This window comes from Pseudomonas sp. EA_15y_Pfl1_P101 (assembly GCF_963970835.1).
Classification (GTDB): domain Bacteria; phylum Pseudomonadota; class Gammaproteobacteria; order Pseudomonadales; family Pseudomonadaceae; genus Aquipseudomonas; species Aquipseudomonas tritici.
In genome coordinates, this window is record NZ_CAXAPA010000008.1 from 286,782 (window position 1) to 328,288 (window position 41,507).

A 41,507-nucleotide genomic window follows, 5' to 3' on the forward strand; every position below is an offset into this window, starting at 1 on the left:
TTTGTAGCCTGTGCTTGGGGGAGCGAAAGGAGGCTTCACTGTCCGAATAGGTGTAACGCTGAAAGTGCAGCACATCGCCCACCCAATGGACGTTGTTGTAGAGGTAATGCCAGTTCTTGTCACTGGGCGTACTGAGATAAAAGCCGCCGCTGGCATCGCGCGCGATGGTGACCATCATTACGTTGTCGGAGCCCCAGGTACCGACATAGCGGTCCATGCCCGGATGTTTGGGAATGGTTGGAGCGGCCACAAAATCGCTGGCCTTATAGGGTGCAATTCGGGCCTGTTCAGCCTTGAGATCGGGGTAGCGTTCACATACGGAGTCGACCTTGTCGACTTTTTCAAAATCGTATCTGATCGTCATTCCGCCGGTCCGGCTGGTGAACTGCATGAACTCAGGAGAGAAGGTCAGCACCTTCAGTTCGAGGGTTTTGGACGGCAATATCATGTTGATCACCTGCCCATCCTCGACCACGGAATAGCCCATTACATCAGGCGGCTTCTGGCTGGACGTCACGCAATCGAACGCGTGCAGCACCAGTTGGCCGTCTGCCCTGAAGTCAGCCACGGTCGTTTGACCTTCGTTCAGCGCTTGCATGGCCCAGAGGCCTACGATCTGGCTTTTGTCGTCAGCGAGGGAGACTTCGGGCTTCGGGTTTCCCTGGAGGGCAGTGCAGCCGGTGAGTAGAACGGTGCTCAATGCCCATGAGAGACGTTTTTTATACACGGTGTTCGTCCATGAGTATGTGGGGTGCGTGCTCTTGCGGGTATTAACAAAAAGCCCCTGGCGCAGGGCTCAGGGGCTTTCGGGAACACTCTACAACTTTGGCTATATCCTAGAACGGAATATCGTCATCAAAGCTGTCGAAATCCGGAGCCGGTTGCGGAGCAGCCTGCTGTGGAGGCGGCGCCTGGCGCGACTGTTGCGGTGCCGACTGCTGCGGACGCGGAGCCTGCTGGCGTGGGGCCGGGGCGGACTGCTGGTAGTTATTGCCCCCGCCTTGTTGGTCGCCCTGCTGTGGACGGCCGCCCAGCAGTTGCATGGTGCCTTGCATGTCGACCACGATTTCAGTGGTGTAACGCTTGATGCCGTCTTTTTCCCACTCACGGGTTTGCAGCTTGCCTTCGATGTAGACCTGCGAACCTTTGCGCAGGTACTCACCGGCGATTTCAGCCACTTTGCCAAACATCGACACACGGTGCCACTCGGTTTTCTCGACCTTCTGGCCGGTCTGCTTGTCGGTCCACTGCTCGCTGGTCGCCAGACTCAGGTTGGTCACGGCGTTACCGTTAGGCAAGTAGCGAACTTCGGGATCCTGGCCGCATGTACCGACCAATATGACTTTGTTAACCCCACGGGCCATAACGTTCTCCTAGGCTGGGCGCGCTGTCGGCACTGGGTTGACCAGTTGCTCAAGCGTCGCGCGATCCAATAATTCGGTGTCCAATTTGATGTAAATGGCCGCTTCTTCAGCGACCACGACTGCATCTGTTACTCCAACAACGGCCTTAAGGCGCTCTACCAGGCCAGCGTCACGAATGGCTTCGGGCGACAACGGCAGGCGCAGGCTTGTGACGTATGGAGGTTCGCGCATGGTAACAGCAAAGGCCAGCCAAAGTGCAGCCAGCCCGGCGCATCCAAGGAACACAACCGACAAACCGCCATGCTGGAACATCCAGCCACCCATGATGCCGCCCAGTGCAGAACCCAGGAACTGGCTGGTGGAATACACCCCCATGGCCGTCCCTTTGCCACCGGCCGGTGAAACCTTACTGATCAGCGAAGGCAATGAAGCCTCCAGCAGGTTGAACGCGGTGAAAAATACCACCGTGCCGATTACCAGCGCCCGCAGGCTGTCGCCGAACTGCCAGAAGAATAGCTCAGTGAGCATCAACGTCGCGACGGCACCCAAGAGAACTCGTTTCATTTTGCGTTTCTTCTCGCCATAGATGATGAACGGGATCATGGCGAAGAACGAAATCAACAGCGCGGTGAGGTAGACCCACCAGTGCTGTTCCTTGGGTAGCCCGGCTTTTTCCACCAGCGCCAGGGGCAAGGCGACGAAGCTGCACATGAGCATGGCGTGTAATACGAAGATACCTAAATCCAGGCGCAGCAGGTCGGGATGCTTGAGCGTCGGCAATAACGCCTTGCGCGCGACGCCCGACTCGCGGTGCTGCAACGTACCGGTGGAGCGCGGCACCATAAAGGCAACGATCACGATACCGAACAGCGCCATGCCGCCGGTGACCAGAAACAGCCCGTGCAAGCCGAACGCGCGTGTCAGCAGGGGGCCGACGACCATGGCCACGGCAAACGACAGTCCGATGGTCATGCCGATCATGGCCATGGCCTTGGTGCGGTGTTGTTCACGGGTCAGGTCTGATAGCAGCGCCATGACCGCGGCGGAAATCGCACCGGCCCCTTGCAGGATGCGTCCGGCAATCACGCCCCATATCGAATCCGATTGCGCCGCGAGCACACTGCCGAGAGCGAACACGATCAGACCCAGATAGATCACCGGACGGCGGCCGATGCGGTCAGAAATGATCCCGAATGGAATCTGAAAAATCGCCTGGGTCAGGCCATAGGCGCCAATGGCCAGGCCGATCAATGCCGGGGTCGCGCCTGGGAGGTCCATCCCATAGGTCGCCAGCACCGGCAACACCATAAACATGCCCAGCATACGGAAGGCGAACACCAGGGCAAGACCGCTTGCCGCTCGGGTCTCGCCGCTACTCATGCGTTCGCTGTGGGGATCGTGCATGGAAAAACCTCGTGTGAACCGGCGGCGATTCTACCAGTCCCATCGATTGAGAGGGTATATGCGGCGCTTTGCCGCGCAGCTTTCATCTAAGGCTGCAAGCGGCCTTTTGGCAGTGTATATTCATCCAGTCTTTAGCCGTATACTCCGGCATTATTTACGCCCGCCGTGCGAGGCCATCTTGGACAAGATCCTGATTCGTGGGGCTAGAACCCACAACCTGAAGAACATCGACCTGACCCTGCCACGGGACAAACTGATTGTCATCACCGGCTTGTCCGGATCCGGCAAATCGTCGCTGGCGTTTGACACGCTGTATGCCGAGGGCCAGCGTCGCTATGTGGAATCGCTGTCGGCCTATGCCCGCCAGTTCCTGTCGATGATGGAAAAGCCCGACGTCGACACCATTGAAGGCCTGTCGCCGGCCATTTCCATCGAGCAAAAATCGACTTCCCATAACCCGCGCTCCACCGTGGGCACCATTACCGAAATCTACGACTACCTGCGTCTGCTGTACGCACGCGTGGGTATTCCGCGTTGCCCGGACCACGATATTCCCCTGGAAGCCCAGACCGTGAGCCAAATGGTCGACTTGGTGCTCGCCCAGCCGGAAGGCGCCAAGCTGATGCTGCTGGCACCGGTGATTCGTGAGCGCAAGGGCGAACACCTTTCCGTCTTCGAAGAACTGCGTGCGCAAGGCTTTGTAAGGGCGCGAATCAACGGCAAGCTCTACGAGCTGGACGAAGCGCCGAAGCTCGACAAGCAGAAGAAGCACTCGATTGATGTGGTAGTCGACCGCTTCAAGGTACGGGCAGACCTGCAGCAGCGCCTTGCGGAATCCTTCGAAACCGCGTTGAAGCTGGCCGACGGCATTGCCCTCGTGGCCCCGATGGATGACGAGCCGGGCGAAGAGATCATCTTCTCCGCGCGCTTTGCTTGCCCGATCTGCGGGCACGCCATCAGTGAGCTGGAACCCAAGCTGTTCTCCTTCAACAACCCGGCCGGCGCGTGCCCGACCTGTGATGGCCTGGGGGTGAAGCAGTTCTTCGACATCAAGCGTCTGGTCAACGGTGACTTGACCCTGGCGGAAGGCGCGATACGTGGCTGGGACAGGCGTAACGTTTACTACTTCCAAATGTTGGGGTCGTTGGCGTCGCATTATAAATTCAGCCTGGAAGTGCCATTCAACCAACTGCCGGCGGACCAACAGAAGGTCATCCTCCACGGCAGTGGTTCGCAGAATGTCGACTTCAAGTACTTGAATGACCGTGGCGATATCGTCAAGCGCTCGCACCCGTTCGAAGGCATCGTGCCGAACCTTGAGCGTCGCTACCGCGAGACTGAATCGGCCAGCGTGCGCGAAGAGTTGGCAAAATTCCTCAGCACCCAGCCTTGCCCGGATTGCCGTGGCACTCGCCTGCGTCGAGAGGCGCGGCATGTGTGGGTGGGCGAGAAGACATTGCCTGCGGTGACCAACCTGCCCATCGGTGATGCCTGCGAGTACTTTGGTGTGCTCAAGTTGACCGGTCGCCGTGGGGAAATCGCCGACAAGATTCTCAAGGAAATTCGCGAGCGGTTGCAGTTCCTGGTCAACGTTGGCCTGGATTACCTGTCGCTGGATCGAAGTGCCGACACCTTGTCTGGTGGTGAAGCCCAGCGAATTCGCTTGGCCAGCCAGATTGGTGCCGGGCTCGTGGGGGTGCTGTACATCCTCGATGAACCGTCGATTGGCTTGCACCAACGCGACAACGATCGCCTGCTGGGCACGCTGAAACACCTTCGGGACATCGGCAACACGGTGATCGTGGTCGAGCACGATGAAGATGCGATTCGCCTGGCGGATTACGTGGTTGATATTGGCCCGGGCGCGGGTGTGCATGGCGGCCATATTGTCGCCGAAGGTACGCCTGCAGAAGTCATGGCCCATCCGGACTCGCTGACCGGCAAGTACTTGTCTGGCCGTGTGAAAATTGCCGTGCCGGCCAAACGTACACCGCGCAACAAGAAGCAGGCGCTGCACCTCAAGGGCGCGCGCGGCAACAACTTGCGCAATGTCGACCTGGAAATTCCGCTGGGCCTGCTGACCTGCGTGACCGGTGTTTCCGGCTCGGGCAAATCAACGCTGATCAACAACACGCTGTTCCCCTTGAGTGCCACCGCCTTGAACGGCGCGACGACTCTGGAAGCGGCTGCTCACGACAGCATCAAGGGTTTGGAGCTGCTGGACAAAGTCGTCGATATCGACCAGAGCCCTATTGGCCGCACGCCGCGTTCCAACCCGGCGACCTACACCGGGTTGTTTACACCCATTCGTGAGTTGTTTGCTGGCGTTCCGGAGTCCCGCTCGCGGGGTTATGGGCCGGGCCGGTTCTCGTTCAACGTCAAGGGCGGTCGCTGTGAAGCGTGCCAAGGCGATGGCTTGATCAAGGTGGAGATGCACTTCCTGCCGGACATTTACGTGCCGTGCGATGTGTGCAAGAGCAAGCGCTATAACCGCGAGACCCTGGAGATCAAATACAAGGGCAAAAGCATCCACGAAACCCTGGAGATGACCATCGAGGAAGCGCGGGTGTTCTTTGACGCGGTTCCGGCGTTGGCGCGCAAGCTGCAGACACTGATGGATGTAGGCCTGTCGTATATCAAGCTGGGTCAATCGGCGACCACGTTGTCCGGTGGTGAGGCGCAACGGGTGAAGCTGTCCCGCGAGTTGTCCAAGCGCGACACCGGCAAGACCCTGTACATCCTCGATGAGCCGACCACCGGCCTGCATTTTGCGGATATACAGCAACTGCTGGACGTGTTGCACCGCCTGCGCGACCACGGCAACACCGTTGTAGTGATCGAGCACAACCTGGATGTGATCAAGACCGCCGACTGGTTGGTTGACTTGGGGCCTGAAGGTGGCTCGAAAGGTGGCCAGATCATCGCGGTAGGCACACCGGAGCAAGTTTCCGAAATGACGCCATCACACACGGGCTTCTACTTGAAGCCGTTACTGGAGCGCGACCGGGCCTGAATTTTTCAGGCCCAATGAAAAGCCCCTGTCACGTTGCGGTGAGAGGGGCTTTTTTGTAGCCGGGAATCAGAACTGCGATTGCAGGTAATTCTCCAAGCCGACCAGCTTGATCAGGCCCAACTGCTTTTCAAGCCAATAGGTATGATCTTCTTCGGTGTCATTCAACTGCACCCGCAGGATTTCCCGGGTGACATAGTCATTATGCTGCTCACAGAGCTCGATGCCTTTGCAGAGCGCGGCACGGACCTTGTACTCGAGGCGCAGGTCGGCAGCGAGCATGTCAGGCACCGTGGTGCCCACATCCAGATCATCGGGACGCATACGTGGCGTGCCTTCGAGCATGAGGATACGGCGCATCAGTGCGTCGGCGTGCTGTGCCTCTTCTTCCATCTCATGGTTGATACGCTCGTAGAGCTCGGTAAAGCCCCAGTCTTCATACATGCGCGAATGGATGAAATATTGGTCACGAGCAGCCAGTTCGCCCGTCAGCAACGTGTTGAGGTAATCGATTACGTCGGGGTGACCTTGCATCGCCCTACATCTCCCTGCTTGAAAGTCTGTAGTTTGAACCATGATGACCCGGAGGTCACGGGATCAACGGCAGAAAAGTGAAGATTTCCCGAGAAAAGTGGCTGAAATAACGCAAAAACCGCCCAATTGAGGGCGGTTCTGCTTATCGTTTAGAGTTAGTTAAGCGATACACCCAGTGCCTTTGCGATTGCTTCTCCATAAGCAGGATCTGCTTTGTAGAAATGCTGCAACTGGCGCTGAACCACATCACTGGAAACGCCCCCCATTGCACCGGCGATGTTGTTGGTGAGCAACGCTTTCTGCTCATCGTTCATCAGGCGGAACAGCGCACCTGCGTGGCTGTAGTAATCGGTGTCTTCCCGGTGATCATAACGGTCAGCAGCACCGCTCAATGCCAACACAGGCTCTGCGTATTGTGGTGCCTGCTTCGGGGCGTCTGCGTAGCTGTTCGGCTCATAATTGGGCGCCGCACCACCGTTGCTGCCAAATGCCATCGAACCATCACGCTGATAGCTGTTCACCTGGTTACGCGGGGCATTCACCGGCAGTTGCTGGTGATTGGTGCCGACGCGGTAACGGTGAGCATCTGCGTATGCGAACACACGACCTTGCAGCATACGGTCTGGCGACAGGCCTACACCTGGCACCATGTTGCTCGGGCCAAACGCAGCCTGCTCCACTTCAGCGAAGTAGTTCTGCGGATTGCGGTTGAGTTCGAGCTCGCCAACCTCGATTAACGGGAACTCCTTCTGCGACCAGGTCTTGGTCACGTCAAAGGGGTTCTCGTAGTGGGCATTAGCCTGGGCCTCCGTCATGATCTGGATGCAGACCCGCCATTTCGGGAAATCACCGCGCTCAATCGCGCCGAACAGATCGCGTTGGGCGTAATCCGGGTCGGTACCGGCCAGGCGCGCGGCCTCAGCCGGCGCCAAGTTCTTGATGCCTTGCTTAGTCTTGTAGTGCCACTTCACCCAGTGGCGCTCGCCATTGGCGTTAATCAGGCTGTAGGTGTGACTGCCGAAGCCGTGCATGTGGCGATAGCCATCAGGGATGCCACGGTCCGAAAACAGAATGGTGACCTGGTGCAGTGCCTCCGGAGAGTGCGACCAGAAGTCCCACATCATCTGAGCGCTTTTGAGATTGCTTTGCGGCAGGCGCTTCTGGGTGTGGATGAAGTCCGGAAACTTTAAAGGATCGCGAATGAAGAACACTGGGGTGTTGTTACCGACGACGTCCCAGTTGCCTTCTTCGGTGTAGAACTTCAAGGCGAAGCCGCGTGGATCGCGCTCGGTATCAGCCGAACCGCGCTCACCACCAACGGTGGAAAAGCGCAAGAAGGTCGGGGTTTGCTTGCCAACAGACTCAAACAACTTGGCGCTGGTGTATTGGGTAATGTCTTGAGTAACCGTAAAAGTACCGAAGGCACCCGAACCTTTCGCGTGCACGCGACGTTCCGGAATGTTTTCACGGTTGAAGTGCGCGAGCTTCTCGATCAGGTGGAAATCGTCGAGCAGCAATGGGCCACGTGGACCGGCGGAACGGGAATTCTGATTGTCCGCAACGGGCGCGCCGCTGGCGGTAGTAAGGATTTTATTCTGGCTCATGCAATCTTCCTCAGGTCGGACTTGGAACTGCCGGCTAGTCGGCTTGGAGGGAGTATTGATCATCGATATGAAGCTATCAAATTTATTAAATTGTCGGCATCGATAGAAAATAACTAACAACATCCCCAGCACTCATAGTGCCGAGCACAGCCCGTGAACGCTTGTAAAATCGCGCTTTTATTACGCACACAAAAAACCGGGCACTAGGCCCGGTTCTTCGTTACAGCTTGTCGTCTTACTCGGCGCTTACAGCTTCGCCGGCAGTAGCACGATCAACCAACTCGACGTACGCCATTGGCGCGTTGTCGCCAGTGCGGAAACCGCACTTGAGGATGCGCAGGTAGCCACCCTCACGGGTAGCGTAACGCTTGCCCAGGTCGTTGAAGAGCTTACCAACGATAGCTTTCGAACGAGTACGGTCGAAAACCAAACGGCGGTTAGCCAGGCTGTCTGTCTTAGCCAAAGTGATCAGCGGCTCAGCAACGCGACGCAGTTCTTTAGCTTTTGGCAGTGTAGTTTTGATCAGCTCGTGCTCGAACAGCGACACCGCCATGTTTTGAAACATGGCCTTGCGGTGCGAGCTGGTACGGCTCAGGTGACGACCACTTTTACGATGACGCATGGTTCATTCCTTACCAAACTCACGTTCGGTGATTACGACGATCAGGCAGTCGCCTTGTCGTCCTTCTTAAGACTTGCAGGCGGCCAGTTGTCGAGGCGCATGCCGAGGGACAGACCGCGGGAGGCCAGAACGTCCTTGATTTCAGTCAAGGATTTCTTGCCGAGGTTCGGAGTCTTCAACAGTTCTACTTCGGTGCGCTGAATCAGGTCACCGATGTAGTAAATGTTTTCCGCCTTAAGGCAGTTAGCCGAACGTACAGTCAGTTCCAGATCGTCAACCGGGCGAAGCAGGATCGGATCGATCTCGTCTTCCTGCTCGATTACCACTGGTTCGCTGTCACCTTTGAGGTCGACGAACGCAGCCAACTGCTGTTGCAGAATGGTTGCAGCGCGGCGTATAGCCTCTTCAGGATCGAGAGTACCGTTGGTTTCCAGATCAATAACCAGCTTGTCCAGGTTAGTACGCTGCTCGACACGGGCGTTTTCCACCACGTATGCGATACGGCGAACCGGGCTGAACGAAGAATCAAGCTGCAAGCGACCAATGCTGCGGCTTTCATCTTCATCGCTCTGACGCGAGTCGGCCGGTTCATAACCACGACCACGAGCTACAGTGAGCTTCATGTTCAGGGCGCCGTTAGACGCCAGGTTAGCGATTACGTGATCGGGATTAACGATCTCGACATCATGATCCAGCTGAATATCGGCAGCGGTAACCACCCCCGAACCCTTCTTCGACAAGGTCAGCGTAACTTCGTCACGGCCGTGCAGCTTGATAGCCAGACCTTTAAGGTTCAACAGGATTTCAATTACGTCTTCCTGTACACCTTCGATGGCGCTGTACTCGTGGAGCACACCGTCAATCTCGGCCTCGACTACTGCACAGCCGGGCATTGAGGACAACAGGATGCGGCGCAGCGCGTTGCCCAGGGTGTGGCCAAAACCACGCTCGAGAGGCTCGAGAGTAATTTTGGCGCGGGTTGGACTGACAACCTGCACATCAATGTGGCGGGGTGTCAGGAACTCATTTACCGAAATCTGCATGGATGCACCTATTTTCTAGCCCTTACTTGGAGTAGAGCTCGACAATCAGGCTTTCGTTGATGTCGGCGGACAGATCACTGCGAGCAGGAACGTTCTTGAAAACGCCCGACTTCTTCTCAGTGTCTACTTCTACCCATTCTACGCGGCCACGTTGGGCACACAGATCGAGAGCTTGGACAATGCGAAGTTGGTTTTTTGCTTTCTCGCGAATCGCGACCACGTCACCAGCACGAACCTGGTAGGACGGGACGTTAACGGTTTGGCCGTTTACGCTGACGGATTTGTGCGATACCAGCTGACGGGATTCGGCGCGAGTCGAACCAAAGCCCATACGGTATACAACGTTGTCCAGACGGCATTCGAGCAGTTGCAGCAGGTTTTCACCGGTTGCACCTTTCTTGCCAGCAGCTTCTTTGTAGTAGCCGCTGAATTGACGCTCGAGAACGCCGTAGATACGACGGACCTTCTGCTTTTCACGCAGTTGGGTGCCGTAATCGGACTGGCGACCGCGGCGTTGGCCGTGGATACCAGGTGCTGCTTCAATGTTGCACTTCGATTCGATCGCGCGCACGCCGCTCTTCAAGAAGAGATCGGTGCCTTCACGACGAGCGAGTTTGCATTTTGGACCAATGTAACGAGCCATTCTTTACAATCTCCTGGATTACACGCGGCGCTTCTTCGGCGGACGGCACCCGTTGTGCGGGATTGGCGTCACGTCGGTGATGCTGGCGATCTTATAGCCACAGCCGTTCAAAGCACGGACAGCAGACTCACGACCTGGACCTGGACCTTTGACGTTAACGTCAAGGTTTTTCAGGCCGTATTCCAGCGCAGCTTGACCAGCACGTTCAGCAGCTACTTGAGCAGCGAACGGGGTGGACTTGCGGGAACCGCGGAAACCCGAACCACCGGAGGTAGCCCAAGAAAGCGCGTTACCTTGACGGTCGGTGATGGTCACGATTGTGTTGTTAAAAGAAGCATGGATGTGGGCGATGCCATCAACCACTGTCTTTTTAACTTTTTTACGAGGACGAGCAGCAGGTTTAGCCATGATAATTTTCCTGTCGATTCGCGTGGGCGATTACTTGCGGATCGGCTTACGCGGACCTTTACGGGTACGCGCGTTAGTCTTGGTACGCTGACCGCGTACTGGAAGACCACGACGATGACGCAGACCACGGTAGCAACCGAGGTCCATCAAACGCTTGATTTTCATGTTGATTTCGCGACGCAGGTCACCTTCAGTGGTGAACTTCGCCACTTCGCCACGCAACAGCTCAATCTGCTCGTCGCTCAGATCTTTGATCTTTGCGGCTGGGTTTACCCCAGTGTCTGCGCAAATTTTCTGCGCAGTAGTGCGACCAACACCATAGATGTAGGTCAGCGAGATAACAGTGTGCTTGTTATCTGGAATGTTAACGCCTGCAATACGGGCCATTCAGTGGGACTCCAATTGACAGCTACCTACGCCCCGGAAGCCAAGAAATAGGGCGCGAGATAATATCGCTGTAATAACAAATAATCAACCCGGCAGCGCACTAGCTGCCGGGCTTCAAGCGGATCACACTCAGCCTTGGCGCTGTTTGTGACGCGGTTCCGCGCTGCAAATTACTCGAACAACACCTTCGCGGCGAATAATCTTGCAGTTACGGCACAGCTTTTTCACCGATGCACGAACTTTCATCACCAACTCCTCGAACCTTATGGGGTACTCAGCGCAACATGCCGCTGCCGTAGCCCTTCAGGTTGGCTTTCTTCATCAGGGATTCGTACTGGTGCGAAACGAGGTGCGATTGTACTTGGGACATGAAGTCCATCACAACCACGACCACGATCAGCAACGAGGTCCCGCCAAGGTAGAACGGAACGTTTGCTGCAACCACCAGGAACTGGGGAAGCAAGCACACGGCCGTCATATATAGAGCACCGAACAGGGTCAAACGGGTCAGAACGCCATCAATGTAGCGTGCAGACTGCTCACCTGGACGGATACCCGGAATAAAGGCACCGGACTTCTTCAGGTTTTCCGCTACGTCTTTCGGATTGAACATCAACGCCGTATAGAAGAAGCAGAAGAAAATAATCCCTGCACTAAACAGCAGAATATTCAACGGCTGACCAGGAGCGATCGACTGAGAGAGGTCCTGCAGCCAGCCCATATTTTCAGACTGACCAAACCAGGTACCCAACGAAGCCGGAAACAGCAAAATGCTGCTCGCGAAAATTGCCGGAATAACGCCGGCCATATTCACTTTCAGCGGCAAGTGGCTGGTCTGCGCAGCAAAAACCTTACGGCCCTGCTGACGCTTGGCGTAATGAACAGCAATACGACGCTGGCCACGCTCAATGAACACCACAAAACCGATAATCGCTACTGCCAGCAAACCGATAGCAACCAAAGCGAAAATATTGATATCACCCTGACGTGCAGACTCGAAAGACTGCCCAATTGCTCTCGGAAGACCGGCGACGATACCTGCGAAAATCAACATCGAGATACCGTTACCAACACCACGCTCAGTAATCTGCTCACCCAGCCACATCATGAACATCGCACCAGCCACAAAAGTGGATACCGCGACGAAATGGAAGCCAAAGTCACCAGTGAACGCAACACCCTGCCCGGCCAGACCAACGGACATGCCGATAGCTTGAACCAAGGCGAGGATGACAGTGCCGTAGCGGGTGTACTGGCTAATCTTGCGACGGCCAGCTTCACCTTCCTTCTTCAACTGCTCCAGCTGCGGGCTGACGGCTGTCATCAGTTGCATGATGATCGATGCCGAAATATACGGCATGATCCCCAGTGCAAAGATACTCATACGTTCCAGCGCGCCGCCGGAAAACATGTTGAACAAGCTAAGAATGGTCCCCTCATTCTGTCGAAACAGGTCTGCGAGTCGGTCCGGGTTGATACCTGGAACCGGGATGTGTGCGCCTATTCGGTAGACGATAATCGCCAGGAACAGAAAACGCAGACGAGCCCAAAGTTCAGACATACCGCCTTTGCCGAGCGCTGAGAGAGCACCTTGCTTAGCCATTTATTCCTCGAACTTGCCGCCAGCTGCTTCGATAGCCGAACGCGCACCTTTGGTGGCGCCGATTCCCTTGCCGATAGTGACAGCGCGAGTCACTTCACCGGACAGCATGATTTTCACACGCTGTACGTTGACGTTGATCACGTTGGCATCTTTCAGGGTCTGCACAGTAACGATGTCGCCTTCCACTTTGGCCAGCTCGGACAAGCGCACTTCTGCGCGGTCCATGGCTTTCAGGGATACGAAACCGAACTTAGGCAGGCGACGATGCAGCGGCTGTTGACCGCCTTCAAAGCCCGGAGCGATTGTGCCACCGGAGCGGGAGGTTTGACCTTTGTGGCCACGGCCACCAGTCTTACCCAAACCGCTACCGATACCACGGCCCGGACGATGCTTTTCGCGACGGGAACCCGGCGCTGGACTCAGATCATTGAGTTTCATCGATTAACCCTCTACACGCAGCATGTAGTAAGCCTTGTTGATCATCCCGCGATTCTCGGGAGTATCCTGGACTTCTACAGTGTGACCGATGCGACGCAGACCCAGACCTTTAACGCACAGTTTGTGGTTAGGGATGCGGCCGGTCATGCTTTTGATCAGCGTTACTTTAACGGTAGCCATGATCAGAAGATCTCCTTGACAGTCAGACCACGCTTCGCAGCGATGGACTCAGGAGATTGCATAGCTTTCAAACCTTTGAAAGTGGCGTGAACCACGTTTACCGGGTTAGTCGAGCCGTAGCACTTGGCCAGAACGTTCTGAACGCCAGCAACTTCGAGGACAGCACGCATAGCGCCGCCTGCGATGATACCGGTACCTTCAGAAGCAGGCTGCATGTACACCTTCGAAGCGCCATGGGCGGACTTCATTGCGTACTGCAGAGTGGTGCCGTTCAGATCAACTTGGATCATGTTGCGACGAGCAGCTTCCATTGCCTTCTGGATCGCGGCAGGCACTTCACGTGACTTGCCACGGCCGAAGCCAACACGCCCTTTACCATCACCAACCACGGTCAACGCGGTGAAAGTGAAGATACGGCCGCCTTTAACGGTTTTGGCTACGCGGTTAACTTGAACCAGCTTCTCAATGTAGCCTTCGTCGCGCTTTTGGTCGTTATTTGACATAACTTAGAACTCCAGCCCAGCTTCACGAGCAGCATCAGCCAGCGCTTTCACGCGACCGTGGTACTTGAAGCCAGAGCGGTCGAAAGCCACTTGCGAGACGCCAGCGGCCTTAGCACGCGTAGCGACCAGCTGGCCAACCTTAGTGGCCGCGTCGATGTTGCCGGTGGCACCATCACGCAGTTCTTTATCCAAAGTCGAGGCGCTTGCCAGGACCTGGTTGCCGTCGGCCGAGATGACCTGGGCGTAGATGTGCTGCGACGAGCGATACACGCAGAGACGCACGACTTCGAGTTCGTGCATTTTCAGGCGTGCTTTGCGAGCGCGACGCAGTCGAGTAACTTTTTTGTCGGTCATTTGCTATGCCCTACTTCTTCTTGGCTTCTTTACGACGGACGACTTCGTCCGCGTAGCGCACACCTTTGCCTTTGTACGGCTCTGGTGGACGGAAGTCGCGGATCTCAGCGGCCACCTGACCTACCAGCTGCTTATCGATGCCCTTGATCAGGATATCGGTTTGGCTAGGGGTCTCAGCGGTGATGCCTTCCGGCAGTTCGTAATCCACTGGGTGCGAGAAGCCAAGGGCCAGGTTCAAAACCGTGCCTTTTGCTTGCGCTTTGTAACCAACACCGACCAGCTGGAGCTTACGCTCGAAGCCTTGGCTTACGCCTTGGACCATGTTGTTTACCAACGCACGCGTGGTACCGGCCATTGCGCGAGTTTGTTGATCGCCATTGCGAGCAGCGAAACGCAGCTCACCAGCTTCTTCAACGATCTCAACGGACGAATGGATGTTCAGTTCAAGAGTGCCCTTGGCACCCTTCACCGAAAGCTGTTGGCCTGCGAATTTTACTTCGACACCAGCTGGCAGCTTAACGGGGTTCTTAGCGACGCGAGACATGCTTATCCCCCCTTAGAACACAGTGCAAAGAACTTCGCCGCCGACACCGGCAGCGCGCGCAGCACGATCCGTCATCACACCTTTGTTGGTGGAGACGATAGACACGCCCAGACCGCCACGAACTTTCGGCAGATCTTCAGCGGACTTGTACTGACGCAGGCCTGGACGGCTAACGCGCTTCACTTCCTCGATGACCGAACGGCCCTCGAAGTACTTCAGCTCGATGGACAGCAGTGGTTTGATTTCGCTGCTGATCTGATAACCCGCAATGTAACCTTCGTCTTTCAGGACTTTGGCAACAGCTACCTTCAACTTGGAAGATGGCATGCTTACGACGGACTTTTCAGCCATCTGGGCATTACGGATACGAGTTAGCATGTCCGCTAACGGGTCCTGCATACTCATGGGCTAGACGCTCCTAATACAAAAAAATTAGCCTTGCGGCTACATATGTCGCCGAGAATCTCCGGGCATAAATAACACGGGCTCAGGCGAGCCGCGTATTTTAAACACACTCCAGAAATGAAACAAGCCCCAAAAGGGGCTTGTTCCAGATTCAAGGTCACCGGCGGTCGTTATCTTGCGATACCGACCACCTGGACGCTGAAAGTACTTACCAGCTGGCTTTAACCAGACCTGGTACGTCACCACGCATTGCCGCTTCACGCAGTTTGTTACGGCCGAGGCCGAACTTGCGGTAAACGCCGTGTGGACGACCGGTCAGGCGGCAGCGGTTACGCATGCGCGAAGCGCTTGCGTCACGTGGCTGCTTCTGCAGAGCAACTGTAGCTTCCCAACGTGCTTCTGGACTTGCGTTCAGATCAACGATGATTGCTTTCAGTGCTGCACGCTTCTTGGCGTACTTGGCAACCGTGAGCTGACGCTTCAGCTCGCGGTTTTTCATGCTCATCTTGGCCATGGTCCTACTCCAATCAGTTGCGGAACGGGAATTTGAAAGCACGCAACAGGGCGCGACCTTCATCATCGTTCTTGGCAGTGGTGGTCAGGGTGATGTCCAGACCGCGGAGAGCATCGATCTTGTCGTAGTCGATTTCCGGGAAGATGATCTGCTCTTTCACGCCCATGCTGTAGTTACCACGACCATCGAAGGACTTGGCATTCAGGCCGCGGAAGTCGCGAACCCGAGGCAGGGAGATCGACAGCAGACGATCCAGGAATTCATACATACGCTCACGGCGCAGAGTCACTTTGACGCCGATCGGCCAACCTTCACGGACTTTAAAGCCAGCGATGGATTTCCGAGCGTAAGTCACAACGACTTTTTGACCGGTGATCTTTTCCAGGTCAGCAACGGCGTGTTCGATGACTTTTTTGTCGCCGACCGCTTCGCCCAGACCCATGTTCAGGGTAATTTTGGTAACGCGTGGAACTTCCATCACGTTCGAAAGCTTAAGTTCTTCCTTAAGTTTCGGTGCGATTTCTTTCCAGTAAATCTCTTTTAGTCGTGCCATGGTCTTCTACCTAGCAGTGTTCAAGCATCAACCGCTTTTTGGGTCGACTTGAAGACACGAATTTTCTTGCCATCTTCTACTTTGAAACCAACGCGGTCAGCCTTGTTGGTTTCACCGTTGAAAATGGCGACGTTAGAAGCGTCCAGTGGAGCTTCTTTCTCGACGATACCGCCTTGTACGCCCGACATCGGGTTAGGCTTGGTATGGCGCTTAACCAGGTTCAGACCACCGATAACCAAACGGTTATTAGCGAGAACCTTAAGCACCTTACCGCGCTTACCTTTGTCTTTGCCGGCGATCACGATGATCTCGTCGTCACGACGAATCTTTTGCATGTCGGATCTCCTTACAGCACTTCTGGGGCGAGCGAGACGATCTTCATGAACTTCTCAGTGCGAAGTTCACGGGTCACTGGCCCAAAGATACGGGTGCCGATCGGCTCTTGCTTGTTGTTCAGAAGAACAGCAGCGTTGCCATCAAAGCGGATAATGGAGCCATCAGCACGACGTACGCCGTGACGAGTGCGGACTACTACAGCAGTCATCACTTGGCCTTTTTTCACTTTACCGCGAGGAATTGCTTCCTTCACGGTAACTTTGATGATGTCACCGATACCAGCGTAACGACGATGGGAGCCACCCAGCACCTTGATGCACATAACACGGCGAGCGCCGCTGTTATCGGCCACATCGAGCATGGATTGAGTCTGAATCATATAATTTCTCCGACCCCTAGTCCTTAGACTTCCACAGCGCGTTCGAGAACATCAACCAATGCCCAAGACTTGGTCTTGGCCAGCGGACGAGTTTCACGAATAGTGACTTTGTCGCCGATGTGGCACTGGTTGGTTTCGTCGTGCGCGTGCAGCTTAGTCGAACGCTTAACATATTTACCGTAGATCGGGTGCTTAACGCGACGCTCGATCAGTACGGTGATGGTTTTGTCCATCTTGTCGCTGACAACACGGCCAGTCAGCGTACGGACAGTCTTTTCGGCTTCAGCCATGATCACTTACCTGCCTGCTGGTTGAGCACAGTCTTCACGCGAGCGATGTCACGCTTAACTTGCGAGAGCAGATGAGACTGCCCCAACTGGCCAGTTGCTTTCTGCATACGCAGATTGAACTGGTCGCGCAGCAAGCCGAGCAATTGCTCGTTCAGCTGCTGTGCGGATTTTTCACGAAGTTCATTCGCTTTCATCACATCACCGTCCGTTTAACAAAGGCGGTGGCGAGCGGCAGCTTTGCAGCAGCCAGGGCAAAAGCCTCACGCGCCAGCTCTTCAGTAACACCCTCGATTTCATACAGGACTTTGCCTGGCTGAATCTGGGCAACCCAGTACTCCACGTTACCCTTACCTTTACCCATACGAACTTCGAGGGGTTTTTTGGAGATAGGCTTGTCCGGGAATACACGGATCCAGATCTTGCCGCCACGTTTAACGTGACGGGTCAGAGCACGACGCGCTGACTCGATCTGACGAGCGGTGAGACGACCACGAGCTACAGACTTCAGCGCGAACTCGCCGAAGCTGACTTTGCTACCGCGCTGAGCCAGACCACGGTTGTGGCCTGTCATCTGCTTGCGGAACTTCGTACGCTTAGGTTGCAACATTTGGCGTACCCCTTACTTAGCAGCTTTTTTACGAGGCGCTGGTGCTTGTGGTTTCAGTTCTTCTTGGCGACCACCAATTACTTCGCCTTTGAAGATCCAAACCTTTACACCGATCACACCGTAAGTGGTGTGAGCTTCGTAGTTGGCATAGTCGATGTCGGCACGCAGGGTGTGCAGTGGCACACGACCTTCGCGATACCATTCAGTACGTGCGATTTCAGCACCGCCGAGACGACCGCTCACTTGGATTTTGATACCTTTGGCACCAATGCGCATGGCGTTCTGTACAGCGCGCTTCATAGCGCGACGGAACATTACGCGACGCTCCAGCTGCTGAGCTACGCTCTGCGCAACCAGCATACCGTCGAGCTCCGGCTTGCGGATCTCTTCGATATTGATGTGCACAGGCACACCCATTTGCTTGGTCAGGTCCTGACGCAGTTTCTCAACATCCTCACCTTTCTTCCCGATAACGATACCTGGACGAGCTGTGTGGATGGTGATACGTGCAGTTTGTGCCGGACGATGGATATCGATACGGCTTACGGACGCGCTTTTTAGTTTGTCTTGGAGATACTCACGCACCTTCAGATCAGCGAACAAATAGTCCGCATAAGTCCGACCGTCTGCGTACCAGACGGAGGTGTGCTCCTTGACGATTCCCAGGCGAATGCCAATGGGATGTACTTTCTGACCCATCTCTTCGACTCCGTTACTTGTCAGCAACCTTGACAGTGATATGGCAAGACCGCTTGACGATGCGATCAGCACGGCCTTTGGCACGTGGCATGATGCGCTTCAGCGAACGCCCTTCGTTGACGAAAACGGTGCTGACCTTCAGATCATCAACGTCTGCGCCTTCGTTATGCTCGGCGTTGGCTACGGCCGACTCCAGCACTTTCTTCATGATCTCGGCGGCTTTCTTACTGCTGAAAGCCAACAGGTTGAGCGCTTCGCCCACCTTCTTCCCGCGGATCTGGTCGGCGACCAAGCGGGCTTTCTGGGCGGAGATTCGAGCGCCCGACAACTTAGCGGCTACTTCCATTTCCTAACCCCTTAACGCTTGGCTTTCTTGTCTGCCACGTGCCCACGATATGTGCGGGTACCGGCAAACTCGCCTAGTTTGTGGCCGACCATGTCTTCGTTCACGAGAACTGGGACGTGCAAGCGACCGTTGTGTACAGCGATGGTCAAACCGACCATTTGTGGCAGGATCATCGAACGACGCGACCAGGTCTTAACTGGTTTGCGATCGTTCTTTTCCGCCGCCACTTCGATCTTCTTCAGTAGGTGAAGATCAATAAAAGGACCTTTTTTCAGAGAACGTGGCACTGTCGTATCCCTCTATTTACTTGCGACGACGGACGATCATTTTGTCGGTACGCTTATTACCACGAGTCTTCGCGCCCTTAGTCGGGAAGCCCCATGGCGATACCGGATGACGACCACCAGAGGTACGACCTTCACCACCACCGTGTGGGTGGTCAACCGGGTTCATGGCAACACCACGAACGGTTGGGCGAACGCCACGCCAGCGTTTGGCACCAGCTTTACCCAGCGAACGAAGGCTGTGCTCGGAGTTCGAGACTTCACCCAAGGTCGCGCGGCATTCAGCCAGCACTTTACGCATCTCACCAGAACGCAGACGCAGGGTCACGTAGACACCTTCACGAGCGATCAGCTGAGCCGAAGCACCAGCGGAACGAGCGATCTGTGCGCCTTTACCTGGCTTCAATTCGATGCCGTGTACGGTGCTACCAACTGGAATGTTGCGCAGTTGCAGAGCGTTGCCCGGCTTGATCGGTGCCAAGGCACCTGCGATCAGCTGGTCGCCAGCGCTCACGCCTTTAGGGGCGATGATGTAGCGACGCTCGCCATCTGCGTACAGCAGCAGAGCGATGTGAGCAGTACGGTTTGGATCGTATTCAATACGCTCGACAGTGGCAGAGATGCCATCTTTGTCGTTGCGACGGAAATCGACCAGACGATAATGCTGCTTATGGCCACCACCGATGTGACGAGTGGTAATACGACCATTGTTGTTACGACCACCAGTCTTCGATTTTTTCTCGAGCAGCGGTGCGTGAGGAGCGCCTTTATGCAGCTCCTGGTTGACCACCTTGACCACAAAACGGCGGCCAGGGGAAGTCGGTTTGCATTTAACGATTGCCATGATGCACCCCTTCCTTACTCAGCACTGCTGCTGAAATCGAGATCTTGGCCTGGCTGAAGGGAGATAACTGCCTTCTTCCAGTCATTACGCTTGCCCAGACCGCGAGCAGTGCGCTTGCTCTTACCCAGAACATTCAGGGTAGTAACACGCTCTACTTTCACGCTGAACAGGCTTTCGACGGCCTTCTTGATTTCCAGCTTGGTTGCGTCAGTTGCAACCTTGAAAACGAACTGGCCTTTCTTGTCAGCCAGAACCGTAGCCTTTTCGGAAACGTGCGGGCCAAGCAGAACTTTAAATACGCGTTCCTGGTTCATCCCAGCAGCTCCTCGAATTTCTTCACGGCCGACACGGTGATCAACACCTTGTCGTATGCGATCAGACTAACTGGATCGGAACCTTGCACGTCACGTACATCAACGTGTGGCAGGTTGCGAGCAGCCAGGTACAGGTTCTGATCAACAGCTTCAGACACGATCAAAACGTCGGTCAGGCTCATGTCGTTCAGTTTGCCCAGCAGGTCTTTAGTTTTTGGACTTTCAACAGCGAAGTCCTGAACCACAACCAGACGATCGGTACGCACGAGTTCAGCAAGGATAGAGCGCAGTGCTGCGCGATACATCTTCTTGTTGAGCTTCTGCGAGTGATCCTGTGGACGAGCTGCGAAAGTGGTACCACCGCCACGCCAGATTGGGCTACGGATAGTACCGGCACGAGCACGGCCAGTACCTTTCTGACGCCAAGGGCGCTTACCGCCACCACGAACGTCGGAACGGGTCTTTTGCTGCTTGCTACCTTGACGGCCGCCGGCCATGTAGGCCACGACTGCTTGGTGAACGAGCGTCTCGTTGAATTCGCCGCCAAATGTCAGTTCGGAAACTTCGATCGCTTGAGCGTCATTTACATTTAATTGCATGTCAGCTTCCCCTTAACCGCGAGCCTTGGCCGCTGGACGTACAACCAGGTTGCCGCCAGTAGCGCCAGGAACAGCACCCTTGACCAACAACAGATTGCGTTCAGCGTCGACGCGCACTACTTCGAGGGACTGCACGGTCACGCGCTCAGCGCCCATATGACCGGACATTTTTTTGCCCTTGAATACACGACCAGGAGTCTGGCACTGGCCAATAGAGCCCGGGACGCGGTGGGAGACGGAGTTACCGTGAGTGTTGTCTTGGCCACGGAAATTCCAACGCTTGATCGTACCCTGGAAGCCTTTACCTTTGGACTGACCGGTTACATCAACCAGTTGACCAGCGGCGAAGATTTCAGCGTTGATCAGATCGCCAGCCTGGTAGTCGCCGTCTTCGAGACGGAACTCCATAACAGTGCGACCAGCTGCAACGTTTGCTTTAGCGAAGTGACCTGCTTGAGCAGCAGTCACACGCGAAGCACGACGCTCGCCGACAGTGACTTGCACTGCACGATAGCCATCGGTCTCTTCAGTTTTGAACTGGGTGACGCGATTCGGCTCGATCTCAATGACCGTAACCGGAATGGAGACACCTTCTTCGGTGAAAATACGGGTCATACCGCATTTACGACCGACTACACCAATAGTCATGTTGTAAACCTCATGAGTGTACGGGGCTTTCACCCGCTATGGCCGCCCATTTCAGAGCGTTACACGACTAAGACCCAAGTCTTAGCCGAGGCTGATCTGTACTTCCACACCGGCCGCCAGATCGAGCTTCATAAGTGCGTCAACGGTTTTATCCGTTGGCTGGACGATGTCCAGTACGCGCTTATGAGTACGGATCTCGTACTGGTCACGCGCGTCTTTGTTGACGTGCGGGGAGACCAGAACGGTGAACCGCTCTTTACGGGTAGGCAGTGGAATTGGACCACGCACTTGAGCACCAGTACGTTTCGCGGTTTCCACGATTTCCTGGGTGGATTGGTCGATCAGGCGATGGTCAAAAGCCTTCAACCTGATACGGATTTGCTGATTTTGCATTGGATTTCAGACTCCGGCTGCTATTCCCAGCGAGCGCAATACGCCCGTTAAAAGGAGGCGCAATTCTATAGACGCCCCAGATAGGTGTCAACCCAATAAAAAAGGCCCCCGCTAAGCGGGGGCCCTCTCAAAACATCGAAACTACCTCAGAAGAGATAATTACTCGATGATTTTAGCTACAACGCCAGCACCAACGGTACGGCCGCCTTCGCGAATAGCGAAACGCAGGCCGTCTTCCATTGCGATGGTTTTGATCAGGGTAACAACCATTTTGATGTTGTCGCCCGGCATTACCATCTCAACGCCTTCCGGCAGCTCGCAGTTACCAGTCACGTCAGTAGTACGGAAGTAGAACTGTGGACGGTAGCCTTTGAAGAACGGAGTGTGACGACCGCCTTCTTCTTTGCTCAGCACGTACACTTCTGCTTCGAACTTGGTGTGCGGCTTAACCGAACCTGGCTTAACCAGAACCTGGCCACGCTCAACGTCGTCACGCTTGGTACCACGCAGCAGAACGCCGCAGTTCTCGCCCGCACGACCTTCGTCGAGCAGTTTACGGAACATTTCAACACCGGTGCAGGTGGTGACAGTAGTGTCACGCAGACCAACGATTTCCAGTGGATCTTGAACCTTAACGATACCGCGCTCGATACGACCAGTCACAACAGTACCGCGACCGGAGATCGAGAATACGTCTTCGATTGGCATCAGGAACGGCTTGTCGATAACACGAACTGGATCTGGGATGTAGCTGTCCAGAGTCTCAACCAGTTTACGAACGGACGTGGTGCCCATTTCGTTGTCGTCTTTGCCTTCCAGAGCCATACGAGCAGAACCGATGATGATCGGAGTGTCGTCGCCTGGGAAGTCGTAAGTGCTCAGCAGATCGCGCACTTCCATCTCAACCAGTTCCAGCAGCTCAGCGTCGTCTACCAGGTCAGCCTTGTTCAGGTAAACCACGATGTACGGAACGCCTACCTGACGGGACAGCAGGATGTGCTCACGGGTTTGTGGCATCGGACCATCAGCGGCCGAGCAAACCAGGATAGCGCCGTCCATTTGAGCAGCACCAGTGATCATGTTCTTCACATAGTCAGCGTGACCTGGGCAGTCGACGTGAGCGTAGTGACGGATCAGCGAGTTGTATTCAACGTGAGCGGTGTTGATGGTGATACCACGAGCTTTCTCTTCTGGTGCGCTGTCGATTTTATCGAAATCAACGATTGCAGAACCGAAAACTTCGGAGCAAACGCGAGTCAGAGCAGCAGTCAGAGTGGTTTTACCGTGGTCAACGTGACCGATAGTGCCAACGTTGACGTGCGGTAGGGAACGATCAAATTTTTCTTTAGCCACGACAATTAACTCCTTGCCTAAAGGACTGAATCAGCCTTGTTTTTTGGTAACAGTTTCGACGATATGCGACGGCGCTGTATTGTATTTTTTGAATTCCATAGAGTAGCTTGCGCGACCTTGGGACATGGAACGAACGTCGGTTGCATAACCGAACATCTCACCCAACGGAACCTCGGCACGAATTACTTTGCCGGAAACCGTGTCTTCCATACCCAGGATCATGCCGCGACGACGGTTAAGGTCGCCCATCACGTCACCCATATAGTCTTCAGGCGTAACAACTTCTACTGCCATGATTGGTTCAAGCAACTCACCACCGCCCTTCTGGGCCAGTTGCTTGGTAGCCATGGAAGCAGCCACCTTAAACGCCATCTCGTTGGAGTCGACGTCATGGTAAGAACCATCAAAAACGGTCGCCTTCAGGCCGATGAGCGGATAGCCGGCAACAACACCGTTCTTCATCTGCTCTTCGATACCCTTCTGGATCGCCGGGATGTATTCCTTAGGAACCACACCACCAACCACTTCGTTCACGAATTGCAGACCTTCCTGACCTTCGTCAGCAGGAGCAAAACGGATCCAGCAGTGACCGAACTGGCCACGACCGCCGGACTGACGAACGAACTTGCCTTCGATTTCACAGTTCTTCGTGATGCGCTCACGATAGGAAACCTGAGGCTTACCGATGTTGGCTTCGACGTTGAACTCACGGCGCATCCGGTCAACCAGGATGTCCAGGTGCAACTCGCCCATGCCAGAGATGATCGTTTGACCAGTCTCTTCATCAGTTTTGACGCGGAAAGATGGGTCTTCCTGAGCAAGCTTGCCCAGAGCGATACCCATTTTTTCCTGGTCATCCTTGGTCTTGGGCTCAACGGCAACCGAAATTACCGGCTCCGGGAAGTCCATGCGAACCAGGATGATTGGCTTGTCAGCGTTGCACAAAGTTTCACCAGTGGTGACGTCCTTCATGCCGATCAGGGCCGCGATGTCGCCAGCGCGCACTTCCTTGATCTCTTCACGGGCGTTTGCGTGCATTTGCACCATACGACCCACACGCTCTTTCTTGCCCTTGACCGAGTTGATGACGCCGTCGCCGGAGTTCAACACGCCCGAGTAAACACGGACGAAAGTCAGGGTACCCACGAATGGGTCGGTAGCGATCTTGAACGCCAGAGCCGAGAACGGCTCGTTGTCGTCTGCATGACGCTCCATTTCCTTTTCCTCGTCATCCGGGTCAGTACCCTTGATGGCAGGAATGTCGGTAGGAGCAGGCAGGTAGTCGATAACAGCGTCGAGAACCAGGGGAACACCCTTGTTCTTGAACGAGGAACCGCAAACAGCCAAGACGATCTCACCAGCGATAGTACGCTGACGCAGAGCAGCCTTGATCTCCTCGTTGGTGAGCTCTTCACCTTCGAGGTACTTGTTCATCAGCTCTTCGTTGGCTTCGGCCGCAGCTTCAACCATGTTGTTACGCCACTCGTCAGCCAGCTCCTGCAGTTCAGCAGGAATAGCTTCGCGACGAGGAGTCATGCCCTTGTCAGCATCGTTCCAGTAAACAGCTTCCATGGTCAGCAGATCGATCTGGCCCTGGAAATTGTCTTCGGCACCGATAGCCAACTGGATAGGCACCGGAGTGTGACCCAGACGCTGCTTGATCTGACCGATCACGCGCAGGAAGTTCGCACCTGCACGGTCCATCTTGTTGACGTAAACAAGACGCGGAACGCCGTACTTGTTGGCTTGACGCCATACGGTTTCCGACTGAGGCTCAACGCCCGAGGTACCGCAGAACACAACGACCGCGCCGTCGAGTACACGCAGGGAACGCTCAACTTCAATGGTGAAGTCTACGTGGCCCGGGGTATCGATGACGTTGAAGCGGTGCTCGTCCTTGTACTGCTTCGCAGAACCTTTCCAGAAGGCGGTAATGGCAGCAGAAGTAATGGTAATACCACGCTCCTGCTCCTGCACCATCCAGTCTGTGGTCGCGGCGCCGTCATGCACCTCGCCCATCTTGTGACTTTTGCCAGTGTAAAAAAGGACGCGCTCGGTGGTGGTGGTTTTACCAGCATCCACGTGAGCGACGATACCGATGTTACGGTAGCGACTAATCGGAGTAGTACGAGCCATAAAGCCCTCGCAAAATTAGTGAAGCTGAAATTAGAAGCGGTAGTGCGAGAAAGCTTTGTTAGCTTCGGCCATACGGTGCACGTCTTCACGCTTCTTAACAGCAGCACCTTTACCTTCAGCAGCATCCAACAGCTCGCCAGCCAAACGCAGAGCCATAGACTTCTCGCCGCGCTTGCGGGCGAAGTCTACCAACCAGCGCATTGCCAGCGCGTTACGACGGGACGGGCGAACTTCGACCGGAACCTGGTAAGTAGCACCGCCTACACGGCGCGACTTTACTTCGACCAGCGGAGCGATGGCGTCGAGAGCTTTCTCGAAGATTTCCAGGGGATCGCTGTTCTTGCGTTCTTTAACCTTTTCCAGCGCGCCATAAACAATACGCTCGGCAACGGCTTTCTTGCCGCTTTCCATCACGTGGTTCATGAACTTGGCCAGGATTTGGCTTCCGTATTTTGGATCGTCAAGCACTTCGCGCTTGGCTGCTACGCGTCTTCTTGGCATGGATAAGCCCTCAAACGGTCTTCAGGTTCGTTCGGAATCAGTGCCCTTGCGGGACGCCTCCGACCTTACTCTTATCGACTCAGAAAATAAGATGATTCAGTTTACAAAAAGCCGCTACTACTTAGGCTTCTTGGTACCGTACTTCGAACGACCCTGGTTACGACCTTTAACGCCGGAGGTATCCAAGGAGCCGCGTACGGTGTGGTAACGAACACCTGGCAAGTCTTTTACACGACCGCCACGGATCAGCACCACGCTGTGCTCTTGCAGGTTGTGGCCTTCACCACCGATGTACGAGGAAACCTCGAAACCGTTGGTCAGACGCACACGGCATACTTTACGCAGTGCCGAGTTAGGTTTTTTCGGCGTAGTGGTATACACGCGAGTGCATACGCCACGACGTTGCGGGCAGTTCTGCAGCGCAGGCACGTCGGATTTCTCGACGATACGCTTACGCGGCTGACGTACCAGCTGGTTGATAGTTGCCATCTACTAGCTCCACTGTTGTCTTGCGACGCTATTGTCTTGCAAGAAAAGCAAAATGGCAGGAACGAATTCCCGCCAAATTTAGGGGTACAAGAGTCTAAAGAGGATCTTGCCCCCAGTCAAGGCAAGGCCCCGACATCCCCTCTCATCGAAACGGGGCATAACTGCCTCGATCCGACGAATGGGGGCTGCCAGGGCCCAGACTTATTTATCGCAGAACTCAGTTACCGCTAGAGTTCAGCGCTTCGGTCAGTGCAGCTTCCACTTCACTGGCGCTCACGCGCAGCGGCTTGTCAGCATCACGGCGGCGCTTGCGCTCGCTGTGGTAAGCCAAACCGGTACCGGCTGGGATCAAACGACCCACAACCACGTTTTCTTTAAGGCCGCGCAGGTAATCGCGCTTGCCGGTTACCGCTGCTTCGGTCAGTACGCGAGTGGTCTCCTGGAAGGAGGCCGCCGAGATGAACGACTCAGTGGACAACGACGCCTTGGTGATACCCAGCAGCACGCGAGTGAACTTGGAAACGAATTTCTCGTCGCCAGCCAGACGCTCGTTCTCTACGAGTACGTGAGTCAATTCCATCTGGTCACCCTTGATGAAACTGGAATCGCCGGATTCAGCGATTTCAACTTTACGCAGCATCTGACGCAGGATGGTCTCGATGTGCTTATCGTTGATTTTCACGCCTTGCAGGCGATAAACGTCCTGGATCTCGTTAACGATGTACTTGGCCAGCGCACTCACACCCAGCAGACGCAGGATGTCGTGTGGATCGCTTGGGCCGTCGGAGATAACTTCGCCGCGGTTTACCTGTTCGCCTTCGAAGACGTTCAGGTGACGCCACTTCGGAATCAGCTCTTCGTACGGATCGCTACCGTCGTTCGGGGTAATGACCAGACGGCGCTTGCCTTTGGTCTCTTTACCGAACGCGATGGTGCCGCTGACCTCAGCCAGAATCGACGCTTCTTTCGGACGACGCGCTTCGAACAAGTCGGCAACACGCGGCAGACCACCGGTGATGTCACGGGTCTTCGAAGTTTCTTGCGGGATACGCGCGATAACATCACCGATCGCGATCTTCGCACCATCCGCTACACCGACCAGGGCGTTGGCTGGCAGGAAGTACTGAGCGATTACGTCAGTGCCTGGCAGCAACAGATCCTTGCCGTTGTCATCAACCATCTTCACGGCAGGACGGATGTCTTTACCGGCAGCTGGACGATCTTTCGCGTCGAGTACTTCAATGTTGGTCATACCGGTCAATTCGTCAGTCTGACGCTTGATCGTGATGCCTTCTTCCATGCCCACGTAGGTCACGGTACCTTTCATTTCGGTAACGATTGGGTGAGTGTGCGGATCCCACTTGGCCACGATTGCGCCAGCGTCGACCTTGTCACCTTCTTTAACCGAAATCACAGCACCGTACGGCAGCTTGTAACGCTCACGCTCACGACCGTAGTCATCAGCGATCGCCAGCTCACCGGAACGGGACACCGCAACCAGGCAACCATCCACTCGCTCAACGTGTTTCAGGTTGTGCAGACGGACGGTACCGCCATTCTTCACCTGAACGCTGTCGGCTGCGGAGGTCCGGCTTGCCGCACCACCGATGTGGAACGTACGCATGGTCAGCTGGGTACCCGGCTCACCGATGGACTGAGCAGCGATAACGCCGACCGCTTCACCGATGTTCACCTGGTGACCACGAGCCAAGTCACGGCCGTAGCATTTGGCGCAGATGCCGTAGCGGGTTTCGCAGCTGATCGGCGAGCGAACGATCACTTCGTCGATGCTGTTGAGTTCGATGAACTCGACCCACTTTTCATCCACCAGGGTGCCAGCAGGAACGATAACTTCCTCGGTACCTGGCTTGAATACGTCACGGGCAATGACTCGGCCCAGTACGCGTTCGCCCAAAGGCTCTACAACATCGCCGCCTTCGATGTGCGGAGTCATCAGCAGACCGTGCTCGGTACCGCAGTCAACTTCAGTCACAACCAAGTCTTGCGCAACGTCTACCAAACGACGAGTCAGGTAACCGGAGTTAGCGGTTTTCAACGCGGTATCCGCCAGACCTTTACGAGCACCGTGAGTCGAGATGAAGTACTGAAGTACGCTCAAACCTTCACGGAAGTTCGCAGTAATCGGCGTTTCGATGATGGAACCGTCCGGTTTGGCCATCAGGCCACGCATACCGGCGAGCTGACGGATCTGCGCGGCAGAACCCCGTGCGCCCGAGTCGGCCATCATGTACATCGAGTTGAACGACTCTTGATCGACTTCTACGCCATGACGGTCGATAACCTTCTCTTTCGAGAGGTTAGCCATCATCGCCTTCGACACTTCGTCGTTGGCCTTGGACCAAAGGTCGATCACTTTGTTGTACTTCTCACCCTGTGTTACCAGGCCCGAGGCGTACTGGCTCTCGATCTCTTTCACTTCATCGGTTGCAGCCGCGATGATGCGCGCTTTTTCATCAGGGATAACGAAGTCGTTAACGCCGATGGAAACGCCGGAGATGGTCGAATAAGCAAAACCGGTGTACATCAGCTGGTCAGCGAAGATCACGGTCTCTTTCAAACCAACCACGCGGTAGCACTGGTTGATCAGCTTGGAGATCGCCTTTTTCTTCATCGGCAGGTTGACGACGTCGTACGACAGACCTTTGGGCACAACTTGATACAACAGCGCACGGCCGACAGTGGTGTCGACAATACGAGTGCCGCTCACGCTGCCACCGTCACGGTCGTTGACGGTTTCGTTGATCCGCACTTTGACCTTGGCGTGCAGTGCGGCTTCGCCGGCACGGAACACACGGTCAACTTCTTGCAGGTCAGCGAACACACGACCTTCGCCTTTGGCGTTGATCGCTTCACGGGTCATGTAGTACAGACCCAATACAACGTCCTGCGACGGAACGATGATTGGCTCACCGTTGGCTGGCGACAGAATGTTGTTGGTCGACATCATCAACGCACGCGCTTCCAACTGGGCTTCCAGTGTCAGCGGTACGTGCACGGCCATTTGGTCGCCGTCGAAGTCGGCGTTGTACGCAGCACAGACCAGAGGGTGCAGCTGGATAGCCTTACCTTCGATCAGTACTGGTTCAAACGCCTGGATACCCAGACGGTGAAGGGTCGGTGCACGGTTGAGGAGAACCGGGTGTTCGCGAATCACTTCAGCGAGAACGTCCCAAACCTCTGGCAGTTCGCGCTCGACCATTTTCTTGGCCGCTTTGATGGTGGTCGCAAGACCGCGCATTTCCAGCTTGCCGAAGATGAATGGCTTGAACAGCTCAAGTGCCATCTTCTTAGGCAGACCGCACTGGTGCAGACGCAGGGTCGGGCCTACGGTAATTACCGAACGACCGGAGTAGTCAACGCGCTTACCGAGCAAGTTCTGACGGAAACGACCTTGCTTACCCTTGATCATGTCAGCCAGGGATTTCAGAGGACGCTTGTTGGAACCGGTAATGGCACGACCACGACGACCGTTGTCGAGCAAGGCATCGACAGCTTCTTGCAACATACGCTTTTCGTTGCGCACGATGATGTCCGGAGCGGACAGATCGAGCAGGCGCTTCAAACGGTTGTTACGGTTGATCACGCGGCGGTACAGGTCGTTGAGGTCGGACGTCGCGAAACGACCACCGTCCAACGGTACCAGCGGACGCAGGTCTGGCGGCAGAACCGGCAGAACGGTCAGCACCATCCACTCTGGCAAGTTGCCGGAACCCTGGAAGGCTTCCATCAACTTCAGACGCTTGGACAGCTTCTTGATTTTGGTTTCGGAGTTGGTTTGCGGAATTTCTTCACGCAGACGGCCAATCTCGTGTTCCAGGTCGATAGCGTGCAGCAGTTCACGGACAGCTTCAGCACCCATGCGGGCATCGAAATCGTCGCCGAACTCTTCCAGCGCTTCGAAGTACTGCTCGTCGTTCAGCAGCTGACCTTTTTCAAGGGTGGTCATGCCCGGGTCGATAACAACATAGCTCTCGAAGTAGAGAACGCGTTCGATATCACGCAGGGTCATGTCCATCAGCAAGCCGATACGGGACGGCAGCGATTTCAGGAACCAGATGTGCGCAACCGGCGAAGCCAGTTCGATGTGCGCCATACGCTCACGACGAACCTTGGCCAGTGCGACTTCAACGCCGCACTTCTCGCAGATCACACCACGGTGCTTCAAGCGCTTGTACTTACCGCACAGGCACTCGTAATCCTTAACCGGGCCAAAGATCTTGGCGCAGAACAGGCCGTCACGTTCAGGTTTGAACGTACGGTAGTTAATGGTTTCCGGTTTTTTAACTTCACCGAACGACCACGAACGGATCATCTCAGGCGATGCCAATCCAATACGGATGGCGTCGAACTCTTCGACTTGACCCTGGTTTTTCAGCAAATTCAGTAGGTCTTTCAAGGCCTTTCCTCCTGGCGGAGCAGAGAGCGGGCTAAACAGCCCCGCTCTCGATTCGCGTCACGTGTTATTCGGTTTCCAGATCGATATCGATGCCGAGGGAACGAATTTCTTTGATCAACACGTTGAAAGACTCGGGCATGCCCGGCTCCATACGGTGATCGCCGTCCACGATGTTTTTGTACATCTTGGTCCGACCGTTCACATCGTCCGACTTCACTGTGAGCATTTCTTGCAGAGTGTAAGCAGCGCCGTATGCTTCCAGTGCCCAGACCTCCATCTCCCCGAAACGCTGACCACCGAACTGAGCCTTACCACCCAGCGGCTGCTGGGTAACCAGGCTGTACGAACCGGTAGAACGAGCGTGCATCTTGTCGTCTACCAAGTGGTTCAGCTTCAGCATGTACATGTAGCCAACAGTAACCGGGCGCTCAAACTTGTTGCCGGTACGGCCGTCGAACAGCTGCATCTGGCCGCTTTCTGGCAGGTCTGCCAGTTTCAGCATGGCCTTGATTTCGCTTTCCTTGGCACCGTCGAACACCGGGGTAGCCATTGGAACGCCGCCGCGCAGGTTCTTCGCCAGATCCAGGATTTCCTGGTCAGTGAAGGTATCCAGCTCTTCGTTGCGACCGCCGATCTCGTTGTAGATCTCGTGCAGGAACTTACGCAGGTCTGCGACCTTGCGCTGCTCTTCGATCATGCGGTTGATCTTCTCGCCCAGACCTTTGGCCGCGAGGCCCAGGTGGGTTTCAAGGATCTGACCAACGTTCATACGCGAAGGTACACCCAACGGGTTGAGGACCACGTCCACCGGAGTGCCATTGGCATCGTGCGGCATGTCTTCAACCGGCATGATCACGGAGACCACACCTTTGTTACCGTGACGACCGGCCATCTTGTCGCCCGGCTGGATGCGGCGACGGATTGCCAGGTAAACCTTGACGATTTTCAGCACGCCTGGAGCCAGGTCATCGCCTTGCTGCAGTTTGCGCTTCTTGTCTTCGAACTTGTCGTCCAGCAGACGGCGACGATCAACGATGTAAGCCTGGGCTTTCTCGAGCTGCTCGTTCAGAGCATCTTCAGCCATGCGCAGTTTGAACCACTGGCCATGCTCGAGACCGTCGAGGATTTCGTCGGTGATGTCCTGACCTTTCTTCAGACCTGCGCCGCCTTCAGCCTTGTGGCCTACCAGAGCGGAACGCAGACGTTCGAAGGTCGCGCCTTCAACGATACGGAACTCTTCGTTCAGGTCCTTGCGGATCTCGTCGAGCTGGGTCTTCTCGATGGACAGTGCGCGAGCATCACGCTCAACGCCGTCACGGGTGAAGACCTGTACGTCGATGACGGTGCCCTTGGTACCGGTAGGTACACGCAGGGAGGTGTCTTTAACGTCGCTGGCTTTTTCACCGAAGATGGCACGCAACAGCTTCTCTTCCGGAGTCAGTTGGGTCTCGCCTTTCGGAGTGACCTTACCGACCAGGATGTCGCCTGCGCCAACTTCAGCACCTACATAAACGATACCGGCTTCGTCCAGCTTGTTCAGTGCAGCTTCACCCACGTTCGGGATGTCTGCAGTGATCTCTTCTGGCCCAAGCTTGGTGTCACGTGCCACACAGGTCAGTTCCTGAATGTGGATCGTGGTGAAGCGATCTTCCTGAACCACACGCTCGGACAGGCAGATGGAGTCTTCGAAGTTGTAACCGTTCCAGGCCATGAACGCGATGCGCATGTTCTGACCCAGTGCCAGCTCACCCATATCGGTGGAAGGACCGTCTGCCATGATGTCGCTGCGCTGAACCCGATCACCCTTGCTCACCAGCGGACGCTGGTTGATGCAGGTGTTCTGGTTGGAGCGGGTGTACTTGGTCAAGTTGTAGATGTCGACACCGGCTTCGCCAGTTTCAACTTCGTCATCGGCAACACGAACCACAATACGGCTGGCATCAACAGAGTCGATCACGCCGCCACGACGAGCCACAACGCATACGCCGGAGTCACGGGCTACGTTACGCTCCATGCCGGTACCTACCAGCGGCTTGTCAGCACGCAGGGTGGGTACAGCTTGACGCTGCATGTTGGAACCCATCAACGCACGGTTGGCGTCATCGTGTTCCAGGAACGGGATCAGCGACGCTGCAACCGAAACTACCTGCTTGGGCGATACGTCCATCAAGGTGACGTCTTCCGGCGCCTTAACGGTGAACTCGTTCAAGTGACGAACAGCTACCAGCTCGTCGATCAGCATTTTCTTGTCGTTCATCGTGGCCGAAGCTTGAGCGATCACGTGATCAGCTTCTTCGATGGCGGACAGGAACACGATCTCGTCGGTGACCAGAGCGTCTTTCACGACACGGTACGGGCTCTCAAGGAAGCCGTACTGGTTGGTGCGCGCATAGGCAGCCAGGGAGTTGATCAGACCGATGTTCGGACCTTCCGGCGTTTCGATCGGGCAAACACGACCGTAGTGCGTCGGGTGTACGTCACGAACTTCAAAGCCCGCACGCTCACGCGTCAGACCGCCCGGGCCCAGTGCAGATACACGGCGCTTGTGGGTGATCTCGGACAGCGGGTTGTTCTGGTCCATGAACTGCGAGAGCTGGCTGGAACCGAAGAACTCTTTCACCGCCGCAGCCACCGGCTTGGCGTTGATCAGGTCTTGCGGCATCAGGCCTTCGCTTTCGGCCATCGACAGACGCTCTTTGACCGCGCGCTCAACACGCACCAGACCAACGCGGAACTGGTTCTCGGCCATTTCGCCTACGCAGCGAACACGACGGTTACCCAGGTGGTCGATGTCATCGACGATGCCTTTACCGTTACGGATGTCGACCAGAGTCTTCAGGACCGCAACGATGTCTTCTTTGCACAACACGCCCGAACCTTCGATCTCGGTACGACCGATACGACGGTTGAACTTCATCCGGCCGACCGCAGACAGGTCATAGCGCTCAGGGCTGAAGAACAGGTTGTTGAACAGGGTCTCGGCAGCGTCTTTGGTGGGAGGCTCGCCAGGACGCATCATGCGATAGATCTCGACCAGCGCTTCCAATTGGTTGCTGGTGGAGTCGATCTTCAAGGTGTCGGAGACAAACGGACCGCAGTCGATGTCGTTGGTGTACAGGGTCTCGATGCGAACAACCTGAGCCTTGGCGATCTTGGCCAGGATCTCGGTATTCAGCTCGGTGTTGCACTCAGCCAGGATTTCGCCTGTAGCCGGGTGAACGATGACCTTGGCGGTGGTGCGGCCCAGGACGTATTCCAAAGGAACGTCCAGCGATTTGATACCGGCTTTTTCGATCTGGTTGATGTGGCGCGCAGTAATACGACGACCCGCTTCAACAATGACCTTGCCCTTCTCATCCTGGATGTCCAGGACGGCAATTTCACCACGCAGACGCGATGCGATCAGTTCCAGGCTGAGGGTTTCACCCTTCAGGCTGAATACGTTGGTGGTGTAGAAGGCATCCAGCACTTGTTCAGTGGTATAGCCGAGCGCGCGCAGCAGTACCGAGGCCGGCAGCTTACGACGACGGTCGATACGCACAAACACGCAGTCTTTCGGGTCGAACTCGAAGTCCAACCACGAACCACGGTACGGAATGATCCGCGCGGAGTACAGGAGCTTACCGGAGCTGTGCGTCTTGCCGCGGTCGTGGTCAAAGAACACGCCCGGGGAACGGTGCAGCTGGGAAACGATTACACGCTCGGTACCGTTGATAACGAAGGTACCGTTTTCAGTCATCAGTGGGATTTCGCCCATGTAGACTTCTTGCTCTTTGATGTCCTTGATCGCTTTGTTCGACGATTCTTTGTCGAAAATGATCAGGCGGACTTTTACCCGCAAAGGTACGGCGTACGTGACACCGCGCAACACGCATTCTTTGACATCAAATGCCGGTTCGCCCAGGCGATAACCGACGTACTCCAGCGCAGCATTGCCGGAGTAGCTGATGATCGGGAAAACGGATTTGAAGGCCGCATGCAGGCCCACGTCGCGGAACTGATCTTTGGTCGCTCCCGCCTGCAAGAATTCACGATACGAATCCAGCTGGATAGCCAGAAGGTACGGGACATCCATGACGTCCGGCAACTTGCTAAAGTCCTTGCGGATACGTTTTTTCTCAGTATATGAGTAAGCCATCAGCGTTCCCCAGCTTGGTCACCTGCTTGTTTGGCCCTCCCGACGGGAGCAGCCAGAAAATCTTGCAAACCCCATGGTTTGCACCACCGCATCGGGTGGCTACAGCGCGTTAATGGCGGCGACCGAGTCGACAGCCAAGAACGGAAAAAGGCCGGTGGCAAGAGCCACCAGCCATCAGCCTTCAGCTTGACGCGTGGGCTGGAGACGCAAGGTCGATGCTTACTTCAGCTCGACTTTAGCGCCTGCTTCTTCCAGAGTAGCTTTGGCTTTGTCGGCGGCGTCTTTCGACACTGCTTCCAGAACCTGGGCAGGAGCGCCGTCAACTACAGCCTTGGCTTCTTTCAGGCCCAGACCGGTCAGTTCACGTACTGCCTTGATCACGTTTACTTTCTTCTCGCCAGCTTCCAGCAGCATAACGTTGAATTCGGTTTGCTCTTCAGCAGCAACAGCAGCAACAGCTGGACCAGCGGAAGCAGCGGCAGCGGAAACGCCGAATTTTTCTTCGAAAGCTTTGATCAGCTCAACAACCTGCAGAACCGACATTTCAGCTACGGCGTTGAGGATATCGTCTTGGGAGATAGACATTGCTGTATTTCCTGAATTGGGGGACGGCCTACGCGGCCATCGAAATAAACAAAAATACGCGAGAGAATTTGCTCAGCCTTAGGCTGCGGCAGCTTCTTTTTGCTCGCGAACTGCGGCCAGAGTACGAGCCAACTTGCTGGTAGCGCCTTGAATCACGCTCATCAGCTGAGAAATAGCTTCGTTACGGGTCGGCAGTGTTGCCAGTACGTCGATTTGGTTAGCTGCGAGGAACTTGCCCTCGAACGCAGCTGCCTTGATCTCGAACTTGTCCTGACCCTTTGCGAACTCTTTGAACAAACGGGCAGCAGCACCCGGATGATCGGTGGAGAAAGCAATCAGGGTCGGGCCTGTGAACACGTCGTTGAGAACACTGTATTCAGTGTCAGCAACAGCGCGCTTAAGCAGGGTGTTACGCACAACACGTACGTATACGCCAGCTTCACGAGCCTCTTTACGGAGTCCGGTCATAGCGCTTACTGTCACACCACGGGCATCAGCCACGACAGCGGACAGAGCAGCTTTGGCAGCCTCGTTGACTTCAGCGACGATGGCCTTCTTGTCTTCGAGATTAATTGCCACGGGTTTAACTCCTGCTTGTTACCGTTTCATCTGGCCGGAGCCGGATGTCGTTTTGGTGTCTGATTCGGTAAGGAACCGGGAGCACCATCTGCGTAGGCTTGTGGTTTAAGACTTGCGTCGCCTACGGTCTTGGATAGCCCCCGCCAGGCAGGGACCCCAATTTTTCAATTGGCGCAATCGCTCGCGCCAATCTTTGTCTTATACGTCCAGCGAGCCTTGGTCGATGACCAGACCTGGGCCCATAGTGGTGCTCAGGGTAACGCGCTTGACGTAGATACCTTTCGAGGAAGCAGGCTTGATACGCTTCAAATCAGCGATCAGGGCTTCAACGTTTTCCTTCAGCTTGACGGCATCAAAGCCGACTTTGCCAACGGAGGTGTGAATGATGCCGTTTTTGTCAGTGCGATAACGAACCTGACCAGCCTTGGCGTTTTTAACCGCGGTAGCTACGTCTGGCGTTACGGTGCCGACTTTAGGGTTAGGCATCAGGCCACGCGGACCGAGGATCTGACCCAACTGACCTACAACACGCATTGCATCCGGGGAAGCAATAACTACGTCATAGTTCAGGTCGCCGCCTTTCATTTCGGCAGCCAGGTCGTCCATGCCAACGCGATCAGCGCCGGCGGCCAGAGCAGCTTCAGCTGCCGGGCCTTGGGTGAAGACAGCTACACGTACAGTCTTGCCAGTACCGTGTGGCAGCACAGTTGCGCTACGAACGACCTGGTCGGATTTACGTGGGTCAACACCCAGGTTTACAGCAACGTCAACGGACTCGCTGAACTTGACAGTCGACAGCTCGGTCAGCAGGGCAGCAGCGTCTACAAAATTGTAGGCCTTGCCCGCTTCGATTTTGCCGGCGATAGCCTTTTGGCGCTTGGTCAGCTTAGCCATTACACACCCTCCACGTTAAGGCCCATGCTACGAGCAGAACCGGCGATGGTACGCACGGCTGCATCCATATCAGCTGCAGTCAGATCCGCGTTTTTGGTTTTCGCGATTTCTTCCAGCTGAGCACGAGTCACGGTGCCAACCTTAACGGTGTTCGGACGAGCGGAACCGCTAGTCAGACCAGCAGCTTTCTTCAGCAAAACCGAAGCCGGGGTCGACTTGGTTTCGAAAGTGAAGCTACGGTCACTGTATACAGTGATGATCACTGGAGTCGGCAGACCTGGCTCAATACCCTGAGTACGGGCGTTGAAGGCCTTGCAGAATTCCATGATATTCACGCCGTGCTGACCCAGAGCTGGACCGACGGGTGGACTAGGGTTGGCCTGAGCGGCCTTCACTTGCAGCTTGATGTAAGCGGTAATCTTCTTGGCCATGAGGCACTCCAATTACGGGTTCGAACGCCTCTAAAGGCTCCCCGGTTACTTGCGCGTTTATCCCAGTGACGACAAAACCCCACAGCCTAGGCTGCGGGGTTGGGATGCTTGCCCAGCTAGACCTTCTCGACCTGGCTGAACTCCAGCTCTACCGGAGTAGAACGACCGAAAATGAGCACTGCCACTTGGATGCGGCTCTTTTCGTAGTTAACTTCTTCGACAGTACCGTTGAAATCAGCAAACGGACCATCTGTAACACGAACAACCTCACCCGGCTCGAAAAGCGTCTTCGGCTTAGGCTTGTCACTACCATCAGCAACACGACGCAGAATTGCTTCTGCCTCTTTATCGGTGATAGGAGCAGGCTTATCAGCGGTACCGCCAATGAAACCCATGACACGAGGGGTGTCCTTGACCAAGTGCCAAGTACCTTCATTCATGTCCATCTGTACCAACACGTAGCCAGGGAAGAACTTGCGTTCGCTTTTGCGCTTCTGACCATTCCGCATTTCAACCACTTCTTCAGTGGGAACCAGAATTTCGCCGAAGCCATCTTCCATGCCTGCCAGCTTTACGCGCTCCAGCAAAGAGCGCATAACATGCTTCTCGTAACCCGAGTAAGCATGCACAACGTACCAACGCTTAGCCACGGGACACCCTTAGCCAACAATCAAGGAAACAAGCCAGCCGAGCAGGGAATCAAGCCCCCACAACAGCAACGCCATAACCAGAACAACAGCCACAACAATCAACGTGGTCTGCGTGGTTTCTTGGCGAGTCGGCCAAACGACTTTACGTATTTCGGTGCGAGCTTCCTTTACCAGTACCGCGAAAGACTTACCCTTGGCAGTCTGCAGGCCAACAAAGACAGCTACAGCAGCAAGGGCAAGCAAAGCGAGCACACGGTACAGGATCGGCGAAGCAGAATAGTACTGATTGCCAACAACGCCTACGACCACCAAGGCAACTACGGCGAGCCACTTGACCAGATCGAAACGAGAGCTTTGAGCTTCAGCCTTAGGAGTCATCTATGAAGATCCTGTGAAAAGAAAGCCAGATACACCACGTGAATCTGGCAGGTCAGGAGGGAATCGAACCCCCAACCTACGGTTTTGGAGACCGTCGCTCTGCCAATTGAGCTACTGACCTAAAACAAAATCAGGCCGACCATTATGCAGGCCTGAAAAAGACTTTACAACAACCAAGCTCTAGAGATTTGAAATCACCTGACAACACCAGGCAAAACACCATCAAACCGAGATTAGCTGTTAAAACAAAGGCAGATATTTTCATATCTGCCTTGTTATATGGAGCTCTTGAGCGGATTTGAACCGCTGACCTCACCCTTACCAAGGGTGTGCTCTACCAACTGAGCTACAAGAGCAAAACACCGTGCACAACCTGCAAACTTGGAGCGGGTAGCGGGAATCGAACCCGCATCATCAGCTTGGAAGGCTGAGGTTCTACCACTAAACTATACCCGCGGAGCTTGCAGCTCACGCTAAAAATGGTGGAGGGGGAAGGATTCGAACCTTCGAAGTCGTAGACGTCAGATTTACAGTCTGATCCCTTTGGCCGCTCGGGAACCCCTCCTAAGCGAGCCGGCATTCTACATCACGCCGGCCTTCTGTCAAGCATTTTCTCATTAAAAATATGAGGTTAGCTGCGTTGACCTTCGCTTCGCACTGTTGACCCAAAAGGTCTTCACTGCGAAGCGGGCGCCATTCTATGCAAACTATTCGAGAGTTGCAACGCCTTCGCACAACATTATCTTATGTTTTAACTCATTGAATTCCTTAGCAAGGTTTTCAAAGGGCAGGTCGTCAGCAAGGCGTCGACTTTCAGGGGCAACGCGGAGCCAGTAGCCGGAAGCATCAGCAGCATTCAGCAATTGGACCCTGACCTTTATATCCAGGCTTGTGAGGCGCTGCTCAACGAGCTGCGCCTGGCGTTGATCCGCAAATCCGCCGATGTACAGGCACGTATTTTGTGCCTCAGGCGCTCTTGCTCGCTCCCTGCGCATTACCGTGTCAGAGGATTCACTCAATAGACGAATGTCCTGCTGCGACCCCTTGTAGAGACTTAGAGGCGTGACATCTTTAGCGCGCAAAGGCGCTTCTTGCTGATGCCAAATGTAGTAGAAGGCGTTGAGAACAAGTAAAAGTAAAAAAAGCCAACGCATAATCACCTCAGGACAAAGGGCACGCCATCGCCAAACCGACAAAAACCAGATCAGGAACGAGCCGAGCCTGTGGCACCGCATCCGATATCAGATCAGCATCCCCGCCAGTCAGGAACACAGTGAAGTCATCACCCCAGTAGCTCCGCGCCTGCTCCAATTGAGTTAGCACAAACCCTCTCAACATCAACGTACAGCCGCGCTCTACAGCCTCCACAGTCGTACGACCTGGCGAGAGATACTCCAGCGCTCGTTCAGCAGCAGCGTCGTCGTAACGAATCTTGCGCGTATGAGTCCGCAGTTGGCTGCGCATCAGAGGCATGCCTGGACATATAAAGCCGCCCAGATGCTCACCATCAGCCGTAATAAAATCCGCCGTTGCTGCGGTGCCAAAATCGAGCACTAGGCAAGCGCCGCGCGCCAGCTTGAATCCACCAAGCATCGCCAACCAGCGATCAAGACCCAGACGCTCGAAATCTTCGTAGCCGTTACGCACTCCGGCCATTTCTCGCGCGGGACCAGCGCAGGCAACAACAACGCCGAAAGCCTCATACAGAGCCGTAACTAATTTGCTTGTTTCCTCCAGGGCACGAACGCTTACCAATCGGCAGTGTGTCAGCAACAACTCTGGGACCGCGACAAGGCTTTCAATCAACGCCAGATCCGAACCAACAACCCCCTCCGCCGAGACACTCGCCCTATCCGAATCAAGCACTCGCCATTTAATAAAGCTATTCCCGCAGTCGAGCTCAAGAATCATCACGCAGCCTCAGGCTTAACTCACCACCACTGTATATTTTCTCAACGCCATCGACACTCAGGCGCAATGCTCCCTGACGATCTACACCCAATACAACCCCGTCAACCTGGTTAACGCCGGCGATGAGGGATACTGAACGCCCCTGCCATGCGTGATTTTGCTCCCACTCCTCTTGAAGCGCGACAAAACCGTGTGCCCTGTGTTGATCAAGGTAGCTTTGCAACTGCAGGCCCAATCGCGCCGCCAGAGCGTTGCGATCGACAGGAGAGCCCGTCTCGAGCTGCACCGAAGTCCATAGCTGATCGACCTCGTCAGCTCTCTGCATATTGACGTTGATACCAATTCCGAGAACAACGTGACAGATATCAGCAGGGTCTCCTACCAACTCCAGCAAAATCCCGGCAATCTTCTTCTGCCCTACCAAGACATCGTTTGGCCACTTCAGTGCCGCCCCCTGCACACCTGACTCGCGCAAGGCCTGCATGACCGCCAAGCCCACCACTAGGCTCAGGCCCTCCAACTGCCGCAGACCAGCCTCGATGCGCAATACGAGGCTGTAATACACATTCTGTGCAAACGGGCTGACCCACTTTCGTCCCCTCCTGCCTCTTCCCGCCGTTTGCTGCTCGGCAAGCACCAAGAACGGAGCCGCGCATCCTGCATTAACAAGACGCAAGGCTTCGGCATTCGTGGAGTCAATGGAGTCAGAGATATGAACGGGCCACGCCAAGGAAGGTGCATTCAGCGCAATGTCCTCAGCACTCAAGAAAACCAGCGGTGACGCCAATTGATACCCTTTGCCACGAACCTTGTGGATGGGCAGATTCAATTCAGCCTCAAGGTGCTGGAGCTGCTTCCAGACAGCGCTGCGACTGACGCCCAGGGCGGCGCCAAGTGCTTCTCCGGAATGGAATCGGCCATCTTTCAGAAGTTTTAACAACGTCAGCATTCAGGTATCGCCTCACAATGAGGCACGCATGATAGCCATGCGCAGAGTCATTGCATAGAAAGGCCGAGCGTTAGCACTGAAGGCTGCCGAGATGAGCCTCTTCGAACTTTCCAACCCCCCAAAACAAAACCCCTGTTTGCGTTAGCAAACAGGGGTTTCGGAATTTAATCTTGACGATGACCTACTCTCACATGGGGAAACCCCACACTACCATCGGCGATGCATCGTTTCACTACTGAGTTCG

At 55.3% G+C, this 41,507-nt stretch carries 49 protein-coding genes, 4 tRNA genes and 1 rRNA gene (1 of these 54 only partly in view); 1 reads left to right on the forward strand and 53 read right to left on the reverse strand.

The features are described 5' to 3' along the window. The 3 genes from AACY36_RS15270 to AACY36_RS15280 form a co-directional block, all read right to left on the reverse strand. Positions 1 to 727: the 5' portion of a hypothetical protein gene (locus tag AACY36_RS15270; protein WP_339417021.1), read on the reverse strand. Its footprint begins 98 nt before the window's first position; the window shows 727 of its 825 coding nt (coding positions 1-727); the start codon lies at positions 725 to 727; its stop codon lies off the left edge, out of view. Positions 728 to 836: 109 nt separating this feature from the next. Next, positions 837 to 1,364 (reverse strand): single-stranded DNA-binding protein, encoded by a 528-nt coding sequence (locus AACY36_RS15275; RefSeq protein ID WP_010467282.1) that lies wholly within the window; start codon positions 1,362 to 1,364, stop codon positions 837 to 839. 9 nt (positions 1,365 to 1,373) lie between these two features. Next, on the reverse strand, positions 1,374 to 2,768 hold the full coding sequence (locus AACY36_RS15280) for an MFS transporter (protein ID WP_339428436.1): 1,395 nt from the start codon (positions 2,766 to 2,768) through the stop codon (positions 1,374 to 1,376). Between the two features lie 178 nt (positions 2,769 to 2,946). Between AACY36_RS15280 and uvrA the strand changes: the two genes are divergently transcribed. Continuing rightward, positions 2,947 to 5,781, forward strand: coding sequence for an excinuclease ABC subunit UvrA (gene uvrA / locus AACY36_RS15285; protein WP_339417023.1), 2,835 nt, complete (start codon positions 2,947 to 2,949; stop codon positions 5,779 to 5,781). 66 nt (positions 5,782 to 5,847) lie between these two features. Here uvrA and bfr read toward each other — a convergent pair whose 3' ends face one another. The 50 genes from bfr to rrf all read right to left on the reverse strand — a co-directional run. Next, positions 5,848 to 6,312 carry a bacterioferritin gene (gene bfr, locus AACY36_RS15290; RefSeq protein ID WP_015886133.1) on the reverse strand — a complete coding sequence of 155 codons (465 nt, stop codon included), beginning with the start codon at positions 6,310 to 6,312 and terminating at the stop codon, positions 5,848 to 5,850. A gap of 155 nt (positions 6,313 to 6,467) precedes the next feature. Continuing rightward, positions 6,468 to 7,916 carry a catalase gene (locus AACY36_RS15295; RefSeq protein ID WP_339417024.1) on the reverse strand — a complete coding sequence of 483 codons (1,449 nt, stop codon included), beginning with the start codon at positions 7,914 to 7,916 and terminating at the stop codon, positions 6,468 to 6,470. 235 nt (positions 7,917 to 8,151) lie between these two features. Beyond that, positions 8,152 to 8,538, reverse strand: a complete 387-nt coding sequence (gene rplQ / locus AACY36_RS15300) for a 50S ribosomal protein L17 (RefSeq protein WP_017135967.1) — start codon at positions 8,536 to 8,538, stop codon at positions 8,152 to 8,154. Between the two features lie 41 nt (positions 8,539 to 8,579). Beyond that, complete coding sequence (locus AACY36_RS15305) at positions 8,580 to 9,581, reverse strand: DNA-directed RNA polymerase subunit alpha (protein WP_003176403.1); 1,002 nt, start codon at positions 9,579 to 9,581, stop codon at positions 8,580 to 8,582. Positions 9,582 to 9,603: 22 nt separating this feature from the next. Beyond that, on the reverse strand, positions 9,604 to 10,224 hold the full coding sequence (gene rpsD, locus AACY36_RS15310; RefSeq protein WP_003210056.1) for a 30S ribosomal protein S4: 621 nt from the start codon (positions 10,222 to 10,224) through the stop codon (positions 9,604 to 9,606). A gap of 18 nt (positions 10,225 to 10,242) precedes the next feature. Beyond that, on the reverse strand, positions 10,243 to 10,632 hold the full coding sequence (rpsK, locus tag AACY36_RS15315) for a 30S ribosomal protein S11 (protein WP_002555466.1): 390 nt from the start codon (positions 10,630 to 10,632) through the stop codon (positions 10,243 to 10,245). 30 nt (positions 10,633 to 10,662) lie between these two features. Further along, complete coding sequence (gene rpsM, locus AACY36_RS15320; protein ID WP_003210063.1) at positions 10,663 to 11,019, reverse strand: 30S ribosomal protein S13; 357 nt, start codon at positions 11,017 to 11,019, stop codon at positions 10,663 to 10,665. 129 nt (positions 11,020 to 11,148) lie between these two features. Continuing rightward, on the reverse strand, positions 11,149 to 11,265 hold the full coding sequence (rpmJ, locus tag AACY36_RS15325) for a 50S ribosomal protein L36 (protein WP_002555468.1): 117 nt from the start codon (positions 11,263 to 11,265) through the stop codon (positions 11,149 to 11,151). Positions 11,266 to 11,293: 28 nt separating this feature from the next. Further along, the gene (secY, locus tag AACY36_RS15330) at positions 11,294 to 12,622 is read right to left on the reverse strand and encodes a preprotein translocase subunit SecY (RefSeq protein ID WP_003176406.1); all 1,329 of its coding nucleotides are present in this window, start codon (positions 12,620 to 12,622) and stop codon (positions 11,294 to 11,296) included. Next, positions 12,623 to 13,060, reverse strand: a complete 438-nt coding sequence (gene rplO / locus AACY36_RS15335; protein WP_003176407.1) for a 50S ribosomal protein L15 — start codon at positions 13,058 to 13,060, stop codon at positions 12,623 to 12,625. Between the two features lie 3 nt (positions 13,061 to 13,063). Then, positions 13,064 to 13,240, reverse strand: a complete 177-nt coding sequence (rpmD, locus tag AACY36_RS15340) for a 50S ribosomal protein L30 (RefSeq protein WP_003176408.1) — start codon at positions 13,238 to 13,240, stop codon at positions 13,064 to 13,066. Between the two features lie 2 nt (positions 13,241 to 13,242). Then, positions 13,243 to 13,743, reverse strand: a complete 501-nt coding sequence (gene rpsE / locus AACY36_RS15345) for a 30S ribosomal protein S5 (protein WP_003176409.1) — start codon at positions 13,741 to 13,743, stop codon at positions 13,243 to 13,245. A gap of 3 nt (positions 13,744 to 13,746) precedes the next feature. Further along, the gene (gene rplR / locus AACY36_RS15350; RefSeq protein ID WP_003176410.1) at positions 13,747 to 14,097 is read right to left on the reverse strand and encodes a 50S ribosomal protein L18; all 351 of its coding nucleotides are present in this window, start codon (positions 14,095 to 14,097) and stop codon (positions 13,747 to 13,749) included. A 10-nt stretch (positions 14,098 to 14,107) separates the two neighbouring features. After that, positions 14,108 to 14,641: a 50S ribosomal protein L6 gene (gene rplF, locus AACY36_RS15355; RefSeq protein WP_003176412.1), complete on the reverse strand. Its 534-nt coding sequence runs from the start codon at positions 14,639 to 14,641 to the stop codon at positions 14,108 to 14,110. Between the two features lie 12 nt (positions 14,642 to 14,653). Next, entirely contained in the window at positions 14,654 to 15,046 is a 393-nt protein-coding gene (gene rpsH, locus AACY36_RS15360; protein ID WP_003176413.1) for a 30S ribosomal protein S8, read from the reverse strand. Positions 15,047 to 15,254: 208 nt separating this feature from the next. Further along, positions 15,255 to 15,560 carry a 30S ribosomal protein S14 gene (gene rpsN, locus AACY36_RS15365; RefSeq protein ID WP_003176414.1) on the reverse strand — a complete coding sequence of 102 codons (306 nt, stop codon included), beginning with the start codon at positions 15,558 to 15,560 and terminating at the stop codon, positions 15,255 to 15,257. 13 nt (positions 15,561 to 15,573) lie between these two features. Continuing rightward, positions 15,574 to 16,113: a 50S ribosomal protein L5 gene (gene rplE, locus AACY36_RS15370; RefSeq protein ID WP_003176415.1), complete on the reverse strand. Its 540-nt coding sequence runs from the start codon at positions 16,111 to 16,113 to the stop codon at positions 15,574 to 15,576. A gap of 20 nt (positions 16,114 to 16,133) precedes the next feature. Continuing rightward, entirely contained in the window at positions 16,134 to 16,448 is a 315-nt protein-coding gene (gene rplX / locus AACY36_RS15375; RefSeq protein ID WP_003176416.1) for a 50S ribosomal protein L24, read from the reverse strand. 11 nt (positions 16,449 to 16,459) lie between these two features. Further along, complete coding sequence (rplN, locus tag AACY36_RS15380) at positions 16,460 to 16,828, reverse strand: 50S ribosomal protein L14 (RefSeq protein WP_002555479.1); 369 nt, start codon at positions 16,826 to 16,828, stop codon at positions 16,460 to 16,462. Positions 16,829 to 16,851: 23 nt separating this feature from the next. Then, complete coding sequence (gene rpsQ, locus AACY36_RS15385; RefSeq protein WP_003176419.1) at positions 16,852 to 17,118, reverse strand: 30S ribosomal protein S17; 267 nt, start codon at positions 17,116 to 17,118, stop codon at positions 16,852 to 16,854. Positions 17,119 to 17,120: 2 nt separating this feature from the next. Then, positions 17,121 to 17,312, reverse strand: a complete 192-nt coding sequence (gene rpmC / locus AACY36_RS15390; protein ID WP_002555481.1) for a 50S ribosomal protein L29 — start codon at positions 17,310 to 17,312, stop codon at positions 17,121 to 17,123. Then, entirely contained in the window at positions 17,312 to 17,725 is a 414-nt protein-coding gene (gene rplP, locus AACY36_RS15395; protein WP_003232424.1) for a 50S ribosomal protein L16, read from the reverse strand. The genes rpmC and rplP overlap by 1 nt, the downstream gene beginning before the upstream one ends. Before the next feature lie 12 nt (positions 17,726 to 17,737). Further along, positions 17,738 to 18,424 (reverse strand): 30S ribosomal protein S3, encoded by a 687-nt coding sequence (rpsC, locus tag AACY36_RS15400; protein ID WP_003176422.1) that lies wholly within the window; start codon positions 18,422 to 18,424, stop codon positions 17,738 to 17,740. A gap of 13 nt (positions 18,425 to 18,437) precedes the next feature. Next, the gene (gene rplV / locus AACY36_RS15405; protein ID WP_003103908.1) at positions 18,438 to 18,770 is read right to left on the reverse strand and encodes a 50S ribosomal protein L22; all 333 of its coding nucleotides are present in this window, start codon (positions 18,768 to 18,770) and stop codon (positions 18,438 to 18,440) included. An 11-nt stretch (positions 18,771 to 18,781) separates the two neighbouring features. Further along, a complete protein-coding gene (rpsS, locus tag AACY36_RS15410; protein WP_003232420.1) occupies positions 18,782 to 19,057 on the reverse strand; it encodes a 30S ribosomal protein S19 in 276 nt (91 codons plus the stop codon). A gap of 16 nt (positions 19,058 to 19,073) precedes the next feature. Beyond that, positions 19,074 to 19,898: a 50S ribosomal protein L2 gene (gene rplB, locus AACY36_RS15415; protein ID WP_003176423.1), complete on the reverse strand. Its 825-nt coding sequence runs from the start codon at positions 19,896 to 19,898 to the stop codon at positions 19,074 to 19,076. Between the two features lie 14 nt (positions 19,899 to 19,912). Next, positions 19,913 to 20,212 carry a 50S ribosomal protein L23 gene (gene rplW, locus AACY36_RS15420; protein WP_002555488.1) on the reverse strand — a complete coding sequence of 100 codons (300 nt, stop codon included), beginning with the start codon at positions 20,210 to 20,212 and terminating at the stop codon, positions 19,913 to 19,915. Then, complete coding sequence (gene rplD / locus AACY36_RS15425; protein WP_049711296.1) at positions 20,209 to 20,811, reverse strand: 50S ribosomal protein L4; 603 nt, start codon at positions 20,809 to 20,811, stop codon at positions 20,209 to 20,211. Before rplD ends, rplW begins: the two co-directional genes overlap by 4 nt. Positions 20,812 to 20,823: 12 nt before the next feature. Then, a complete protein-coding gene (rplC, locus tag AACY36_RS15430; protein WP_003194649.1) occupies positions 20,824 to 21,459 on the reverse strand; it encodes a 50S ribosomal protein L3 in 636 nt (211 codons plus the stop codon). Positions 21,460 to 21,540: 81 nt separating this feature from the next. Continuing rightward, positions 21,541 to 21,852, reverse strand: coding sequence for a 30S ribosomal protein S10 (gene rpsJ, locus AACY36_RS15435; RefSeq protein ID WP_003186070.1), 312 nt, complete (start codon positions 21,850 to 21,852; stop codon positions 21,541 to 21,543). A 159-nt stretch (positions 21,853 to 22,011) separates the two neighbouring features. Continuing rightward, positions 22,012 to 23,205, reverse strand: coding sequence for an elongation factor Tu (gene tuf, locus AACY36_RS15440; RefSeq protein WP_003176426.1), 1,194 nt, complete (start codon positions 23,203 to 23,205; stop codon positions 22,012 to 22,014). 30 nt (positions 23,206 to 23,235) lie between these two features. Next, entirely contained in the window at positions 23,236 to 25,341 is a 2,106-nt protein-coding gene (gene fusA / locus AACY36_RS15445; RefSeq protein WP_339417031.1) for an elongation factor G, read from the reverse strand. A gap of 30 nt (positions 25,342 to 25,371) precedes the next feature. Then, on the reverse strand, positions 25,372 to 25,842 hold the full coding sequence (gene rpsG / locus AACY36_RS15450) for a 30S ribosomal protein S7 (RefSeq protein WP_002555493.1): 471 nt from the start codon (positions 25,840 to 25,842) through the stop codon (positions 25,372 to 25,374). 117 nt (positions 25,843 to 25,959) lie between these two features. Further along, on the reverse strand, positions 25,960 to 26,331 hold the full coding sequence (gene rpsL / locus AACY36_RS15455; protein ID WP_002555494.1) for a 30S ribosomal protein S12: 372 nt from the start codon (positions 26,329 to 26,331) through the stop codon (positions 25,960 to 25,962). A 217-nt stretch (positions 26,332 to 26,548) separates the two neighbouring features. Further along, positions 26,549 to 30,748, reverse strand: a complete 4,200-nt coding sequence (gene rpoC, locus AACY36_RS15460; protein ID WP_049711295.1) for a DNA-directed RNA polymerase subunit beta' — start codon at positions 30,746 to 30,748, stop codon at positions 26,549 to 26,551. 64 nt (positions 30,749 to 30,812) lie between these two features. Then, positions 30,813 to 34,886: a DNA-directed RNA polymerase subunit beta gene (gene rpoB, locus AACY36_RS15465; RefSeq protein ID WP_339417034.1), complete on the reverse strand. Its 4,074-nt coding sequence runs from the start codon at positions 34,884 to 34,886 to the stop codon at positions 30,813 to 30,815. 219 nt (positions 34,887 to 35,105) lie between these two features. Next, the gene (gene rplL / locus AACY36_RS15470) at positions 35,106 to 35,471 is read right to left on the reverse strand and encodes a 50S ribosomal protein L7/L12 (protein WP_003176432.1); all 366 of its coding nucleotides are present in this window, start codon (positions 35,469 to 35,471) and stop codon (positions 35,106 to 35,108) included. A 78-nt stretch (positions 35,472 to 35,549) separates the two neighbouring features. Then, positions 35,550 to 36,050 carry a 50S ribosomal protein L10 gene (rplJ, locus tag AACY36_RS15475; RefSeq protein ID WP_015886139.1) on the reverse strand — a complete coding sequence of 167 codons (501 nt, stop codon included), beginning with the start codon at positions 36,048 to 36,050 and terminating at the stop codon, positions 35,550 to 35,552. 198 nt (positions 36,051 to 36,248) lie between these two features. Beyond that, positions 36,249 to 36,944, reverse strand: coding sequence for a 50S ribosomal protein L1 (gene rplA / locus AACY36_RS15480; RefSeq protein ID WP_003232403.1), 696 nt, complete (start codon positions 36,942 to 36,944; stop codon positions 36,249 to 36,251). After that, on the reverse strand, positions 36,944 to 37,375 hold the full coding sequence (rplK, locus tag AACY36_RS15485; protein ID WP_003210097.1) for a 50S ribosomal protein L11: 432 nt from the start codon (positions 37,373 to 37,375) through the stop codon (positions 36,944 to 36,946). The genes rplA and rplK overlap by 1 nt, the downstream gene beginning before the upstream one ends. 116 nt (positions 37,376 to 37,491) lie before the next feature. After that, entirely contained in the window at positions 37,492 to 38,025 is a 534-nt protein-coding gene (gene nusG, locus AACY36_RS15490) for a transcription termination/antitermination protein NusG (protein ID WP_003176436.1), read from the reverse strand. A gap of 9 nt (positions 38,026 to 38,034) precedes the next feature. Further along, the gene (secE, locus tag AACY36_RS15495) at positions 38,035 to 38,403 is read right to left on the reverse strand and encodes a preprotein translocase subunit SecE (RefSeq protein ID WP_058414067.1); all 369 of its coding nucleotides are present in this window, start codon (positions 38,401 to 38,403) and stop codon (positions 38,035 to 38,037) included. Positions 38,404 to 38,448: 45 nt separating this feature from the next. Then, positions 38,449 to 38,524 (reverse strand) — tRNA-Trp (locus AACY36_RS15500). A gap of 159 nt (positions 38,525 to 38,683) precedes the next feature. Further along, positions 38,684 to 38,759 (reverse strand) — tRNA-Thr (locus AACY36_RS15505). 26 nt (positions 38,760 to 38,785) lie between these two features. After that, positions 38,786 to 38,859: transfer RNA gene (locus tag AACY36_RS15510), tRNA-Gly, on the reverse strand. Positions 38,860 to 38,883: 24 nt separating this feature from the next. Then, a tRNA-Tyr gene (locus tag AACY36_RS15515) sits at positions 38,884 to 38,968 on the reverse strand. Between the two features lie 142 nt (positions 38,969 to 39,110). Continuing rightward, the gene (locus tag AACY36_RS15520) at positions 39,111 to 39,557 is read right to left on the reverse strand and encodes a hypothetical protein (protein WP_339417040.1); all 447 of its coding nucleotides are present in this window, start codon (positions 39,555 to 39,557) and stop codon (positions 39,111 to 39,113) included. A gap of 7 nt (positions 39,558 to 39,564) precedes the next feature. Next, positions 39,565 to 40,314 carry a pantothenate kinase gene (locus AACY36_RS15525; protein ID WP_339417042.1) on the reverse strand — a complete coding sequence of 250 codons (750 nt, stop codon included), beginning with the start codon at positions 40,312 to 40,314 and terminating at the stop codon, positions 39,565 to 39,567. Continuing rightward, positions 40,304 to 41,263: a bifunctional biotin--[acetyl-CoA-carboxylase] ligase/biotin operon repressor BirA gene (gene birA, locus AACY36_RS15530; RefSeq protein WP_339428437.1), complete on the reverse strand. Its 960-nt coding sequence runs from the start codon at positions 41,261 to 41,263 to the stop codon at positions 40,304 to 40,306. Before birA ends, AACY36_RS15525 begins: the two co-directional genes overlap by 11 nt. Positions 41,264 to 41,431: 168 nt before the next feature. After that, positions 41,432 to 41,507 (reverse strand): 5S ribosomal RNA (gene rrf, locus AACY36_RS28300); the annotation flags it as partial.

Bases quoted from the DNA above. Each gene is read 5' to 3' on its own strand.
- rpoB (WP_339417034.1), bottom strand. From the start codon at position 34,886: ATGGCTTACTCATATACTGAGAAAAAACGTATCCGCAAGGACTTTAGC.
- rplQ (WP_017135967.1), bottom strand. From the start codon at position 8,538: ATGCGTCATCGTAAAAGTGGTCGTCACCTGAGCCGTACCAGCTCGCAC.
- rpsH (WP_003176413.1), bottom strand. From the start codon at position 15,046: ATGAGTATGCAGGACCCGTTAGCGGACATGCTAACTCGTATCCGTAAT.
- rpmJ (WP_002555468.1), bottom strand. From the start codon at position 11,265: ATGAAAGTTCGTGCATCGGTGAAAAAGCTGTGCCGTAACTGCAAGATT.
- rplC (WP_003194649.1), bottom strand. From the start codon at position 21,459: ATGACTATTGGTGTAGTCGGTCGTAAATGCGGTATGACCCGTATTTTC.
- rplX (WP_003176416.1), bottom strand. From the start codon at position 16,448: ATGCAAAAGATTCGTCGTGACGACGAGATCATCGTGATCGCCGGCAAA.
- rplN (WP_002555479.1), bottom strand. From the start codon at position 16,828: ATGATTCAGACTCAATCCATGCTCGATGTGGCCGATAACAGCGGCGCT.
- rpsL (WP_002555494.1), bottom strand. From the start codon at position 26,331: ATGGCAACTATCAACCAGCTGGTACGTCAGCCGCGTAAGCGTATCGTC.
- fusA (WP_339417031.1), bottom strand. From the start codon at position 25,341: ATGGCTCGTACTACTCCGATTAGTCGCTACCGTAACATCGGTATCGTC.
- rplP (WP_003232424.1), bottom strand. From the start codon at position 17,725: ATGTTGCAACCTAAGCGTACGAAGTTCCGCAAGCAGATGACAGGCCAC.
- rplA (WP_003232403.1), bottom strand. From the start codon at position 36,944: ATGGCTAAGCTGACCAAGCGCCAAAAGGCTATCGCCGGCAAAATCGAA.
- AACY36_RS15525 (WP_339417042.1), bottom strand. From the start codon at position 40,314: ATGATTCTTGAGCTCGACTGCGGGAATAGCTTTATTAAATGGCGAGTG.
- rpsN (WP_003176414.1), bottom strand. From the start codon at position 15,560: ATGGCCAAGATGAGCATGAAAAACCGCGAGCTGAAGCGTCAGCTCACG.
- rpmD (WP_003176408.1), bottom strand. From the start codon at position 13,240: ATGGCTACCGTTAAAGTAACGCTGATCAAAAGCATGACCGGCCGCATC.
- secY (WP_003176406.1), bottom strand. From the start codon at position 12,622: ATGGCTAAGCAAGGTGCTCTCTCAGCGCTCGGCAAAGGCGGTATGTCT.
- AACY36_RS15275 (WP_010467282.1), bottom strand. From the start codon at position 1,364: ATGGCCCGTGGGGTTAACAAAGTCATATTGGTCGGTACATGCGGCCAG.
- rpsK (WP_002555466.1), bottom strand. From the start codon at position 10,632: ATGGCTAAACCTGCTGCTCGTCCTCGTAAAAAAGTTAAAAAGACAGTG.
- AACY36_RS15520 (WP_339417040.1), bottom strand. From the start codon at position 39,557: ATGCGTTGGCTTTTTTTACTTTTACTTGTTCTCAACGCCTTCTACTAC.
- rplE (WP_003176415.1), bottom strand. From the start codon at position 16,113: ATGGCACGACTAAAAGAGATTTACTGGAAAGAAATCGCACCGAAACTT.
- rplL (WP_003176432.1), bottom strand. From the start codon at position 35,471: ATGTCTATCTCCCAAGACGATATCCTCAACGCCGTAGCTGAAATGTCG.
- rpsQ (WP_003176419.1), bottom strand. From the start codon at position 17,118: ATGGCTGAAGCCGAAAAGACTGTCCGTACGCTGACTGGCCGTGTTGTC.
- AACY36_RS15305 (WP_003176403.1), bottom strand. From the start codon at position 9,581: ATGCAGATTTCGGTAAATGAGTTCCTGACACCCCGCCACATTGATGTG.
- rplV (WP_003103908.1), bottom strand. From the start codon at position 18,770: ATGGAAGTAGCCGCTAAGTTGTCGGGCGCTCGAATCTCCGCCCAGAAA.
- rplW (WP_002555488.1), bottom strand. From the start codon at position 20,212: ATGAACCAGGAACGCGTATTTAAAGTTCTGCTTGGCCCGCACGTTTCC.
- rplF (WP_003176412.1), bottom strand. From the start codon at position 14,641: ATGTCTCGCGTCGCTAAGAACCCCGTTAAGCTGCCAGCTGGTGTCGAA.
- rplO (WP_003176407.1), bottom strand. From the start codon at position 13,060: ATGAAACTCAATGATCTGAGTCCAGCGCCGGGTTCCCGTCGCGAAAAG.
- rpsG (WP_002555493.1), bottom strand. From the start codon at position 25,842: ATGCCAAGAAGACGCGTAGCAGCCAAGCGCGAAGTGCTTGACGATCCA.
- rpsC (WP_003176422.1), bottom strand. From the start codon at position 18,424: ATGGGTCAGAAAGTACATCCCATTGGCATTCGCCTGGGAATCGTCAAG.
- rplR (WP_003176410.1), bottom strand. From the start codon at position 14,097: ATGACCGACAAAAAAGTTACTCGACTGCGTCGCGCTCGCAAAGCACGC.
- rpsM (WP_003210063.1), bottom strand. From the start codon at position 11,019: ATGGCCCGTATTGCAGGCGTTAACATTCCAGATAACAAGCACACTGTT.
- rpsD (WP_003210056.1), bottom strand. From the start codon at position 10,224: ATGGCTCGTTACATTGGTCCAAAATGCAAACTCGCTCGTCGTGAAGGC.
- rpmC (WP_002555481.1), bottom strand. From the start codon at position 17,312: ATGAAAGCGAATGAACTTCGTGAAAAATCCGCACAGCAGCTGAACGAG.
- rpsE (WP_003176409.1), bottom strand. From the start codon at position 13,743: ATGTCAAATAACGACCAAAAGCGCGACGAAGGCTACATTGAGAAGCTG.
- secE (WP_058414067.1), bottom strand. From the start codon at position 38,403: ATGACTCCTAAGGCTGAAGCTCAAAGCTCTCGTTTCGATCTGGTCAAG.
- AACY36_RS15295 (WP_339417024.1), bottom strand. From the start codon at position 7,916: ATGAGCCAGAATAAAATCCTTACTACCGCCAGCGGCGCGCCCGTTGCG.
- rplD (WP_049711296.1), bottom strand. From the start codon at position 20,811: ATGCAATTAAATGTAAATGACGCTCAAGCGATCGAAGTTTCCGAACTG.
- rpsJ (WP_003186070.1), bottom strand. From the start codon at position 21,852: ATGCAAAATCAGCAAATCCGTATCAGGTTGAAGGCTTTTGACCATCGC.
- bfr (WP_015886133.1), bottom strand. From the start codon at position 6,312: ATGCAAGGTCACCCCGACGTAATCGATTACCTCAACACGTTGCTGACG.
- AACY36_RS15280 (WP_339428436.1), bottom strand. From the start codon at position 2,768: ATGCACGATCCCCACAGCGAACGCATGAGTAGCGGCGAGACCCGAGCG.
- birA (WP_339428437.1), bottom strand. From the start codon at position 41,263: ATGCTGACGTTGTTAAAACTTCTGAAAGATGGCCGATTCCATTCCGGA.
- rplB (WP_003176423.1), bottom strand. From the start codon at position 19,898: ATGGCAATCGTTAAATGCAAACCGACTTCCCCTGGCCGCCGTTTTGTG.
- rplK (WP_003210097.1), bottom strand. From the start codon at position 37,375: ATGGCCAAGAAGATTACCGCTTACATCAAGCTGCAAGTGAAGGCCGCT.